Genomic DNA, 56,111 nt, shown 5'->3' with positions numbered 1-56,111 from the left:
TTTTTATAGATGTAAGAAAAATGTATTAAAGTTAAAATTAAGAAAAATATGATAATATATTTATATAAAAGTTTAAATTTACGTAGCTAGTGGGGGAACCAATATGAAAATGAATGAAATAGTAGCAAGTACACAATTTCCAAATACAATACGAAACAATAACAAAAGATTTAAAAGCATTAGGAGTCGAAAAAGGAATGACAATTATCGTTCATTCATCACTAAGTTCTATCGGGTGGATATCTGGTGGTGCGGTTGCTGTAGTAGAAGCATTAATGAAAGTTGTTACGGAAGAAGGAACGATAATAATGCCAACACAATCTTCGGATTTGTCCGATCCGAAACATTGGTCAAGACCACCTGTACCGGAAGACTGGTGGCAAATTATCCGAGATAACGTCCCAGCATTTGATTCACGTATAACCCCAACAAGGGGAATGGGTGAAATAGTTGAATGTTTTCGTACATATCCGAATGTAGTACGTAGTAATCATCCGTTAGGAAGTTTTGCTGCATGGGGGAAACATGCAGTAGAAATAACAATGAACCATTCGTTATCAATGAGCTTTGGAGAAGAATCTCCATTAAGAAAAATATATGATTTAGACGGGTACGTATTATTAATTGGTGTTGGATATGATTCTAATACGTCTGTTCATTTATCCGAGGTGCGTTCTGGTGCATGTGAGTTAATACAAGTAGGAGCACCTATTATAGAAAACGGTGAAAGAGTGTGGAAAGAGTTTTTTGAAATGGATTACGAATCTGAGAAGTTTGTAGAAATTGGTGTGGAGTTTGAGCGAAAAGGAACTGTAAAAAATGGGAAGATAGGGAATGCAACGTGTCGTCTAATGAAACAGCGTGATATAGTTGACTTTGGAACAGAATGGTTTCGTAAGAAAAATTAGTAAGGGATGGTTACAATGAAGGGGAAAAAGGTATTAATTACGAGCGGTGGTTGTCTAGAAAAATGGGATCAAGTACGCGGGCATACGAATATGGCCAAAGGTACAATCGGAAGGATAATTGCAAAAGAACTTCTAGCTAAAGGGGCACATGTTATATATTTACACGGTTATTTTGCGGAGAAACCGAGTGATGTACATAGAGGGTTAGAATTACATCCATTTGAAGGAATCGTTGATTTACAAGATAAAATGAAAAGTATCATATCACATGAAAAGATTGATGCAGTCATTATGGCAGCGGCTGGATCAGACTGGATTGTGGAGAAAATTTGTGATCAAGATGGTAATGTTCTTAATATGAACGGAAAAATTTCAAGTGATATAGCACCGATTATTCACTTTCAAAAGGCTCCAAAAGTATTAAAACAAATAAAAGAATGGGACCCAGAAACAGTACTTGTTGGTTTTAAACTTGAAAGTGATTTAAATGAAGAAGAACTGTTTGAAAGAGCAAAAAATAGAATGAAAGAAGCAAGGGCGAATGTAATGATTGCGAATTCACCACATTCTTTATATTCGCGCGGAGCTGTGCATTATGTAATTGGACAGGATGGTAAAGGGAAGTTGTGTAATGGGAAAGATGAAACAGCGAAAGAAATTGTCAAAAGCTTAGAGTTATTATGTAATCGTGTCACTGCTTTTTAAAATTAAGTTTTTAGATGAGAATGAATCCGCATAGTAATAAGTAAGCGAAACTTTAATTGGTGGGAATTTTACTATTACACGAATGTGAAGCGTATACCAATCAAGAGCTATACACAGAATAATTGGTGAGGAGTGGATTCTATGGAACATTTATTAAAGCAAGCTATTAAACTTAGAAACGAAAAGAAATATGCGCAGTCTAAAGAGATGCTTATAGGATTAACAAACTTTACAAAGGATGCAGAAGTACTGTATCAGTGTGCGTGGATACATGATGTAATGGGGCTAGAAACAGAAGCAGTTCCGTATTATGAGCAGGCAATCGCAAATGGACTTGATGGCGAATCGCTTTGCGGTGCTTATATTGGTTTAGGAAGTACATATCGTTGTATAGGGGAATATGAAAAGGCAATTACAGTATTAGAAGCTGGGGTGAAAGAATTTCCAGAGAACGCTCCGATGAAAGTATTTTTATCATTAGCAAAATATAACGTAAACGATCACGAATCAGCGATGAAATTATTACTTGAAACTGTCGTGAAAGTAGAGGAAGTAAAAGAATTTGAACGTGCCATTTCATTTTATAAAGACCATTTAAATGAGGTTTTTAAATAAAGGAGTGAACGTATGGAGGTTACACTATCACGAAGGCGAAAAGGTGTTTGGATTGGACTCGTCTCTTTAATTATGCTATCAAACTATTTATTGTATGCCCTTCCAATTGTACCAGTTGCGCCGAAAGAAGTTGTGCTTGGGTCATTATTAGATTGCATGTTTGTCATTCCAATCATCACGTATTCCTTCATTATTCGAAAAAGATACTCGTTAACGTATATAGTTCCTGTTGTAATAGCTGGTTATATTTTTGCAAGATTTATTATTCCAAGTGACTATTTACAAGCTTTTTCATTCATCTCTTATATTATTGTTGCGGCTGAAATTGCATTTTTAGGTCTAGAATTATTCCTTCTCTATAAAATTGTTAGAGTGCTTCCTAAAATAATAAAAAAATATAAAGAATATAGAAGAGAAAATTATTCCTTTTCTTATGCAATTGATGCAGCGTTTGACGCTACTATGAAAAGAAGTAAGTTAGTAGATGTCATTCTAACAGAGTGTAAGTTAATCTATTATGCGTTTTTATCGTGGCGTGAAAAAGTACCAACAGGTAAATCTGTATACTCATATCATAAAAAGACTGGTGCTATAGGTGTGTATATCATGATTATTCATGCAACAGTAATTGAAAGCATTGGTTTTCATTATTTACTACATCAGTGGAATCCAGTAATAGCATGGATTTTACTTATTTTAAATGTATACGCGATGATTTATTTTATAGCTGAAATACAAGCGATGCGCAAAAATCCCCTTGTCGTAACAGAAGAACAAGTAATCATTCAAATCGGATTAGGAAAGAAAATTGTTATGCCATTTACACAAATTGATAGTATTGCGTTCTACAAGGGGGAATTGCTAACGACAAAAGAAGGGAAACAGGTATTGGATGCAACTGTTATGGAGTTCATAAAAGAACCTGCTACTTTTGAAATAACATTAAAAGAGCCAGTGAAAGCGCAGTTGTTATACGGCTTTTCTAAAACAGTAAGTCGTGTTTACTTAAATGTTGATGAAGAACGAAAATTTTATGATGCGGTTAAGGAAAAGTTAAAACATGAGTAATAGTGCTGTTAGTTACATAAAAACAAATGAGCTTCCGTTAGAAGTGAAAAAATATGAAACATGGATAGTGAAAAACTCTTTCTAAATAAGAAGGAGTTTTTATTATGTACTTGTATAAATCATCATATAAAAAACTACGCACTTCTTTATCACTACATAAATGGATATAATTGAGGATAGAACTAGCATAAGGGGAAACAAAATAATGAATAAGTTACTTACATCGAAAATTGAAATTATAGAAAGAAAAATCCGGTATAACTCAACAATAGTAGATCACAATTGCTTATTACTTGAAAAGCAATCACAAAGTATCGTTTTATTTCACGAGGTGCAGTATTCATTTACAATGACTGCAAATGATACTAAGTTAATAATCCCAAAAGGGAGTTATACAATCGCATATTACTGGAAAGATCGTCCGTACAATTTATACGTATGGAGAGATATAAAAGGAAAGTATTTAGGTTCCTATTTTAATATCGTAAAAAACACACAAATAAAAGATGAAGTAGTTTCCTTTGAAGATTTAATCATCGATATTATGGTACTTCCAAATGGAGAATACTTCATATTGGATGAAGATGAATTACCAGAGCCATTAGGAAATTTCGAAGGTGGTTATGTGAGGAAAGCTCTTTATGGATTAAAAGAAATCATTCAAAACGAGCTGCCACCAATAGTTTTGGAGACAGCCAGGGTGCAGAGGAAATAAAATTTAATTACATAAATATTTTGAATGGGAATGAGTAGTCTCAAGTTATATGATCTAACTTTTTTAATAAATCTAAGGTTAGTAGCATATTTCTTGAAATTACTCTTTTTTTTGTAGAAATTTCGTCGCTTAGTTATTAAATCCCATCAAATGCATTTAGCGTGTGAGTTTTCTTATTGGTTACAGTGGATTAAAGATCAGAAAAAATAGTAAGTAAACGATATCGTTTAAATAAACAAAAGTAAAATGTTCAAACAAATCATATGTATGTTTTAATAAAACCTAGTTGACTTATCGGAAATATTTGTATAATATGTACTTAATTCCATAACGTATTGCTGATTGGAGAAACCAAAGGCATTTTATCAACAGATAAAATGCCTTTGGTTTTTTTATTGCACAAATACTGAATCTGTTCATTTATATGAATCATTTTAAGGAGGGGAAGAAATGACTGTTTCAATTGATGGGGTATCAAAATATTTTTTGAAACAAACTGGTACGGTTCAAGTGCTAGAGAATATTAATTTTCAATTAGAGAAAGGGGATTTTGTTACAGTAATTGGTCCGAGTGGGTGCGGAAAAAGTACATTACTAAAAATTGTTGCAGGTCTAGATAATGATTTTGAAGGTGAAGTTGTTATTGACGGGGAGCCTATCTTAAAAACGAGCAAGAAACAAGGTTTTATTTTTCAAGAACATAGGCTTTTTCCATGGTTAACAGTTGAAGAAAATATAGCGGCAGATTTGTCGTTAAAAGATAAGTATGTGAAAGATAAGGTGAGAGAATGGGTTGAAATCGTTCGGTTAGATGGCTTTGAAAAATCGTATCCGAAAGAGATTTCAGGCGGGATGTCACAACGTGTTGCGATAGCGAGAGCGTTATTAAGAGATCCGAATGTATTATTACTTGATGAACCTTTTGGAGCGCTGGATGCTTTTACTCGAAGTCATTTACAAGAAGTATTGCTAAATATTTGGGAGCAGAAGAAAACAACAATGATATTCGTTACACATGATATAGACGAAGCGATATATCTTTCAAACCGAATCATCATTATGAGTGCAAAACCAGGGAAAATACATAAAGTGATTGAAAATAATTTGCCTTATCCGCGAAATAAAACTTCTCAATCGTTCCAACAACTTCGAACGAAAGTATTACAGCAGTTTGAATATGGAGGGTTGATTCAAACAAGTATATAGGAAAAGGGTGATTTTATATGTATAAAAAATTTAAAATTCTTTCTTTTGCTTTAGCTATATCAGTATGTTTATTAGGATGTGAAAAAAGTACAGCAAGTAGTAAGAAAGAAGATGTAACAATAGAAATTGGTATACAGCAAGGATTAAGCCCGCTATTACTAGCAAAGAAAAAGGGATGGTTTGAAGAGGAGTTTAAAAAAGAAGGAGTTAAAGTGAAATGGACAGAGTTCCAAAGTGGACCTCCTTATTTTGAAGCAATCGCATCAAACCGGTTAGACTTTGGTGAAGTAGGGAATTCTCCAGTCATTTCAGCGCAAGCAGCAGGTATTGGATTTACCGAAATCGCCAATACAAGTTATGCGAGAAAAGGAACTGGAATTCTCGTTCAAAAAGATAGTAAGATTGCGAGTGTAAAAGATTTAAAAGGTAAAAAAATTGCAGTAGCAAAAGGAAGTAGTGCCTTTAATTTATTATATCGAGCACTTGATAAAGAAGGTATTGATGCAAAAGATGTAAATGTCATTCAATTACAACCAGATGAAGCGCAGCCTGCATTCGAATCAGGATCAGTAGATGCATGGGCGATTTGGGACCCTTTCATATCATTACATACGTTAAATAAAGGTGCGAAGGTGATTGCAGACGGTGAAACATTAAATGTCTCTTCACCAGAATTTTTAATTACGAGGACAAAATTTGCGAAAGAACATCCAGAATTAGTTGAGAAATTCCTCAAAGTTTATGAGAAAGCACGTGTATGGCAAGATGCTAACTTAGATGAAGCAATAAAAGTATACACTTCTGTAAAAAAGATAGATGCAGAGATTGTAAAAGAAGTGTTTAATCACGACAAACCAATTTTAGTTCCGGTAACTAAGGAAATAATAGCAGAACAACAAAAGACTGCGGATTTTCAATATAAGCTCGGTTCTATAAAGAAAGAAATTAAGACGGAAAAAGTTGTAGATAATTCTTTCGTAGAAAAAGCATTGAAAGCGAAGTGAAAAGAGGTTTTGTAAAGTGGAAAATACGAAAGCTGTTATGAAACCAGCGAGTATAACGATTAAGAAAAATGGCATAAAGAAGGTACGAAAGTTAAATGTAAAAGTTTTAGTAAGGGCGATTACTATACCGGTTATTATATTAATAATTTGGCAGTTGGCTGGCGTATTCGGTCTTGTTTCTAAAACAGTTTTACCAACACCATTAGATATTTTTCTAGCTTTCCAAGAGCTTATTAAAACAGGAGAGTTATTCGGCCATTTAAGTATTAGTGTATTCAGGGCTGCGGCTGGTTTCTTTATTGGTGGGGGCTTAGGAATCATTTTAGGAACGATTGTTGGATTTTCAACGAGAAGTGAGCAATATTTAGACCCATCTGTGCAAATGTTAAGAACTGTACCTCATTTAGCTGTTGCGCCGCTTTTCGTATTATGGTTCGGTTTTGGTGAAACATCAAAAGTGTTATTAATTGCAGATGGTGCATTTTTTCCTTTATACGTAAACGCATTTTTAGGTATTAGAGGTGTGGATTCAAAGTTATTTGATGTTGCGAGAGTGTTAGAGTTTAGTAAAAGAAAATTAATCACGAAACTAATTTTACCAGCTGCATTGCCTAACCTTTTACTAGGAGCAAGGTTATCGTTAGGTGTTGCGTGGGTGAGTTTAGTAGTAGCAGAACTTATGGGGTCTACAGAAGGTATTGGCTATATGATTATGGATGCAAGGCAATTTTCAAATACAGATATCGTATTTGTCGGCATAATTATATTTGCATTTGTTGGGAAGTTTTCTGACTCTCTAGTACGTTTACTAGAAGTGAAGTTTTTAAGATGGCGAGATAACTTTAAAGGTGAGACAGGGAATTAACATATAAATTATTAGGGGTAATTTATATAGAATGTGTTAGTATACGATTCAAAATAAATAAGGGGTGTGTAAAGGTATGGAATTATTATGGTTTATTCCGGCTTATGGAGATGGTCGATATTTAGGAACGACAAAACGAGGAAGAGCAGCTGAATATGGTTATTATAAGCAAGTTGCTGCGGCAGCTGATTATTTAGGATATACGGGTGTTTTACTTCCAACTGGTCAAGGATGTGAAGACCCTTGGGTGTTAGCTTCAGCTCTTGCTGCTGAAACAGAAAAACTAAAATTTTTAGTAGCAGTGAGACCAGGACTAATGTCCCCTACAGTTGCAGCGAGGATGGCATCTACATTTGATAGAATTTCACATGGGAGGCTGCTTATTAATGTAGTAGCTGGAGGAGATCCAGTTGAACTACAAGGAGATGGATTATATCTTAATCATGATGAAAGATATGAAGCAGCGGATGAATTTTTAAAAGTTTGGAAATCGACATTGCAAGGTGAAACGATCTCTTTAGAAGGAAAACATATTAAAGTTACAGATAGTAAAGTTGTATTCCCACCAGTTCAAACGCCATATCCTCCTATATATTTCGGAGGATCGTCAGCTGCTGGAAAAGAAGTAGCAGCTGAACATAGTGATGTATATTTAACGTGGGGAGAGCCGCCAGAGCAAGTGAAAGAGAAAATAGAAGAAGTAAGAAAACTTGCAGAAGAGAAGGGGCGTACAGTGCGATTTGGCATTAGATTACACGTAATTGTAAGAGAAACAGAAGAAGAAGCATGGGAAGAGGCAGAACGTTTAATTCAATATGTGGATAATGAAACAATTGAGCTTGCTCAAAAGACATTTGCAAGATATGATTCGGTTGGTCAAAAACGGATGACCCATTTAAATAAAGGTACGAGAGAGTCGTTAGAGATAAGCCCTAATTTATGGGCTGGAATCGGACTTGTAAGAGGTGGGGCAGGTACTGCACTTGTAGGCGATCCGCATACAGTAGCAGAAAGGATAAAAGAATATGAATCGTTAGGAATTGATACGTTTGTTTTATCAGGATATCCGCATTTAGAAGAAGCGTATGAAGTGGCAGAATTGTTATTCCCATTATTGAAAGACGAGAAGAAAGAAGAAAATAAAATTGTTGGTGAAATGATTGCTGATGCATATGCATTAAAAAAATAGTGAGAAATAAAGTTTCACTTATTTATTGCTTCATTTTGTTTACTGCCTGTTAACACGAGATAAAAAACCCGCAAGTTATTCGCTTGCGGGTTTTCATCGTAAATTATTAGAAAATATGGTAAAATTAAAGGGTAACTTAAGGTGCGGTTGGTTGTTCAATTATCACTTCTCCGAGTAGGAGGGGGGTGATAATACGTGAGTGAAATAGCGTTGCTACTGCAGGGTGGACTGTTTCTCGTTGCATTGTTAACGTTCGTCGTCGTTTTAATAGACAAGCTCAAAAAATAACAACCCACCTATGCCTATAGAATGTGGGTTGTTTTGTTTGTAAGAAACAAATAGGATAAATGAACAATCCAATCTGCTAAGTTACGTGGACTAGTGTGTAGCCGCACACTAGTCTTTTTTATTTATATACAATTTATAATTGGTTTATGTGATTGTATTGTTCTTTTCATACTCATTATAACACAGTGTCTTTTCATCAAGAAAGGAGACCGTATGTTCTGGTCTCTGTTATATAGTAGGTGCTTTTTCTTTAAACAGCCCATCCATATACTGTTTTAAACTTTGGACATAAAATTTCTGTGTATTCACATTATTTACACCGACAATGGGTGATGGAAGGTCAAATCTTTTTTCTGATAAATGAACGACAACATCAAAAATGTCAAACAAACGAATGAAGCAAAACAGACCGTCTTTATCGCTAAGTAAAATAAAGTAATGATTTTCACTACTTGTATTTAGCGTATTCCATAAAGAACTTTTGCTTAAATCACGTACAATGCTTTTTTCTTTTAGTTCCACGAAATCTGCATTTGAGAGAATGGTAGAGATATCAATCGCATCTTGATCTTCAAAGTAGCCATCAACTGTTTGTACAGCGAATGTATAAGCCATTTTTAATATACTCATTTTATATTTACGGTTATCCAATAGCAATTCACGTTGAATAGAACTGGCTACTTTCGTTACACGTTCCTCTTTCCAAATTTCATTATGTAAGGAAATATCGTGCTTTTTACATAGTTTCATAATTAATGCATTAGAATAAAGAATTTCGTCGCTTACTTCGACAACATCAGTCTCAGCAGCCGCAAGTTCTTCACCGTGCTCATTCGTATAGAGTGGGGAATCAATTTGTCTTTTCATTTGTTCAATCTTAAATTGACTCAATTTATGCCTAATTAAAGGACGATCAATATTTGTTGTCATTTGTTCATGACAAGTATCACAAATTGAGTTTGTGAAATAATATCCACATAATATTTCTGGAATGACATATTGTTCACTAAGTTCTTTCGTATCTTTTCTGCAAATGATGCATTGTGTCATTTTTATCACCTTTACCTGCAAATTTGTATGTAATCTCATTGTAGTGTATTTATTGGTATTTTGGAATATTGTAAAGGAAAATATTATGTGAAATTCATACTTATTTTGGTACAATGAAGAGAAGTGCTAGTTTAAAGGAGGCCATTTTTTTGAAATCAAAAGTGCACTTTTGGACATTAGAAGTGCTAATGGTTGTAGGAATCATATTTATTTGCACAAAAATATCATTTTTATTTCAACCGATTGGTATCTTCATATCAACATTATTTTTCCCAATCTTAATCGCGCTTTTTTTATACTTCATATTTAATCCTGTATTAATCTTTTTGGAGAATAAAAAAGTACCTAGAAATTTAGCGATATTGCTGTTATATCTTTTTATCATAACATTAACTGCGGTTGGCGTTGGAGTAGTTGTTCCTACGATTTCACAACAGCTAATGGACTTGGTTAAAAATATGCCAGGCTACATAAAAGAGGGAAAAGTATACATACAAGAATTATCACATCATAGGTTGTTTGAATGGTTATCTACACAAAACTACGTTTCCATTGAAACAATTGAAAAAAATGCGATTGAATACTTAAAAGATATACCAAATACAATTACGTCGAGTGCAACGGCTTTATTTGGTATTATCACGAACGTTGCATTAGTTGTATTTACTGTACCGTTCATTTTATTTTACATGTTTAAAGATGGACATGCCTTTCCAGGGAAAGCGGTAAGTTTATTACCAGAGTCTTACCGTGAAGAGGGGCTTCGTATCATTAAGGAAACGAACGAAACATTATCTGCATATATTCAAGGGCAAGCGCTCGTTTGTATATTTGTAGGTGCGTTTACTTTTATCGGTTATTTAATTATCGATTTACCGTACGCTTTCGTTTTAGGAATTATTGCAGCATTTACAAACATCATTCCTAACTTAGGTCCATTTATCGGAGCAGCACCAGCTGTTATTGTAGGACTGTTCGTATCTCCGATGCAAGCCTTATACGTAATTATTATCGTAACAATTGTACAACAGTTTGAAAGTAATATTATTTCACCACGTATTATGAGCTCGAAATTAAACATCCACCCATTAACAATTATTATCCTAATTTTAGGGGTAGGTAACTTTGCTGGAATCATCGGAATGATTTTAGCAGTACCAGTTTATGCAGTAACAAAAACAGTTGTTTCAAACTTAGTGAGATTGTTTAAAACGAAGAGAAGTAATCGGAAATAGTAAAACCTGAGAAAGATACACCTCTTTTTAAGTGGTGTATCTTTTGTTTATAAAAAAATAATTAAAAGCGGGTTGATTTGATTTTATTATATATTTTTTATACATCAAATTCAGCGATGAACTTGTGTGACATAAGCTCTATAAAACTATGTGGAATCCCTCTGAACTATCCAAATCATTTCCTTACAGCGTGCTATCATCATCATAATCGACTCCTTTCAATTCTATATAGTTAAACGATTAAAGGTGAGTGTAGTATTTGCTTCTACGATCTCGAATTTCATCAATAACTTGTTTATATTGTCTTTCTTGTTTTAATTCATTTTGAGATATTGTTTCTTTTTGAATCGTAATCGTTAAAAAGAATAGGTGAAACTTCATATGTGAATTCCTCCTTTCGAATTGGAATTACAGATGACTACAGTAATGACTTTGTCTTTCTTTTACAGAATCCATAGCCTGATTAATTTGTCGTTCATGAAGCATTTCAGACTCAGAAAATTTATTTTTTTGAATGGTAATGGTTAAAAAGAATACTTTAAATTTCATAAAATAATTGCCCCTTTATAGTGATTTAGAAAAAACGGGTGTAATAAGAAATTACAGGTGACTACAGTAATGACTTTGTCTTTCTTTTACAGAATCCATAGCCTGATTAATTTGTCGCTCATGAAGCATTTCAGACTCGGAAAATTTTATTTTTTTGAATGGTAATGGTTAAAAAGAATACTTTAAATTTCATAAAATAATTGCCCCTTTATAAGTGTTTTAGAAAAGACGAGTGTAATAAGAAGATTGGCGTTCTTTTACTTCGTCCATAATATTTTGGATGTGTTGCTCACGTAAAATCTCTTTCTGTGAAAGTTTACGTTTTTGAATGGTGATTGTTAAAAAGAATGCTTTAAATTTCATGAATATATTACCCCTTTAAAATATATTTTTAATACATTTGAGTGTAGTATGAACTTTTAATGTCAGTTATTTTATCAGTTAGTTGTTTTAACTGTTGTTTACGATTAATTTCAGTTTCAGATAAAGTATTTTTTTGAAGTACAGTCGTAAAAAAGAAAATATGAAAAGTCATAAATGAATTCCTCCTTTCGAAAAGGAATTACAGGTGATCACAGTAAAGTGCTTGGCGCTCCTTAACATCATTCATAGCTTTTTCAATTTGCTCATTATGAAGAATTTCATCTTTGGAAATTGTATTTCTTTGAATCGTAATACTTAAAAACAATACGCTAATAGTCATTGAATGTTGCTCCTTTCTTAGAAAAATAATGTAAGAGACTAAAAAATCGCGCAAAAAAACCACAGGAAGATACAGTTCTCCTATGGCTGGGCGTGAAAAAGCCACAGGAAAGTATACGACCTCCTGTGGCGAATTTATGAATTAAATGAAATAAAGTACGATTTTCAATTCTCCATTAGGGTGGTCGAATTCATATTTAATTGTCCAGAAACCACAGGTGCAGTTAACACTAAAGTTAATGCATGTAATTGTAATTTCATCATTTCCTTCGACCTCCTTTTAGAATATTTTTCTTACGTTAGTAATTATATACAATTAATGGATAATTGTAAACGGAAAAATTGAAAATTTTTAATTTTGATTAAAATGCGTATGTTTTAAAGGGTTTTGAGAAGATGTATTGTAATTAACGAAATATCGATAAAAATGGGGGATGCTAAATGAAATATATGCATCGTAATGTAGTTGTTATGCTAACAATTTTTTTTATTTATTACTGCTTGTTCTAGCGGAGAAAGAATAAAAGAAATATGTGATGTGAAACCTAGTGACTTTAAGAAATATGCTGGAACATATGTTGGTAATAACTCAGATGTGGTTGCAATTGTTAATCATTTACCCGGTGGTGGAACAGTTCAAAGTATAAGTTTAGAAAAAGAAAATATAAAAGTGAACTATGGCGCAAAAGAAAGTGGGGCTCTTACAGAAGAAATGATTGAGACGTATTGGTTTGATGAGAAGGATACGATGAAGAAGAATTTTTTCTTTAATGCTATATATTTAGTAATTTTAGTGCCAAATGCAAAAAGTTATGAGTTTCAGGTAGAGAATAAAAACTTTAAGATAACGAGGGAAGAAATGTTATCAATTTTGCATAGTATATTCGATGATTTTCCAAAAGAAAAAGATATATGGGATAAAAATAAAGTTATAAAGTTCTTTAACGGCAATGAAGAAAAAATTAAAATGCTTGTGGAAGATAAAGATTTTCGGAAATCTTTATTTGCTAAATATCCAGTGAGCCAGTTGAAATAATGGAGGGGAGAAGATGGAGTTAGTATACAAAATTTCTTATCATAGAATGCAGGATCATTATTTACCTAAGTTAGTACAGGCAATTAGGCTCGTTAGTGAAGAAGATTTGTGGAAACAAGAGACTTCTGTTAATTCAATTGGTGGAATCGTACTACATATTTGTGAACATTTACAGAGAAATACAAGGCGTTATAAGGATCCCAATATAGTTTTTGAAAATGGAATTGAAGAATATTTTCCAATAAAACATTTAAGCTCCGAAACTTTGTTAAAAACTGTTGAAGAAATATTTGATGAGTGGGGAAAAGTATATATACAAGTATGGGAAGAAAAAAGGCATATTGAACTTCATAGTTTATTACATTTAGTGGAGCATACAAGTTATCATTTAGGGCAAATAGTAGATCGTACAAAGTCAATAAAGGGACAACAATTTAACTTTTGTCAAAATGGTATAAATGAAAAGAATTTGAGAACAAGAGTTGAAACTTCGAAATTTTAGAAAGAGAGTCATTCTTAAACGAATGATTCTCTTTTTTTGTAAAAGAAATTTATGGAAAAAACATTTTTATGTGATATGGTTAATTACACAAGTAATGAACCTATGAACCTAAGGTGGTGAAAGTGTGAAACCTACTCTGGAGCAAAATAAATTAATATACTTACAAATTGCAGAAACGATTGAATCTGATATTTTAAAAGACATATTGCTTGAAGAAGAACAAGTTCCATCGACAAATCAATTTGCGAAGATGTTACAAATAAATCCGGCTACTGCAGCTAAAGGGGTAAATGTATTAGTGGATGAGGGGATTTTATATAAAAAGAGAGGGATCGGAATGTTTGTTGCAAAGGGAGCGAAAGAAGTCGTACTAAAAAAAAGACAAAATACTTTTATGACTGAATATTTACCTAAAGTGTGGGAAGAAGCGAAAGTACTAGAAATATCAAAAAATGAATTGATGGATATGATTCAAAAGATTACGAAGGAGGGGAAAGAGGGATGATTGCACTTGAAACGAAAGATGTAACGAAAAAATATAAAAAGAAAATAGCTGTAAATGAAGTAACGATTTCATTGGAAGAGCATAAAATATATGGTTTGCTTGGAAGGAACGGAGCAGGGAAAACGACACTATTAAATTTACTTGCAGGTCAAATTACTTCAAGTAGTGGAAGCATATCAATATTTGGTGAAAATGTATTTGAAAATAGTAAAGCAATGCAAAATATTTGTTTTGTTAGAGTTAAAGAAGCTGCATATTTAAATGATAAAGTAAAAAATATTTTTAATTTATGTAACATGTTTTATAAAAACTGGGATCAAGAGTTTGCTGAAGAACTTGCTAGGAGATTTCAACTTAATTTGAAAGACAAATACCATAAATTATCACATGGAATGCAAACTGTAGTAGGAATTATTCAAGGATTAGCAAGTAGGGCGCCGATTACAATTTTTTATGAACCGACTACCGGTTTAGACGCAGCACATCGAGAGCTGTTTTATAGTTTACTATTAGAAGATTATGGTGAGCATCCAAGAACAATTATATTATCAACTCATTTAGTAGAAGAAGTAACCCATGTTATCGAAGATGTAATCATCATAAAAGAAGGTGCACTTGTTGTTCAATCATCAGTGGAAGATTTATTACGACAAGGTCATATTATTTCAGGGAAAAAAGATAAAGTAGGTAAGTTTTCAATTAATAAAAAAGTTATAAATCGAGAAGTTTATGGAAATAAGGGGATTTCTGTTATATGGGAAGAACTTTCTAATGAAGATTATTACCCTCTTGAAAAAGAAGGGTTATCAATTGATAGAATTACATTACAAAAACTATTTATTCATATAACTGGTGGTGAAATAAAATGACGATGTTAATGAAGCAGTTGAAGTTACATATAAAATATCAGTATAAAGCCATTCTTATCTTTTGGACTGTGGCATTACTTATAAAAGGGACAATGACTGCAACTGATTTAAAGGGAATAAAGGTAGCATTTTTACATGATATTTTCAATAATTCATCAATTGTAATCGTAATGTTTATTGTGATAAGCGTGTTTCTTATTCAACTTGATATTTTTCCTACAGTCGTCTCGTTTGGTGTCACTAGGTTGCAATTTTTGATTGGTTCAATATGTTTTAATTTATTGCAATCAGCATTGTTTTCATGTCTTCAAGCTTTGTTTTTACAGGATACATTTTATAAAACAGAACATGTAAATTTAGGAGCATCTGCAATTGAACAATTCTTTGTACAATTCATATTTTATAGTACATTAGCTTGTTTATTCCAATCAACAACTATTGTTCAGAAAAGATTTAATTGGTTCGGATTGGCCTTTAGTATAATAGTTTTATTCGGATTGGCGAGTACAATGTATGCAGGGATAGGTATAAAAGAGTTGGTGTTTATTAATAGTAAAATGTTACTAGAAATACCTAATTTCATATTAGTTTCGATAGTTCTTATTTGCATATATATTGTAATTAGCGCTCTATTTATTCGTAAGGTTTCGTTTGAAGATACAATTTAAATACAATTATTTTAGGGGAGAAGGAAGAGTAAATGGGAGATACTTCTTCATTAATAACCGTTTTTTTATGCATTGCACTACTAATATTTTGGCGTCGTTATCGCTCCATGTATAAGACAATAAAGGGATCGGGAAAACGTATTTTATGGCCATTACTATTTTTAACACCAGGTATTGTATGGATTTTAGGTCCCGTACATCCAGCTGTACTACAAGTGGCTATAGCAGCATTTATTGGGATTCTTTTCTCTGTACCACTTATAGCACTAACAAATTATGAGCGAAGAGATGATGGGAATATTTATACGAAAAAAAGTGCAGCTTTTTTAATTACTTTTATTGCACTTGTCGTTTTAAGATATGGTTCAAGACAATTTATCGTTGATTTAGATCAACAAACGATTGGTTTATTATTTTACGTTGTTGCTGTCTCGTATATTATTCCATGGAGAATTGCTTGTTATATAAAGTTTAGGAAAGTTTGGCGGGAAAATAATAATCATGCTATATGAAAACTTCTCATTTGAGAAGTTTTTTTATTTTTATAGGTAAGCAAAACAAGTTGTTGAAGGGCAGGCTGTCATAGAATATGATACATATTATAATGAGGAAAAGTTGAGGGGATAAAAATGCGTACAATTTTACTTTTTCTAAACAACATGTCCATCGATAAAATAGAGAACATTAGACATAAACATGATCCTTTATTTGGATTAATTCCACCGCATATAACAATCGTATTCCCGTTTAAGAGTAATATTTCAAATGATGAATTAAAATCTCATATTTTTAATGTATCAAAAGGGGGAGGCAAAATTGAAATTGAGTTTGCAAATCGTATCACTAGCGTAGGAAACTATTTGTTTTTAGAAGTTGATAGAGGAAGAAAACAAATAGAAGAACTACATGATAGCCTGTATACAGGACCTTTATTACAATTTTTGAAAGAAGACATTCCGTACATCCCGCATGTAACAGTCGGAAGAAAAGAAAGTGCCAAATTAGCTGCTGAAGTAGTGAAGGAGATTCCTAGTTTTCATGGGAAGTTAAATTGTGTGATTGATAGAATAAGCGTGGAGCGAATTAAAGAGAACGGGGAATCAATTATTGAATTTGAAGTGCCATTTTTAAAAAGCTGACAAAAGTCAGCTTTTTATTTCGTAGCATGAAGTAATGCACCAATTGCACCGCTATTACCACCATCTTGTAAAAAGATTGGTGTTTTATTTTGATATTCGGTGTAGCTACTTATAATATGTTGAAGTTGTACGTTATTACATAAAGTCGAACCAATATAAATAATATGTTTAATGTTTTTTGTTTCAGCGAATTGAAGGCTTAATGCAGTAACGACTTCACCGACAAGTCCTTGTATAGTAGCAAGTATGTCTGAGCTATTATATTTCGATTCTGAAATAGCGGCTTTACCAAAATTGCTAGCAGTTAAGCTATTATCAATAGGTGAGAGAATACCACCATAAATATCTCCAACCGTAATATCTAGTTCTTTTCTAGATCCTACTTTTGTTAGAGGAATTACATCTTCAAAATGATCTATATTTGTTAACAATTTTGAAAGTCCCATAATAGTCCCACCGCCAACTCCGGTTCCACCAGCGCGAATATATTGTTCATTATAAACATAATGGATAGAAGTACCTGTACCGATATTGGTTAAAATAAAATTGTTTATAGTGTGTTTTTCTTCTTTTAATATGTATTGGACACCTGCAAGAGTAGCTTCAAATTCGCTTAGCTCTATTATTTTATATGAACCTGTAAGCAGTTGCTGTAATAGTTTCGATTTACCACCCGTAATACATATTTGTTTTATGCCATTGTTGTTTTTAATCCAATCTATTATTTTATGTTGTTCATGCGAATAAAATTTTTCAAAAGTTAATAGCTTTTTTTTGTTAAAATAAGCTATTTTCGTTAATGTGCCTCCAGCATCGATACCGATAGTACGTTCCATTTTCCTGCTCCTAACTACGTAATATATTTTCCTATTTACTTAATTGGTTGAGAATAGATATTTCCAACTGATATAAGGAACATTTTAATCTGCTTGATATATTAATAGTTTTTCTATAGTTACAATAGGCTGGTCGTTTACAGTTGCAATACCTTTACCAAGAACAAAACTTCGGCGATTGCGCGTTAGCTCATAATGTAAATCAAGTTTATCACCGGGATATGCTTTTCCGTGGAATTCAACTCCATCTAAAGAGGAGAGGAATCCTAGTCCTTCAGAATCACTTGTATGTACAAATGCACTAAGCTGGGCAAGTGATTCTACAATTAACATATGAGGCATATGTTTTTGACTATCATTTATAAACCATTCGTTATTTGTAATGAGTTTATATCCTGTAACGGATTCACCTTGTTTTACATTTGTTACTTTATCAATCATTAAAAATGGATAACGATGGGGAAGCGTGTCTTTAATATGCATATGAAAGTACCTCCAATTAATAATACCCCTGCTAAAGTTAAGCAGGGGAGTGGGAACTAATTTTTAACTAATTCATCTACTTTTTCAAGGACGAAAATGCCGCTATTTCTAATATTTTCAACAACTTGTTGCAAAACTTCTTTATCTTGAACGAGTGCAATACGTACGAAGCCTTCTCCATGAGGTCCAAATGCATGACCAGGTGTAACAACGACATTCGCACGATCCATTAATGCATAAGCGAAGTCTAGAGAAGTCCATCCTTGTGGAATTTCAGCCCAGACAAACATACTACCAGCTGGCTTATCGACATTCCAGCCAAATGTTCGGAATCCATCGACTAAAGTATCTCTCCGTTCTTGATAAATATCGCGGTTTTTCTCACAAAATGCAGCGCCATTTCTTAGTGCTGCAGATGCCGCTTTTTGAATTGGTAAAAATACACCGTAATCGGTATTAGATTTAAATTGAGTAAGTGCACGAATAATTTCTTCGTTTCCAATCATATATCCAATACGGCTACCTGCTAAACTATAACTTTTTGACAAAGAATTGATTTCTACACCAACTTCTTTAGCACCAGGTACAGAGAGGAAGCTAATTGGCTTATTACCATCGAAATAAAATTCAGCATAAGCAAAATCATGGACAACGATAATATTATGCTTTTTCGCGAATACGATTACTTCTTTAAAGAAATCTTCATGAGCTATTGCTGGAACGGGATTCCCTGGGAAGTTTAAAATCATCATCTTCGCTTGATCGGCAATTTCTTCAGGGATGACTTCTAAGTCTGGTAAGAAATCATTCTCTTTCGTTAAAGGCATGTAGTAAGATGTTGCACCAGCCATTTGAATACCTGTTTCATAAGCTGTATATCCTGGATCAGGAACTAATATAATATCACCTGGATTTGCATAAACCATAGGTAAATGAACGAGCCCGTCTTGTGAACCCATTAATAATAAAACTTCTTTATCCGCATTTAATAAAACGTTATGAGTGTTGTTGTAATATTCAGTTACAGCTTCGTGAAATTCTTGAATACCGGATAATGTATACCCGTAGCTCTCTTTTTCACTCGCTGTATGTACCATTGTTTCTCTTACAAAATCAGCGGGCGGCATATCAGGATTTCCGATGCTCAAATCAATCATGTTATGACCTGCTGCAATTTTTTCTTTTTTATAGGCTCCTAATTCACTAAATATAGAAGATTGGAATGCTTTCATTCTAGTTGCTAACGTGTAAGTCATCAAAACCCCTCCTAAAAACAGTGCTTTCATTCTGCGTTTTTAATTATTCTGAAAACACATGTTTACATTTTATCATTTTTTTATGAAAATTAAAACGATTGATAAATTTAGAGGGAGGATTAGCCTATTTTGAAAAGTAACGATGTAAATAGCGTAGATATATTAATTGAAATGTGTATTATATGATTCATTTTATATAACTTAAGGTATTTTCTAGTTTTTATTAAGTATATTTCTCATGTTTTGAATGAAAAAGAATACGAAAACAAGGGCTATTTTTGCGGACGATTTCTAAAGTGAAATAACGCAGAAAATATTTTCTGCGTCTCCTCTGAAATGTAATCATTTCTTTTTATATGTGCATAATTTTTCGGCTGTCAAAAAGTATACATTTAATGTACCGTCGGCAACTTTTAAAGTTTGGTCCGATGTAAATGAATTACCATAATCAATGTGATATACATTAGAATTTTTGACAAATGAGCCTTTATATAAATCGTCTTTATTCTTTGTTGTTTGCATTTCTACTAAATTTTGCACAATTTCCTCTTTATTTTCTTTTTTGACAACTGTTTCAAATTTATAATATACAGGGCATTCACCTTTTTTATTGTCAACGACTTCCCAAGAACCGTATATATCGTTATTGCTGCATCCACTAAGTAGGATGATTAGTATAGGAATTGTAAGTAGAACCTTTTTCATTTTGTGCTCCTTTCTTTTAAATTTGAATAAACGTGCGAATACGATAGGGATATTATAATAAATAAAGTTTAAATTTTTTTAAAGAATTATTTAATTTCATATAAAAATTTAGGAGAAATTAAATAAGCATGAATCTAGTGTAAAGTCAGATTCATGCTAGTACTATAGCCTATGTTATGTCTTTTTTGAGGATAAATAAAGAGGAAAGCAGAATTACTATTCCATTTAATATATATACGCTTGCGATCATAAAGGCTAACGTACCTGCGCCAAATCCTGCTTTATCGAATATAGAAGCAAATGTTGCGATAGTCAAAAAGATAATGGGAGTCAGTAGTAAAAATATGAAACCTGCCACGATTCTTTTTTTAAAACTATGTCCAGACAAGGAAATGGCTAAAAAGTTTAGGATGCTAAACAGAGCAATTGCAAAGAGCAGGACAATAAATACTTGGATGCCATCAGACATTTTACCACTCCTTTTATAAAGAGTACTTTTTATAATCTATTCGAAATAAAAGGGGGATACTCCTTTAGGTAATTTCAATAAACGTAATAAATAGGCGTATTATAAAACAAAGAAGTATGGATTCAATATTAGATCCATACTTCTTTGTTTATTTTATAAATTCGCAGATTGTGAATGCTGTTTTTCATAATGTTTCTGCTTAGAAAGGGAAATAGAAATAATCAATAATGAAACGACTCCGAAGATGAGAACCATATATTGTAACCCAATTGTATCTAAGAAGAAGCCTGTTCCAAGTAAGACGATTTGGAACATAACCCTCTCAAACATATTACGGAATGAGAAGAGGCGACCGTGATAACTTTTTTCCACTTTCGTTTGGAAAATCGTCGACATAATAGGGAAGAAGCAGCCAACACTAAACCCAAATAAACCAAATGATGTAAGAGCCATCCATTTTATATCGCTAAAGAACAATGACAGATGTGCAAAAGCAGTACAAACTGCGAAGAAATATAGTAATTTTTCAGGTTTGAAATGATCAGATAGACGTTTAATTACGAAGGCACCTAACATAAATGCGACACCTTCAATTGTATATATGAACCCTTTAATCGTAGGATCATGTTGCATTTCGCTGATGTTAATAACCATTAAATTAAACCCAGCTATAAATAATAGAGGGATGATACTTAATATAAGTGCTGTAAAAGCAATAGGAATTCCTTTTAAAATACGAAATACTTCCATAAAGCTATTATCTTTTGCAGCTTGTTTACTTGGTGTTGTTGATTTCTTGTCTTCGAATTGTAGGAAGAAAGTCGAGAGGAATAATAAGGCGTATGCTGCCATTGAGAAGGCATACATGTACTGTAAACTCATCACAACTAAAAGAATTCCACCTAGTGAAGTACCTGCAATACGAGCGATTGTACCAACATTCATATGTACACCATTCATTTGTAATAACTCATGCTCACGTACGATGAGTGGAATTACAGATTGTAATGCAGGGAAATAAAATGCTGCTGAAATTTGAAGAGCAACCATAAATGCAATCATAAATGCGATACTTTCAAATTGAATAGCAAAAAACATGAAAATAACACTTAAAACTCGACCAAACCCAGCGTAAAGAAGAACTTTTTTCTTTTCATACTGATCGATGACACGGCCAGCCATAGGTCCAACTAGAACACCGGCTAATAGTCCGATAAATAATATAACTGATTTCATGAAATCAGAAGGGACATATTTTTGCATAAATTCAAGGTTGCCAAGAATACCAAGCCATAATCCTAGACCTGCAATAAACTCCCCAATTAAAACAATCCAAACGTTTTTATTACGCCACATAACATAAAACCTCTCCGTCTTTTAAAATGAAAAACGCGTATATAAAACCTCCTTATTTATGTAGTATTTTTATACGAACTTTTTTAGAGTCAGAGTCTATATTACGTGTTTCATAATTGGATTTCAATCTTTTTGATTTGTCAAAAATTTGATGTGTTAATTGATGAAATAAGTGAATCAAAACGTAAAAAATTTATGATTAAAGCTAATAGAAAGTAAGGGGACATATAAAAAAGCAAGAACGTATAACTACGCCTCGCTTTTCTCAAGTACAAAATTAAATATTAGATTCACTTAGCAACATTTACGCTCTTGTCCAATAGCTAAAGCGCTAAAAGATAGTGGGCCAACAACTTCTGCGCTTGCACCACTAGTAAGGTTTTCTACAGTTAATGAATATTCGTGTGTTCCACTGCTAACGTTTTGATCTATAGCTTGAAATGTTTGTACATAGAATTGTTCAGAATCTGTAGATTCAATACCTACTTGTGCATTAAAAATTTCAATATTATCACGGGAAATTCGGAATAAAACTTGTGAAGTCTCAGTTATACCTTCTACACCAATTGTAGCGATTAATTCTACTCGATTATTACGTGAATCTCTACTTGAAATTCGCAATTTCAAATTTGCTAAAATTGCTTTATTTGGAGAAGCTGGGATTGCAAAAGTTGTTTCACCAGTTTTACTAATAGGTTGAGTAGCTTGGTAATCAATGATATGAGTCATATTCTTCACCTCCTCATATACTAGAATATGAAAATAGTGAATAATTAGTTTGGACAAATACTAGATTATTTAATAGAGTCAACAATAATTATTGAAAAGAAGAAATTCACATAAAAGCATTAAGAATATATCACAATAAGATGATATTTTTCTTAATGCTTTTTGTAATTAAGCAGAATATTCTTCTTTACGTACTTCAAAAAATTCATTACGTCGTAAGTAATTATAAATTTTCTCTGAAACCTCTTCTTCTTCAGACACTAAGAAACGATGATCAAAAGCGTAGAAAGATTGACCTTTAATTAATTTTACGTAATACATATTAAACGCCTCCTGACACTAGATTATTACTTGCTTCATATTATGATGGCCTATATGTCTGCTAAAAATACTTGGAGTTTCAAAGGGGATAAGTAAAGGGATGAAAGAGCTTACAATTCTGTAAGGTTTATGTCACCTTTTTCGATAGTTTATATTTACCAGTTTCTTCTATAATGCAAATAGGTTACATAAAATAAGGGGGTAAAAAGATGGATGAAATAATTGGAGAAGTTGTAGCTGGTATTTGTGAATTTGTAGTGGAAGTAACAGCGGATGCTATAGGAAATTTAGTTTCTGGAAATGATGAGGAAAAAGAAACATTATAATAATTTGTAAAAGAATAAAGTTGATCAAATTATAAAGGCTGATTTCTAAAGGGAAATCAGCTTTTTTATTTTTTACATTATATTAACTTAATTTGAATATTCATTTGTTATCATATTTAAGAAGCCTATATAAGGAGGTGAATAAACAAATATGTCGAATTCAGGGCCTGATTTATCTGTTTCTCGTTTGATTGTGGTAAATATAGAGGAAAAAGAATATCATTTTATTGTTCGTGAACATCCGATTGTAGGGAAATTTATATCGCTATTTGAAAATGGGAAAGAATACGGTTTAATAGATAAACAAATCGCTAATAAAGATAAATTTATTACATCGGAGCTTACTAAGTTAGATTATTTTAATATAGATGTTTTATATCTTACACCTGGGTGGATATGGATTGGTATGGATCAATTTGGTTTACATGCTCGTGAGGCTACTTATAACGAAGTAGATGTTATTATGAAGTTGAAAGAGGATTTATATTATATAGATATATACGAAGAAATAAAAATGTAGTAAATATTTATTCAGGTTAGGGGGGGAAGTTCCCATAGCCTTTTTTTGTTTAATAATAAAATGCGAAATTATATTATTTTAATGAAAGGTAAATATGATAAGAAGTGAGATGAAAAGAGGATTTGAAAATACATTAAGAGAATTGTAGTAATTATATGGGTTGTATATGTAAATAACAATAGAAAGAAGATGATAATATGAGTAAAGAAGAGCTTGTGAAAAAACAGTTTGGCAGCAATGCAGATAAATATGTAAATAGTAAAATACATGCTAAAGGACTGGATTTACAATATGTAGTTCAACAAGTTGAGTCTCGTCATAATAATCGTCTTCTTGATGTTGCTACTGGTGGCGGGCATGTGGCAAATATGTTAGCACCTATGTTTAAAGAAGTAGTTGCACTTGATTTAACAGAACAGATGTTAGAAAAAGCAAAAGTTTTTATAAAGCAGAATGGTCATGAAAATGTATCTTTTGTAGCAGGAAATGCAGAGAATTTACCATTTGCAGACCATTTTTTTGATACAATTACATGCCGGATTGCAGCCCATCATTTTACGAGTCCGGCTCAATTTATTTATGAAGTAAATCGTACGTTGGAGGATAATGGATTATTCATCTTAATAGATAATGTTTCGCCAGAAAATAATGAATATAATACATTTTATAATTTTATAGAAAAAAAGCGTGACCCAAGTCATGAACGAGCTCTAAAAAAGACAGAATGGCTTACTTTATTAGAAAAAAACGGTTTGCAAATGCAGTCATGTCTTACTTTTGATAAGAAGTTTGATTTTGACTGGTGGTGTAATATGATGGATGTCCCTTTACAAAAGCGTGAAAAATTAACAGAATGTATGATGAAAGCACCAAACGAAATGAAGGGATATTTTAATATTCAATTTAAAAATAATAAAGTAGAATCGTTCTATACTGAAATGGCTATGTTTATATGTAAAAAAAGTACAACGTTAAAAAGATAAATGTGTTGCAGTCTTTCTGAAGTACGATATACTTAGTACAGAGAAACCGAGAATTGAGGAATAGTTATAATGATTCGTGTACGCATTGAAGGTACTGAGGAAGAAATGCTTGAATTTATGGGGAAAATGCCAGACATTCCTGGATTTGAAAAGACACATATGAGAGAGCCGAGAAAAGGAAATAACCCGAAATACGATTCAAGTAAAAATGTACTTGCATATTTGTCTTATAAAAAGATTGAAGTCGCCAATAAATAGGCGGCTTTTTTAGTTTGCGCTGTTTCACCGCCTTGTCTTTTTCACATAATAATAATAGTAGATTATGCTCAAGAGGGGTGAGAATAGTTAATAAGAAAATTATCTTTTTTGGAGACTTTGGTATTGATGACGCCGTAGCGTTAATTTATGCAAATAAAACATGTAAATTAGATATTCTAGGTATTGTTGCTGAGTACGGGAATGTATCACGAGATATTGTTACGGAAAATGTTTATTTTTTAGAAAGGTACTATGCTACACAAGTGAAAATTATTGAAGGTGCGAGTAGACCGATGACAGCTGAAGAGCCTTTGTTTTTCCCTGAAATCCACGGGGATCACGGTTTAGGTCCTATTATTCCACCTGAGATGAGAATTTGTAAACGAGAAAATTTTTGTGAATTAATCAAATTAATCGAACCTTGTCCAGAAGATATTATAATTGTGGCGACAGGGAGACTAACGACGCTTGCTACGTTATTTTTATTGTATCCAAATATAATGGATCGTATTTGTTCGTATTATATAATGGGCGGCGCTTTCCTATTTCCAGGTAATGTTACACCTGTATCTGAAGCGAATTTTTATGGTGATCCAATTGCAGCAAATATTGTTATGAAATATGCGAAAAACGCTAGCATATACCCGTTAAATGTAACACAGGGCGCGCTTATAACACCTGAAATGGCCAATATAATAGATAAACAAGGAACTGGACAGGCGAAACTCATTAAACCAATGATTGATTTTTATTATGAGAACTTTTATAAAAAAGAATATCCGGGTATTGGTGGAAGTCCTATACACGATTTACTACCGTTTATCTCGTTTATAAATGACAGTATTTTCGAATATAAAAAATCGGCAGTGTGGATTAGTACGACAAATGATGTGACTAGGGGCCAAAGTGTAGCAGACTTTAGAAAAATAGCTGAGCCAACAAGGTTTGATGATCGGCCGATTCAAAGAATTGCTGTTGGTTTTAACTATGCAGCTTTTAAAGAAGAGTTTATGCGAACAATATTGAAGCCAGATTGTCCTTAATGTGTGTAATAAAAAGTCGGATAAATCGTTAGTTCAAAAAAGGTTTAATCTGTGTGTATTATTCTCAAAAATCTTAAAGTTGAACAACATGAATAACTTATGAAAAATGTCACATAACTAATGGTAAGCAATTGTTTCTAATTATATTTTGATTGGTGAAATGTAAAGGAGGTTATTATATGATTTGGTCTTTAATCGTCGGTGGTATATTAGGGTGGCTTGCGAGCTTAATTACTGGAAAGGACGTACCTGGTGGTGTAATAGGTAATATTATTGCTGGTATTATCGGTTCTTGGGTTGGTTCGAAATTACTTGGTAGTTTTGGTCCAGTCATTGGCGGATATGCAATTATTCCAGCTTTAATCGGTGCGATCATTTTAATTTTCATCGTAAGCTTCTTATTACGAGCAATGCGAAAATGAATGTAAGGACTGTTTACATTTGTAAGCAGTCCTTTTTATATGTTATGCTAGTATTATACAATCAGGAGGTGTCAGCATTGAAAACATTCACAGTAAATTTCCATCAAGAAGATAATGCTAAAGCGACAACAGTACAGAAATTAAGTGAAGAGGACTTTAACAAAGCAACAGAAAAAGGCACTCGTCATCTATTTGATTTAGATACAAACGTTGGATTCTTCGTATTCTTTGATGCAGAAGATGCAGAAGGAAACGATCAATACTTAATGTTACAATACGAAGGTGATCATGAAGAGCCAACTGCGTGCTACGGATTTGATTTAAAACTATACTATCAATTTTTAGCACTGTACTTAAACGATCTTGAGTTCCAAGGTGAAACAGATGAGGAAGAGGAAGAATACGGTCCAATTCATCATTTAGCGCATTTACTTTATCATATTGTTGAAGATGGTAAATCAATCGAAGTGTAATATACATATTTGAAGCTGCCCTTTTTGGGCAGCTTTTTTATATGACATTGGAATGGTGTACTGTGAGCTAAATAAAGTGAAACTTTAATCAGTGGGGTGTTCATCCCCACTGATTATCAGCCCTCACCAAGCGGGCTTTTACGGACAGCAGGGCCCCCACCTAACTTCTTTGTTTCCGCTGAATTTTGAGGTGGGGATCTTACTGCCCGGCAAATAGCGGGATAAATTAATAATAGAAATTTATTTATTACTTTCATGTTAGCATCGTAAAACACCTGTTATAATGATTGTAATTAAATTCATGGAGGCTAATTTTATGCTTGTAGATGTAAAAGCTTTTATTAAAGCTGCAGGTTTAACATGTATTTCATCATTAAGTGGAGATAACACGTTTGCTTATAATTTTGAAACTGTAAAAAATACTATCGCTATATTTTTTAAGAAGCTAAGATTTACCGTATAATTTTATTTTAACCAGTAGGAAAAGAGTAATCACTTCCTACTGGTTTTTTTCTGTTTCAAGGAGCTGTTGTGAGAGCATGTTTTAAGTTATAGATAGAGGATATTATCATTGAGAAGAGAAGGTTTAAATAAGGAGATGAAAATGGTTTCGTTTATCAGGAGGTAGTTACTTCGGATATAACAGACTTGGTTACTTTTTAGAAACAGCTTTTGTAATATATTTTGTACAAGCTTTTGGAGAGAGTGAAGCACTGACTTTTTTGGAACAAACATAATTTGAAAAGTAGTGTAATGGGTTGGTTAACGAAATGAATAAGATGCAATAGGGGGTAAAGATGATGAAAATATATTTAAAAATAGTTATGTTATTTTTGGTGTTTACATGTATGTTTGCACTAGCCGCATGTAAAGAGACAGACGAAAAAAAGGAAACAAATCCAACCTCGGAAAATAATAAAAATGAACAAAGTAATTTTTCAGAAGAACAGAAAAATCCTGAAGCAAAACCAAGCAATGAAAAAACAACAAAACCATCGCCTGGCCCAGATTCGAAAAATAGAACACTTAATCAAAAATCAATTAACCACGTTAAAGATTTGTTTGAACTCGCAAAAGAAGGAAAAGTACCTAATGTACCATTTGGAGCCCATACAGGGGATATTGAAGAAATTGAAAAAGCGTGGGGGAAAGCAAATAAAACCGAATATGCAGGGAACGGAATGTACGCAACTTTTACAAATAAAAATATTGTTTTCGGATTTAATAAAGGGTCACAAGTTTTTGATGTACGCTCATATCATGCAGAACTAAAATTGATTACATTACAAGAAATTGAAAAAGCATTAGGAAAACCATCTTCAGTTAAAGAGAATGGTGAAGATAAAATATATGTATACAAAGTAAATAACCAGTATGAGCTGAAATTTGTCATTCCAAAATCGACTGGTAAGGTAGATCATATTTCTGTATTTTCACCAGAGGATAGTATTAATAAAATGGCAGGATAAGAAATTAAGTGATTTCAAAAACACCTCACTTTCCTTAAATGAGGTGTTTTTAGTTGTAAATAAGGAACGTCTCCTGCCATATAAAACATACTTTCATACGCGAAATACTTCACTTTTGTTTTTTAATATTCATCCAATAAGAAATATTGATCTACTGAAAAAGTAGTAACCTATAAATTATGTGTAGGCTGGTTCGTGATTTTTTTACGTTCTAAATTTTGAACAAACAGTGCTTGAACAATACCTCCAATTAATAAGAAACTAGCACAAATATAAAACAGCATACTTCCATTTAACTTACTTAATAAAACTGCACCAATAACTGGTCCGCACGTTCGAGATATATCCCAGTGTATACCGTAAATTGAAAAATATAAACCACGTTTATTGTGAGGTGCAATTTCTGAAACGAATCGTAATAAGTGGTTTAGAGCAATACTTTCTCCAATGACTAAAAAGAGTAAGGTGAAGAATAACGACAATATCGTCGTTGAATAACTAAAGCCAACTGCAGCTATTGTATAGCAGGCGTAAGAAATAAGGATGATTTTCGCCATAGAAAATCGTTCAGACCATTTTACGAGGAAGATTTGTAGTATGATTTCCAAAATGGCTTTGCATGTTGAAATAAATGCGAGTATGAATACGAGATTAGGAAATACATGTTCTGCAAAAATACGATAATTCGTCTCAGTTTGTGCATAAAAAAAGCTAATAGGAAGTGTAGAAACCATAAGACCGAATATAGCATAATGTTTAAAAATAAATTGCTTTGGTGAACTTGCCTCAACTGTTTGTTTCGACTTACTCATAGGTGGAACGGTTTCTGGGAGCTGGGTCCAAACAACAACGGCATATATCGTAAGGGTTACACTTTGCACGATAAATAAATATTCTGGGTGAGTATTATAAAAACATGCACCGATTAAAGGGCCGACTACGGATCCAATTGCTCCCATCGTTTGTAGGAGAGCAAAAATTTCTGCTTGCTGCTCTTGTTTTGTTAAATCAGCAATTTGTGCACGCTGAGCTGGAATGTATAAGGAACGGCCAATACCATTAATGACATATAACAGTGCAAATATAAAAACAGATTGAGCGAAAACGAAACTGCCGATTGCAACACCTTGTAGTAATAATCCGAGTAACATAATCTTTTTTCGGCCATATTTATCAGTAATTCCTCCAGCAATAAGTGTAAATAAAATGTCTGAAAGTGGCTGTAATCCGAAAATTAGCATAGTTATTATTACATTGCCGTTTAACATTTTATTGACGTAAATAATCATAATGAGAGCTAACATAGATTCAGTCGTTCGGGTTAATAATTCACCACACAATCTAATAAAAATAGGTTTATTGTGACGAAGTAAGAGATAATTCAATATTAATTCCTCCTTTCTATATTGAAATGATAAGATGAAAGGAGAGTTGGAAAAAGGGTAGAGACTATAGGGAGGATTTTTCACCTTTTAGGGGGAGTATGATGTTTATTTTAGATCAATACATTGAACTATGGATTGCTTATGGAAAAGGAAAAAAAGAGGGAGAACGATTGGAAGTAACAGTGCAAAATATATCTGGTACATTATTTTGTACAGAGCGCAATAGTAAGTTAATTATAAAAAAATTAGATGAGTTAAATTGGATCAAGTGGTTTCCAGGTCGCGGCAGAGGAAATCGGTCTAAGTTAATATTTCAAAAGCACCCGATATCTTTAATTTTAGATAGAGGAAAAGAAATAACGAAAAAAGGGGATGTGAAAAGCGGAAGTATATTTGTGGAACGCTATAGCTCACATTTTCCATCAGTAAAGGGAGAATATCATTCCTGGGTGGATTCAATATTTGGTCATAAGGTTGAAATGACATCTGAAGGGAGAAGAGATGTACTCCGGTTGCAAGTACAAATGAATTTAGATATCACATTAGATCCTGTATACGCTACAATGCGCTCAGAATGCCATATGGTAAAACATATATTCGACACACTCGTGTATGTAGACGGTAATACAAACATTATAGAGCCAAGACTTGCATTTCACTGGGAATATAATGACGCTGAAAAAATATGGACGTTTTACTTACGAAAAGGAGTTCACTTTCATAATGGAAAACAACTTACTGCACATGATGTTATATACTCGTTGAATCGATTTATGAAGCTGGAAAATAATGCACACGCATGGATGTTACAACACGTTGAAAGTATCAGTTCAGTGGATGACTACGTTTTCGAAATTCAATTACATACAGAAAATCGAATGTTTTTACATATGCTAAGTGCAGAACAGTGTTCTATCGTGAATGAAGATGAAGCAGGAGGGCTAATTGGAACCGGGCCTTTTCAATTATATAAAAGTAATGAAAATCTGTTCATTTTAGAAGGACATCCTTTATATTTTCGTGAAAGACCTTTTTTAGATCGTGTTGAGTTGTGGAATGTAGAACAAGGTGTAGGTACATACGATGTTTTAGTAAAGGCGCAGTATAAAGATAAAGAAAAACATAATAAAGAATTGTCTCGGCTTGAGTCGAACGTGACATATATAACATGTAATCTTACGAAAGAAGGACCAATGCAAGATGAGTTATTTCGGAAAGCGTTATATAACATCATTCATGGTTATACAATCGTTCAAGAACTCGGCGGAGAACGTGGAGAAGTGGCAAAAAAACTAATATTAGCAGGTGAAAGCATTGTAGAGATTGAGGAAGATGTAGAAAGTTTAATTAAAAGGAGTACTTATCATAATGAAGTGCTACAACTCTACACATTTACAGGACGAGATCATGTTGAAGATGCACAGTGGATACAAAAAGAGTGTGCGAAATATGGGATTCGTGTAGAAAATAATTTTCTTGATATAGAAGAGCTATTGGAAGTAAGTACGATACAAAAGGCCGATATGGTGCATGATAGTGCCACAATTAGTGAACGAATAGAAGATAGTCTATTATATATGTTTCTTACAAAAAATAGTTTTATTCATGGACAAAGCAGCATGGACTTTCATGAAAAGTTGTCTCCTTATTTTAGACAAGAAGAATTAGAGAAAAGAGTTACACTGTTACGTGATATCGAGGATACTTTGTTACGTCAAATTCATATTATTCCTTTATATCGTAATAAACAAGAGGTAAGTACACATGACAAAGTTCAAAATATAATGATTAATTCACAAGGTTGGATTGATTTTTATAATATTTGGTTTAAGTCTTGATATATAAGGGCTTTTGCACATTTTCATAAGGTGTGTAAGAGCCTTTTTTGTATGTAGGAATAGGTTTGTTTTACACATTGTTACGCTACTTGTGATAAAAGTTTATTTACAGCGTAACAGTGTTATGTTACATTGTTATCAGGAAGGAGTGTTATACAGTTGAGTACAGATTTAATTTCAAAAAAAGATTTATTAGAACTAACTGGTATTTCATATGGACAGTTATATAGGTGGAAAAGAAAAAATTTAATTCCGGAAGATTGGTTTGTACGAAAATCAACGTTTACAGGTCAAGAGACATTTTTTCCGAAAGAAAAGATATTAGAGCGTATCGATAAAATCCAAACGATGAAAGAGGATTTATCACTTGATGAACTAGCTAACATGTTTTCACCGAGTGTGAGAGAAATTCTTTTAACAAAGGAAGACATTTTACGAAAGGGGATTGCATCAGAACCAGTTTTACAATTTTTCATAGAACAAACGAATAAAAGAGCAGATTTTCAATTTGTAGATATTCTTTATGTGTACATGTTAGAAGAATTACTACAATCAGGAGAGATTAGTTTAGAAGAAGGAAAAATGGTCTTGCAAGTTTTACGTGAAAATTATGAAGCAATTAAACATAAAACTTGTGACTTAATCATTGTCCGAAAGTTAGGGATTTCTACATGTTTATTAGTTTCAAACGTGGACGATTTAATTTTTGAAAAAGGCACCAAAATCGTTTTACGCGAAGCGATTATGAAATATACCGAAGCATTAAAAACTAAATTGTTGTAGTGGAGGAGAAAGTATGCGTACAGATAATTTGATTATAAATGGTTACGGTTCATCGAATGGTGGCGAGTTTCATAAAGTGCAATTAAATGGAAAAGGAACTGTGAATGGAAATGTTGAATGTGAGCAATTTGAATGTAACGGTTACGGTGCAGTTACTGGCGATTTGAAAAGTAGCAGTGCACGAATTAGCGGATCTGGTAAAGTTGGTGGCACAGTTCAAGCTGAAACGATGCGAATTGATGGAAAAGCAACAATTACGCAAAATGTAAAAGCAAACAGTTTGAAAATTGCAGGAAAAGGTACGATAGGTGGAAATGTCACTGGTGAAGAATTTAAAGTCAATGGTCAAGCTACAATTGACGGTAATTGTGAAGTGGATACTTTTTCTTCAGAAGGACAATTTACAATCGGTGGTTTATTAAACGCAGATGAAATTAATATAAATATTCACGGTACATGTCGAGCGAAAGAAATTGGTGGTCAAACGATTAAAGTAAGACATAGATCAGGTACATTTAGTAGGCTATTTAAAACAGTGTTTGGCTTGCAGTTAGAAGCTGAACTATTAGAAGGTGACAATATCGATATTGATTATGCTCACATAAGAACAGTAAGAGGAAACAATGTTACAGTAGGAGCAAACTGTGAGATTGAACTGATTGAATATACTGGTGTTCTTACTGTTGATAAAAATGCAAATGTAAAAGAAATTAAGCAGGTTTAACGGAAGGGAGAAATCGGTATGGAACATCCACATAGTCTGACAGTAAATGGTTCTGGTAATTCAGCAGGCGGAGATTATAATAAAGTGAAGATTCGCGGTGAAGGAACAATTACGAATGATATGAGTTGTAATGAGTTTAAAACGTATGGAACGAGTGATGTACGCGGTAATGTGAAAGTGAAAAATTATGTCGTGTATGGAGATAACGAAGTACAAGGAAATGTAGATGCGGAATATGTAAAAGTATATGGTAATACACAAATTCATGGTGATGCTCATATTGAAAAAACAAAAGTTAGAGGTATGATAAATATTGAAGGAAAGTTTTCAGGTGATTTCGTAGATGTAAAAGGTGCTTTAAATGTAAAGGGAGATATTGAAGTAGAAGATTTATCATTAACTGGTGGTCTTGAAAGTGATGGATTACTTAATGCTGAAAATATTGAAATTTCACTTCGTTATGAAGGCAGTAAGATAAGAGAAATTGGTGGTAAAAAAATTACCGTTCGTAAAAAAGCGAGATTTATTCCTTTTACTAGTCATGCTGGGAGCCTCCAAACTTCGATTGTTGAAGGAGATGATATCTATTTAGAACATACGATCGCTGAAGTTGTAAGAGGCAACAACGTCACAATTGGTCCTGGATGTGAAATTAGTGTTGTAGAATATCATACTAGTTTTAATCAAAAAGGTAATGCAGTCGTAAAAGAACATAAACAAATATAAGTAGTATGAAGGAGAGCAAGAGATATGGTTGAGAAGAATAATAAGCTCGGCTTTGTTGTGGCGGGCTTATTGCTAGGTATTTTAATGGCATCGATGGATAATACCATTGTCGTAACGGCGATGGGAACAATCGTTGGTGACTTAGGAGGCCTTGAAAACTTTGTATGGGTCGTTTCTGCCTATATGGTCGCAGAAATGGCAGGCATGCCGATTTTCGGTAAGCTATCAGATATGTATGGTAGAAAGCGATTCTTTATTTTCGGTTTAATTGTCTTTATGATTGGTTCGGCACTTTGTGGTACTGCTGAAAATATTACACAGTTAGGTATTTATCGTGCCATTCAAGGTATTGGTGGCGGGGCATTAGTGCCGATCGCGTTTACTATCGTTTTTGATATTTTTCCACCTGAAAAACGCGGGAAAATGGGTGGTTTATTCGGAGCTGTATTTGGATTATCTAGTATTTTCGGGCCATTACTTGGCGCATATATTACCGATTACATTAGCTGGCACTGGGTATTTTATATTAACTTACCACTTGGCATTTTAGCACTTATTTTTATTACATTCTTTTATAAAGAATCACGCGTTCATAGAAAGCAAAAAATTGATTGGTTTGGCGCAATTACTTTAGTTGGTGCAGTAGTTTCTTTAATGTTTGCGCTTGAACTAGGCGGACAAAAATATGATTGGGATTCTAGCTTTATTTTAAGTTTATTTGGTGGATTCGCTATTTTAATCATCGCATTCATTTTTATTGAACGAAAAGTAGAAGAACCAATTATTTCATTTGAGATGTTTAAGCAGCGCTTATTCGGAATGAGTACAATTATTGCATTATGTTACGGTGCTGCATTTATGTCAGCAACTGTTTACATTCCGTTATTCATTCAAGGTGTATACGGCGGGACTGCAACAAACTCAGGATTATTACTTTTACCTATGATGCTAGGATCAGTCGTAACAGCGCAGTTAGGTGGATTTTTAACGACTAAGCTGAGCTACCGAAACATTATGATTATTTCTGCTGTTATTATGTTAATCGGATTATTCTTATTAAGTACATTAACGCCAGAAACAAGTCGTGCATTATTAACAGTTTATATGATTATTATCGGATTTGGAGTAGGTTTCTCATTCTCTGTACTAAGTATGGCTTCAATTCATAACTTCGGTATGGAACAGCGTGGATCTGCGACTTCAACGAGTAACTTCATTCGTTCATTAGGAATGACACTAGGTATTACAATCTTCGGAATGATCCAAAGAACAGGTTTCCAAGATCAATTAGAAGAAGCATTTAAAGGGATGAGCGGGGGAATGAATACAAAATTAGGGGATTCAAGAGCCATTTTATCAGAATCGGCAAGATCTCAAATCCCTCCGCAAATATTAGATAAAATTATTGACGCTCTTTCTAGTTCAATTGTTCAAACATTCATGTGGGCATTGGTACCAGCTGGATTAGCATTCATATTCATTTTCTTTATGGGAAATGAGCGTATGGTAATTAAGAAAGAACAAATGAATAAAAAGAGTGAAACATCAAAAGCGTAATGAAAAAGCTCCTTTCCAATTGGAAAGGAGCTTTTTCGTATGTACGGTGTTAGATTAGCCTTCGATAATTTCGTATTCTTCGTCTGCAAGTAATAAAATTTGCGTTTTCTTGCCTTTGTTTTGAACTTCAATTACATCGTATGCGCCTAAGTCTCTTACTTTGCTTTGAGAAGCGTTAACCATAACTTCAATAGAATCAATTAAGATATCTTCTTCAATATATGATTCAGGCAATGCCATATCTTCAGTATCTAATACACACGCATATAGATTTTGTAAATTTTCAGTAGTTGGGTTTTGTTCCTCAACATCAATGATATTTTTTACTGCATCCATATTTTCTTCTTTTGCTTGGTACACTTTAATTTTAGCCATAATTTTAATCTCCTTTATAACGTAATCGTAGAGGCTACACCTCATTATAACGTTTTTTTTATGAAAGATGAAATTGTTATATGTATTTATAGTAAAAATTATGTGTCCTTACTCAAAATTGGTGTAATTTCCATATAAATGTACGAGTAGGTAACGATAATGTTACGTTAAAGTTATATTGTCCAAGCTTTTCTTATTTTCTTCTCATATATATGTAGTAGCAATTCTATATAGAGAAGGGATGGAGTGTAAGTGGGTTGTGAACCGAGAGTTTCTAGAGATTTTGTTCAAGTACCTGAACTGGTAGGTTTTCGATTACTTTTATCACATCCAGCTGGAGACCCTTTAAACTACGGATTATTATTTATTAATTTTCCTGATACGATTTTTATTTTTATATTGGCATCAAGCGGATACCTTTCCATTTCGAACTGTTTAAAAATAGAGGGCGGAACTGGTGATGCCGAAATAGAAGAGATAAAAAAATGATAGAGGATGACGTTAACACGTACAAATCAGTTGTTAAATTGACTAAAGTATATAAGAACGGTGAGACGGAATCTGTTATTTATAAAAATGAGTTATAATACATGTATTTAAATGCACCCTCAAACTATTGTTGAGGGGTTGTTACATAATTAATTATGTTGGTCCTTCAAACCGTTTGTTAACGGGTAAGAAATATATTTATTGTTGACTTATTTTATAGGTTGATCATTTCATAGTTAGTAGATGTTATAATCATTTTATGTTTACTGATATTTTATAAATATTCGAATTTTTAATTTAATAGTCAATTGCTTTTATGATGAACAGGTGGGTATGTATATGAATACGAATTATGGAGCGCTCATGAAAATGTTAAGAATAGTTGATTCTAAAGAAGGCGGGAATGTAAATGATATATGAAGCGAATATACATACAAGAAAAAAACTAGTTTCTATGTTTGAGGATTTCAATAACGTTGTTTTACTTTCTTATTTACAAGGGCATATGGGTACTGCTTGGGTAAATGACCTTGAAAATCCAACAGTAGCACAAGTTACGGTAGGGATTTTTACATTTTACGCTGGAGACCCAAATACGAAAGAAACAGAAGAGTTATTACGTAATATTCCAGAAAGAATTTTAGTTATCGTAAATAGTGAAGAGTGGAAACAACGCTTAGAAACATTCCATGAAAGAAAAATAGATAAGTTTTTACGTTATAAATTCAAACGAAATCCAGAAGTTTTTAATCGTTCAAAATTACAATCTTTTATATCAACACTTCCAAAAGAATATGAGTTAAGAAGAATAGATGAGCATATCGCAAATAGCCCCAAATTACATAAGATATCTGAAGATTTTACAAGTCAATTTCATTCGGTAGAAGATTATATAAACCGTGGTATAGGTTATAGCATTTTATATAACGGAGAAGTTGTATGCGGCGCATCCTCGTATAGTATTTATAATGACGGGATTGAAATTGAAGTTGCGACTGATCACAATCATAGAAGAGAGGGCTTGGCAACTGTAGTTAGTGCAGCTATTATATTGGATTGCTTAGAAAATGGAAAGTATCCAAACTGGGACGCAGCGAATACTACATCTGCTAAACTAGCAGAAAAGTTAGGATATGAATTTGATAAGGCATATGATACTTATTTTGTAGATAATAGATGAGTGAAGGAGTTACATACTAAAAAATAAATAAGCCCTAGTACGTAAGTCTAGGGCGTATTTATTAGTTGGTAAATATCTTCATAACAATTTTATCATATTTTACCTTTTGAATGTTTGGAATTAAAGATATTTATGTGACTTTTTGAAAAAATAAAAGAGCAGCTAGCAAAAGCTAACTGCTCTTCTCCAAGGGGGAATGGAGAAATACAATCATGTTACCTATAGTATTGACAGAACATTGAGTTTTAATCAGCCATTTATAAAAGGAGAGATAAAATATCTTTGATTAATCCTTAGCTCCAATTAGGAGTACTGATAGAAAAACGATTGAGAATATATTTTTTTATTATATTTACAATTTGAAGAGTAGAACGTGTTTATCGTAATTCTCCAAACACCAATTATATTTTTTTAGAATGATTGGATGGACTGCTTCTTTCGTAGTATCGACTTCAGTATATCCATATTTCTTATAAAAGTTTTCTAATTCCTCAAAAGGAAGACAATATACATTTTGTATTTGTGATTTTTTTGCAGTTTCTACTAAAAATGAAACAAGCTCACCAGCTAATTGTAGCCCTCTAAATTGAGGCAGAATAAAAATTCCGCCCATTTCTAAAGTATCTTCATCTATTTGGACTAATCGGCCAACACCTGCATACTCGTTGTTATATGTAATAATTGCAACTTTATCTCTCTTTAAATCACTCCGTACAAATCCTATTGAGTCATATTGGTTATTAATCCATTCTAAATCGTTAGATGTGGCCAATTGAATACTCATATACATCCTCCTTCGGAATACTAGCGCTCTCTTCATTATATAGAACATAAGATACTATATCAAAAGATACTATATCAAAAGAACCTTGAGATAGCACATTTGTTTAAGTTATTAGTTAAAAGTGTGGGATTGCTGGCATTGAAATCATGACTTCACCAAACATAGGATAATAATCTTGTGAATTTAGTGTTACATAGTCAAAATAAAAATTAGTTTATGTGTTCGGTAACGCACGATTGTTTAAGTGTAGAGAAAATCATAGGGTTATTTTAATTAGTAGCTACTGTATTCATTGAAGCTATTAAGGAAATGTGGTAATCGCCAGCCCTAGTGATACAAATCATATTAGGATTTAGTAAAAAAATTCTTCCTGAAAAAGAGGGGGATTAAAGATAAGAGCACTTCGAAAAGTGCCCTTCAGTAACGACTACTCATTCTAAAAAGAAAGGATGCAATATATCATATGAAGTTAAGTGTATTTAAGTATGGGTCTTTTATATAAATGTGAAATAAAAGAGGGTTGTCTTCTTATTAGAAGGCAGCTTTTTGTTATTACAAAAAAGAATTAGAAATAAAATATAAATTCAGTTACTTGTCCAAACAATTTTTTTAAAAATACATAAAATGCTAGTAGTTAGCCAATATTTTTATATTGCTAATTTTTTAGACTAAAAGGGGTGATTTTATGTGTGATTGTGAAGTTTGTAGAAGAAAGAAAAAACGTGATCCATTAAATCGGGGTTCTGAACCAAAAAAACAGGATTCCGAATCAGTGAATTCTTATTCATTTAGTAAAAATGCAAATTTTTTAGAAGAAGCTATACAAACAGATGAAATCGATCAAGTTTCTGAGGAATATATTGAAATAGTAGATTCAGCAGATGTACAAGTTACGACTACAGATACAAAAGCTGCACTATCTATCCAAGCCGCGTTACAAGCAGCTATTGTGGTTGTAGTAAGTATTTCTATAGCAGATAGTGAAAAGGCAGATAAAATAACACAAGAATTGTTTCAAAAATCATCGATTAAACAAATTAATAGACAAAAAACATTTATTAAAAATTCCAGAAACGTAACCGTAACAACTACTGATACAGATATTGCAGTGAATATTCAAATTCTGCTTCAAATTTTATTAGCGTTACTAGTTAAACTAAACATTTTATAAAGTGTCTATCCTATTTATATTTAGCTATAAGGGTTCACACTAAGTAAATATTTTTTGTTGTAATATGTGGTACAAGCTTGGACTTTCTCATTATGACCGAATTAATATTCAAGATTGATGGGAAATTAAGTGTGGAAAACTACACAATAACAAAGGTGAACCTATTATTTAACAGTGAATAAAACTTATATATGTGAAGTAAAGGAAAGCTGTCTTCGTATTAGAAGACAGCTTTTTAATTTTATTAGTAAAAAGCCGTGAAAATAAAAGATTAAGTTACTTGTCCAAGCATTTTTTATTTAAATACATATAATGCTGGTAGTTAATCTAAATTTTTATAGAAAACTGATAGGAGTGAATATTGTAAATGGATGATTTAAATAAGTTTTCTTCCTTTAAGTTTGATAAGGATCAAAAGAATATAATTATAGACCTTTTACTCTCAGATATTTTTAATAGGCATGGGATAAATGAAGAAAAACTAAAAAATTTATCGCCAGAAAAAAAGCAGCAAATTAAAAGTATTGTTTCTGAAATACAATCACAAGTTAATAATTATTTAGATTGAAAGGGGGTGAATGTATGAAAAAACATGTCATTCAGATGAAAATAAAAGGTGGAGTGCATTAGACTCCTCAAATCCTCATCCATCTTTTAAAAATGATACCGTTTCAGAAGCTGCAGCACAAGAAAGTAAAACTTACCAAATTTCTGAAGAATCTATTACAATTGTAGATTCAGCAGATGTAGAAGTTACGACTACAGATACAAAAGCTGCGTTATCTATTCAAGCTGCATTACAAGCAGCTATAGTGGTTATAATAAGTATTTCTATAGCAGATAGTGAAAAAGCTGACCGTGTAGCACAAGAATTGTTTCAAAAATCATCTATTAAACAAATTAATAAACAAGAAACTGTTATTAGAAATTCTAGAAATGTTACAGTTACGACTACAGATACAGACATAGCAGTAAATGTTCAAATTCTTCTCCAAATTTTATTAGCTTTACTAGTAAAATTAAATATTTTATAAAATGTTTAACCTTTTTTAGATATAGTGCATCTTACAGGTAAAGATTCACTGTTTTAATTATAGTACAGGCTATAAATATTTATCATAACTGGACTAATATTCAACATCACCAAAGTATGAATGTAAACAAACAATGTGATGGAAAATAAAGTTTGGTTATTTTATGAAAATTGAAAAGCCATTTCCTTTATTGGATTTGGCTTTTCAATTTTAAACAGTATGAATTTGAAAAGATAATATTAAGTTAAAGAAGTAAAATATACTGATACAAAATACTTATAAAATTACTCGTGTTATAGAAAAATAATAAGAAAAAGGTGTTTAAAATAGAATCATTTTCATTAATAGTTCAAGTTTTGAAGAATAGTGCATACAATATAAAGTGTTTTCCTTTCTTCATTTAAGTTTTACGTATATAATTTAAAAGTACTATTTTTATTTTATTATTTTATATTTATAACAGAATAGAGGTTTAAAAATGAGTGTTAAAATCATTACGGATAGTGCGGCGGATTTACCAGTAGAATTGCTGCAAGCATATGATATTGATTTAATTCCACTCCGTGTATATGATGAAGCAGAAACAGAGTATTTAGATGGAGTAACATTAGAGTCAGTTACATTATTGCAAAAAATGAGAGAAGGCGCTGTTTATAGAACGTCATTGCCTTCGCTTGAAACTTTCCAAGAAAAATTTGTTTCTTATGCAAAAGAAGGTAATCCTTGTATATATTTAGCTTTTTCATCTGAACTGTCTGGTACATATCAATCATCAGTTGTCATTAAAGAGGAAGTAAAAGAAACATATGCAGATTTAGATTTAGAAATTATTGATACAAAATGCGCTTCGCTTGGTCAAGGTCTTGTCGTTTTAGAAGCTGCTAAAATGGCAAAAGACGGCGCATCAAAAGAAGATATTTTAAACCGTGTCGCTTTTCTAATGAACCATATGGAGCACATCTTCACTGTAGCTGACTTACAGTACCTTGTTAGAGGTGGACGTTTAAGTAAAGTAGCTGGTTTTATCGGTGGTTTACTAAACATTAAGCCTATCTTAAACGTGGAAGAAGGAAAACTTGTACCACTTGAAAAGGTAAGAGGGAAAAAGAAAGTATTAAGCCGAATTGTTGATATTATGGAAGAGCGTGGTAAAGACCTTAAAGGTCAAACAATCGGTATCACTCATGGTGATGACTTAGAAACAGCGGAAGCATTAAAATCATTAATTACGGAAAGATTCGGTTGTGAAGTATTTATCGTAAATACAATTGGTGCAGCAATCGGAGCACATACAGGACCTGGCGTTATAACGTTATTTTTCTTAAATGAAGTAGAGTAAAGGATTGATCATTTGATCAATCCTTTTTTCTTTAATCTGTGATTACCGGTCGATATGGTATTGGTGAAGATAAAATCTTTGAAGTTTTCCTATATGAATTGCTCTCTTGTAGAAGGAGTATTTTTTATATGTGGAATGATACTTAATGGTAGAAGAAAAGAGTAGAAATAAGAATGTATTTATAGGAATTTAAATATTTGAAGATATCAAAATTTTGCCATTTCATATATAATTGTGTGTGGAGAAATATCTGTAACTATTTGTAAAAATAGGGGGTGGCTATAAAAATGCAAGAAATTGCTAGATGGGATTTAAATCGATTGTATTCGAATGAGGATATTCTATTTCCGATTTTGGAGTTGAAAGAGAAATATTTTGTAACAAAAGATGTAGAGGTTCTTTCAAAGCTAATACAAGCTATTGAAAAAGCAGAATACTATTTGTACTGTAGATCAGTTGAAGAAAGTGTACCATCTGACCTTACTAAATTGACCGTGAAAGTGAAGGAACTAAAAAATGAATTACAGCAAGTAATAAAACATAATGAAGTGGAAACTTCAGATAATACTAAGTTAATAAAAGATGAGCTTAATGCGTGGGAAAATATGTACATACAATTACGGGATAGGATAGAGATAGAGCGCAATAATAGACAATTATCTTTTGGACAAGCAAATACTATTGCAATGAATAGTGATAATGAAAAGGAAAGATTAGAAGTATTCGAGTTACTTACAAGTACTTTACATAAGGAAAAAGAAATCTTTGCTACTGTATTAAATCAAATAGGGAGATTGCGTAATGCAAAGAGTAATGAAATAGAAGATAGAGAGATTTTAACACAATCTTTTCATGCGAATGGCATTTCAGAAACTGTATTATTCCAAATGTGGAATGCGACAGAAGAAAACCTTGATAAATTAGTAAGTGCTTTAAACGTGTATAAGAAAGGAAAAGCTTCAATTACATGGCATGAACTTATGACGGTAAAGGAAAGTAATGAGGTCATGATTCCTTTTTCAGTAGCAATACAAAACGTTTATGATGCATGTAAGAATATTGATGAAGAATTAGCAGAATTTGCACGTAATGCGATAGAAAGTGGTTGGGTAGATGCTGAACCGAGAGAGAATAAACCATCAGGTGGGTTTTGTGCTCCATTTTTCAGTGAGAAAGAATCGCGAATTTCCATTCGTTATGATGGGAGTATAGATAGTGTAAGAGTGCTCGCTCATGAATTAGGACATGCTTGGCATTTTTATAATATGAGTTTTGAACAATCTACATCTTTTTTAGATGATTATTTGCCAATGAGTACGGCTGAATCAGCATCTATTTTCTTTGAAACGGTACTCTTAAATTATCTAATTGAAACAACGGATAGTAAAGATATGAAAAAGTCATTACTTAGCTGGAAAATAAGAAATAGTTTTAATTATGTAATGGCAATACGAGCATCGTATCAGTTTGAAAAAACATTTTATGAAAAATGTAAAGAGGGTCCTTTAAGTGCTGATGAAATTGAGAAATTATCTATAATTGCACAAAAACAAGCTTATGGAAAAGCTTTAAGTGAATACCAGCCGTTTGTATGGATGAAATATATTCAATTTTATATAGCAGATGTTCCTTTTTACAATTATCCATACACATTTGGATATTTAGTAAGTTTTAGCTTATTAGAAATAGCTCAAGAAGGTAAAAGTACTTTTCATTCGAAATATAAAGAGTTCTTACGAGAAACAGGAAAGGCTCCAGTAGAGGAGCTTATGAAAAAACATTTTGAAATAGATATAAAAAATTATGAATTTTGGAATAAAGCTTTTATTCAAATTTCTAAAGACATTGATGAATATTTGCAGCTTATGTAAGGGGAGAGTACAGTGGATCAGCAGTTTATAAAAGGTATACCTTTTTCAACTTTAGAATATGCAAAAGCTATAAGTTTATTAAAAGGTTGGCTACATGAACAACAAGGGAAACCAAGGTTTGTAGTAACTGCAAATCCTGAAATTGTTATGTCTGCAAAGGAAAATACGGAAAAATCAAAGGAGTTTAAAAAGATGTTACTATCTGCGGATTTAATAACAGCGGATGGGATTGGTGTCATAATTGGCTCGAAAATATTAAAAGGAACTTTGAAAGAACGTGTTACTGGGGCGGATTTAACTCACGATTTAATAAAATATTGTAACGACAATGAATATCGTGTCTTTCTTTTTGGAGCTGCGCCAGAAAGTAATAAAAAGGCATTAGAAAAATTAAATGAGCAGTTCCCAGGAGCACAATTTAAAGGACAGCATGGATTTGTAAATGGTGAAGAAATAGAAGAAATAAAAATGAAAATTAAGCAGTTCAAGCCGCATTTACTACTCGTAGGACTAGGTTCACCAAAACAAGAAGAGTTTATCTATGAAAACATACAAACATTAAACGTTCCGCTATCTATTGGTATCGGAGGCATGATTGATATAATATCTGGTACTGTAAAAAGAGCACCAAAAATAATGAGGGATACTGGAACTGAATGGCTGTATAGGTTACTCTCACAGCCGAAAAGATTAAAGCGACAACTTGTACTTCCGAAATTTTTATTATCGGTTATGTCTGAGAGGATTAAAGGGATTAATTAATAAAGGGGATTACATACATGAGCAGAATTGGCATTATCGGAGCAATGCAAATTGAAATAGATTTACTTTTAGAAAAACTAGTTATACAAGAGGAACAGACAATAGCGGGAATGCCTTTTTATATTGGAGAATTCATGGGAACAGAAGTAATTATTACACGTTCTGGTGTAGGGAAAGTAAATGCAGCTGCATGCGCGCAAACATTAATTCATAAATTTGATGTAGACTCTATCATTAATACGGGCGTTGCTGGCGGATTACATTCAGATGTAAAAGTCGGCGATATAGTTATTTCAACGAATGTTACTCATCATGATGTAAGTAAAACTCAAATGAAAAACTTATTTCCGTTCCAAGAGGAATTTATTGCAAGTAAGGAATTGGTAGAGTTAGCACGTAAAGCTTGTATTAGTAGTAGTTTACAGATTGCAGTTCATGAAGGAAGAATTGTCAGCGGTGAATGTTTTGTTGAAGATTCAAAGTTAAAGGCGAAATTAATAGACGAATACGCACCTCATTGTACAGAAATGGAAGGGGCAGCAATTGGACATGTTGCCTATATAAATGATATACCGTTTCTCATTATAAGATGTATTTCTGACAGCGCAGATGATGAAGCTCAAATTTCTTATGATGACTTCGCGAAAACTGCTGCGAATTATTGCTCAGAAATTATTATTGAGATGCTTAAAAATATATCTGGTAAAACTATAGTCCAAAAGGAGAGATAGGAATGTTACAAGCATTAATTTTTGATATGGATGGAACATTATTTCAAACAGATAAAATTTTAGAATTATCGTTAGATGATACTTTTGATCACTTAAGATCACTTCAATTATGGGATACGGTAACACCGATTGAAAAATACCGTGAAATTATGGGTGTGCCGCTACCGAAAGTTTGGGAAGCTTTATTACCGGACCATTCTATTGAAATAAGAGAACAAACAGATGCATATTTTTTAGATAGACTAATTGAAAACATAAAAAGCGGAAAAGGCGCTTTATATCCAAATGTCAAAGAAATATTTACATATATAAAAGAAAATAATTGTTCAATTTACATTGCTAGTAATGGTTTGAAAGAATATTTACGAGCAATCGTAACGTATTATGCTTTAGACAAGTGGGTGACAGAAACGTTTAGTATTGAACAAATACAATCGCTAAATAAAGGTGACTTAGTTAAAAGTATTATGAACAACTATGATATAAAAGAGGCAGCGGTAGTTGGTGACCGGCTATCTGATATAAATGCAGCGAAAGACAACGGTTTACTTGCAATTGGGTGCAATTTTGATTTTGCGCAAGAAGATGAACTTGCTCACGCTGATATAGTAATAGATGATTTAATAGAGTTAAAGCGGATACTGCCTGCTGTACAGAGATAAAAAGTGTGTGCATTTTTTCCAAGTCCTATATGTCTTATTTTATGGAGGGAGTATGCTTAAAAATAATTTTAAAATTAGTAATATTCCTGCGGTTTTGTGGGGAGAGAAGAGTGAAAAAGTTTTTATTGCAGTACATGGAAATATGTCAAATAAGGAAGATGCAGTTATTCAAATATTAGCTGAAGAAGCCAATCGAAAAGGTTATCAAGTATTAAGCTTTGATTTACCTGAGCATGGAGAAAGAAAAAATGATAACACTCCTTGTAAAGTACAGTTTTGTGTTAATGAATTATCTATAATTATGAACTACGGAAAAGTACATTGGAAAGAAATAAACGTATTTGCATGTAGTATGGGGGCGTATTTTAGTCTTTTAGCTTATCAAAATGATGTGCTAGAAAAGGCATTATTTTTATCACCAGTAGTTAATATGGAACGAATTATTGAAAATATGATGAAATGGTTTAATGTAACACCGGAGCTTTTGCAAAAAGAAATGACTATAGAGACACCTATTGGTCAAAAGTTATATTGGGATTATTTATGCTATGTAAAAGAGCATCCTATTCATACATGGAATACAGATACATATATTATGTACGGAGCTAAGGATGAACTGTGTGAACTTGAAACTATTAACTATTTTACAGAAAAACATCGTTGTGAATTAGAAGTTATGGAGACGGGTGAACATTACTTTCATACCGAAGAACAGTTAAAGATATTTGAACAGTGGTTACACAAACATATCGATTAACAAATTATAATTTATCTTGAACCTGTTAGAGAAGAATGAGGAATATATAAACTGATAGTATATTTGAGAGAAATTATAAATGGTGAATGTATACACTTAAACAAACAGATGCTTTAGTTCAATAAGAATTAAAAAACTTTAAAGAGCCTTACGACACACTAGATTGTAACAAGGCTCTTATATTTTCATAATAAAATTAATCAACTGTATTATCGATTTACATATGAAGTGAAGTATATGCATACTATGAATTAAATAAAGTAATAAGCATAAAAATGCTCAGAATAAATGATTCTCGAGCATTTTTATGTATTTTCGTACTTAGGGGGAATGGACTTGAAAGATATACATACTCAACAAATAGAAAATTTAATGGAATATGAATTCAGTCATCTCGTTCAAGACAGTGAAGAAGAGGGCTTTAATTTCCTTATAAGGCTAATAAATGAATATAAAAACAAAATAAATGTATTCAATAAAACTGGAGAATGTTTATATGGTATTTTCCAAGGGGATATGTTAGTCGGAGTTGAAGGTTTAAATAAAGATCCGTACACAAAAGACAATAAGATTGGGCGGTTAAGGAGATTTTATATTTTAAGGGATTATCGGCGTATAGGGTTAGGGAACTTATTATTAAACCAGCTATTATGTCATGCGGAAAAGTATTTTGAAGTGATTGTTTTACATACTGACACGAAGCAAGGGGATGTGTTTTATACTGCAAATGGATTTGTGAAAGGGGGATTATATAAGGGATCAAGTCACTACAAAGTATTATAGAGATTGCTATCCAAACAATAGCTACGGAAAGGTATTTTCGTTGATAAATCGATATATCTTAAAAAATCGCTGATATATATGAAGGTGCGACCCTTATATTAGAAACAACTTTTATAATTTCATTTACCAAATTGTTATTATAAAAAAGAGCACCTTAGCTTTTAAAATTTAGCTTATAAGGTGACTCCTTTTCAGTCAATTACGTTTTAACCTTCATGTGTTTCAATAATAATCCTGGTTTACCTTTTACATAATAAAAATGCGGATTATTTTCATCATCATAAAGCATAATATAAGGCTTTTCTTTTAGTGGGAGTAGTATAAGTACTTCGTCTATTGTAGTGTGTAACCATTGATTAGTAATAGAAACCGGCTTAGATAAAGGGATTTTTATCATATAGCCATCTTTTGGAACGACATTTAAGTTTTTAAATGGACCAGTAATTGATTTAGCGTATTGAACTGCTTCTTTTTGGATTACTGGATCTAAAGATTGTTTTTGAATGACCATTTCTTTTTGACAATCAAATACTTCAATTTGTTGATTTGTATTTGCGAACGCATTTGTTGATAATAGAAATAGAAGAAGAGAAATGACCCCGATTTTTTTTATCATAGTACAACACCTCACCATTACTATCCCCTCAAAAGCTTTAAATATTTTTCTGTCACATTCATGTAACAAAGATGTTGTATGATACAATTGGTTTTTGTTTAAAAGTAATGGAGGAAAAAATATGAAAGTTTTAATTGCAGATGACGAACAAGATATGTTAAGGATTTTAAAAGCTTATTTTGAAAAAGAAGGCTTTGAAGTATTATTAGCGAAAGACGGAGAGGAAGCACTTCAAATATTTTATGATGAAAAAATTGATTTAGCTATTTTGGATTGGATGATGCCGAAACATAGTGGTATTACTGTCTGTCAGGAAATAAAAAAGAATTCAAGCGTAAAAGTATTAATGCTTACGGCGAAAAGTGAAAGTGAAGATGAATTAGCAGCGCTTCAAAGTGGGGCAGATGAGTACGTAAAAAAACCATTTCATCCAGGAGTACTAATTACACGAGCGAAAAAACTTATTCAGCATGATGATATTATTCAAGTACAAGATGTAAAGATAAATTTCGCCAAAAATAAAGTATATAAAAATGATATAGAGTTAGAAATTACAAAAACAGAGCTCGAATTAATAAAATGCTTTTTAAATCATAAAGGAACTATTTTAACTCGTAAAAAATTGTTAGACATTGTATGGGGATTTGACTATTTTGGAGAAGAGAGAACGGTTGATACACATGTAAGAAGGCTGCGTAAAAAAATTGGAGAAAATATTATTAAGACGCATCGTGGGCTGGGTTATAGTTTGGAGGAACAAAGTGAATAAACTTGGGAAAAAGCTATTTCTCAGCATTTCTTTAACCGTTATTCTTATATTTACAATTTCTTTATTATTAATTAACTTTCTCCTACCGAAATATAATATTTATAAAACACGTGAAAACTTAAATGAATTTACAACTCAAATACAAAATGCGCCAGTCAATGATTTAGAAGATGTTATTCATACAATTGAAAGTGAAAATAATGTTACAATTGCGTATACGCCAATTAATCAGTCAGAAGATGCTATGAACGACGCGTTACGCATGCAACTTACGAAAAAGAAAGTAACGTTAAATAAGCTTTGGATTACGAAAGACGAAGTTATGAAAGTGAAGACGGAAGGGCAATCGAATAAACTGTACGATCAAGGAAAGGTAAAAGCGAGTTTTTTTGCTAAATATATTGCGAAAGATGATACGATAATTTTAATTGGGACTTCTATTGCGAATTCAAATGAAATTATAAATACGTTAAATACATTTTACTTATATATCGTATGTTTCTCGCTTCTTCTTATTATTTTACTTGTGTGGATACTTTCAAAAATAATAACGACGCCACTGAAAGAGCTAAGTGATGTAGCTCAGGATATTTCACATTTGCAGTTTAAAAGAACGAAAGTGAAAACGAATGATGAAATAGGAGAGTTGGCCAATAGTATTAATATCATGAGTGAAAAACTACATGAAGCACATCAAGACTTAACTGATCGTAATGAACATTTAAAACGATTTATGGGTGATGTAACGCATGAATTAAAGACACCGATCGCATTAGTAAAAGCATACTCTATGGGGATTAAAGATGGATTAGATGATGGGACTTATGTAGATACAATTATTAAACAAACAGATCAAATATCAAACTTAATTGAAGAACTATTACGATTTTCTAAACTAGAAAGAGATATTTTACAAAAAGAAGAATTCCCCATTGAACCACTGGTCCAGAGTATATTAGATAAGCATCACATTGAACTGGATTCGAAAGAAATTAACTTGCAAGTAAATTGTAATGCGGGCGATACAATCGTTTATGCAGATTTAAATAAAATGAGAATGGTGTTTCAAAATTTAATTTCTAATGCGATAAAATATACAGCAAATCAAAACATAATAATTACATTAGAAGATAGAAATAAAAGTATATATTTCCAAATAAAAAATGGCATTCCTACAGATAAAATTAAGGATATCGAGAAAATTTGGGAGCCTTTTTATGTACTAGAATCTTCTCGTAGTAAAGAAAAATCAGGTACAGGATTAGGTTTAGCGATAGTGAAAAGTATTTTAGAAAGGCATGGTTTTGAATATGGAGTTTCCTCTATAGATGGAGAAATTCAATTTTATATAAATGTGAAAAAGGACTAATGAAAATATTAGTCCTTTTTGCAGCTTTAGAGATTAGCGATATAGGATGAATCACCATAATTTTCAAAATTGATGTATTAAATGGAGAATTAGCAAATGTTCTACTTTCATTAAATTCACGTGAAGTTCACAGGAAAACGTTATATTTACATAGTTATATTTGAATTTAATGAAGTGAGGTATTCAGATTTGAAAAGAAAGAAATTAGTAATTTGTAGCATTTTAATGGGTATGACGTTATCTTTATCTGCATGTGGTTCATCAGATAATATTGTAACGACAAAAGCAGGAAGCATTTCAGAAAGTGATTTTAACAAAAAATTAAAAGAAAACTACGGTAAACAGAATTTATCTGAAATGGTAGTAGAAAAAGTATTAAATGATAAATATAAAGTTACGGATGAAGAGGTAACGAAACAACTAAAAGAATTAAAAGACAAGATGGGCGATAATTTTAATACATATATGGAATCCAATGGTGTGAAAAATGAAGATCAGTTGAAAGAGAAATTAAAGCTTACTTTTGCTTTTGAAAAAGCTATTAAAGCAACCGTAACGGAAAAAGATATTAAAGATCATTATAAGCCAAAGCTTCAAGTTAGCCATATTTTAGTAAAAGATGAAAAGACAGCAAAAGAAATTAAAGAAAAATTAAATAGTGGCGAAGATTTCGCGGCATTGGCTAAACAATATTCAGAGGATCCAGGTTCTAAAGAAAAAGGTGGGGAACTATCTGAATTTGGACCTGGTATGATGGTGAAAGAATTTGAGGATGCTGCGTATAAGTTAGAAGTTGGTCAATTGAGTGAACCTGTTAAATCTTCTTTCGGATATCATATTATTAAGCTAACGGATAAAAAAGAGCTTAAACCGTATGAGGAAGAGAAAGAGAATATTCGTAAAGAATTAGAACAGCAACGTATACAAGATCCTCAATTCCATCAACAAGTTACTAGAGATCTGCTTAAAAATGCAGATATAAAGGTATCTGATAAAGACTTGAAAGATACCTTTAAAGAGTTAGAAAAATAATAAATGGAATGTAAGGCAAGCGATAGAAATATCGGTTGTCTTTTTCTCTATTTATCCCGCTATTTGCCGGGCAGTAAGACCCCACCTCAAAATCCAGCGAAAACAAAGAAGTGGCCCTGCTGCTCGTAAACGCCCAATTGGTGAGGGCTGATTAAAGTTTCACTTTATAAAGAAGGAGGAAGTGGGAAAATACTTTCATACCTGCATTAAATTTTACTTAATAAGAAATCTTTGAGTTTCTCAACTTTTATATAAAATAAAACTGAATTTTCAGTTATTTTGTTATATAGTAAAAGAGAACGAATAAGGGGAGGGAACATTTTGAGTAAAAAGAAAATGGCAATTACACTGTCAGCAATGCTATCTGCAACAATTATACCTAGCTTTACTATGGATGTGCATGCAGAGAAGAAGGAAGAGACTAAAAGTACGAAAATTCAATTAGAAAATGGGATGACAAAACCGATTTATTCTCTCGATGAAGCTATTATCGAAAATTTATATGTAGAGACAGAAGTTGATAGTGATCGAGACGGTAAGAAAGACAGAGTATCGATAAAAGTTATGCGTCCAAAGACAGATCCGAATGTGAAAGTTCCTGTTATTTATGAAATGAGTCCATATCGATCTGGATTAAAAGATGTTCCTGTATATAATGTAGATGAAGAATTGTATGCGTATGAAGGAAAACCGTATGGAGCGGTTAATCTTGGTTCGTATGGGAACTATTACGTGCCAAGAGGTTATGCAGTTATTCTAGGCGAAAGTATCGGTACTGGAAAATCAGATGGATGCCCTACAACTGGAGATGAACAAGAGATACTCGGGACAAAATCTGTTATTGATTGGGTAAACGGTCGCGCGAAAGCATTTACAGAACAGGGTGAGGAAGTTCAGGCAAATTGGTCTACAGGAAATGTAGGTATGACTGGAGCTTCCTATAATGGTACTTTACCAAATGCTGTTGCGACTACTGGAGTCGAAGGTTTAAAAACAATTATTCCAATCGCAGCAATTAGTAGTTGGTATGATTATTATCGTGCAAATGGTGCAGTCATTGCTCCAGGCGGATATCAAGGAGAAGATACAGATAATATGGCAGAAGCAGTACTGACAAGGGAAAATCCTGAAGTTTGCGGACAAGTTATAAAAGAATTAACGGCTGGACAAGACCGAAAAACAGGTAATTATAATGATTTTTGGGATAAACGTAACTATGTAAAAGATGCTAAAAATGTAAAAGCGAGTGTATTTGTTGTTCATGGTTTAAACGATTGGAATGTCAAGACGAAACAGTTCGCGCAATGGTGGGAAGCACTTGCGGAAAATAATGTTCCTCGTAAAATGTGGCTACACCAAGGTGGTCATGGTGGGACATCAAGTAATAACTGGCAGCAAACACAAAATAAATGGTTAGATTATTGGTTGTACGGAATTGAAAATGGAATTATGGATGAACCAATGGTTGATGTGCAACGAGAAAATAAAACGTGGCAAAAGATAAAAAATTGGCCAGATCCAGCGGCTGTACCTTCAAAAATCCGTATGTATTTAAGTAATAAATCAGTCAATTTACCATTAAGTATGGGAGCGGCTAATAAAGTTTTCTCAGTCTTAGATGATGCACAAATGAAATCAAACCAATTAGTAGCAAACCCAGAATTAGAAGTAGCAAATCGATTAGTATATACAATGCCTGTACTGCAAAAAGATACGCGTATAAGTGGTACACCAAAGATTTCAATTACAGGAAATATTGATCGATCTGTATCAAATTTAACAGCATTACTTGTTGACTATGGAGGAGCGAAGCCGGAAATCGTAACGAGAGGCTGGATGGATCCACAAAACTTAAAGAGTATAGAAAATTCAACAGCGATTCAACCGGGCAAAGATTATACATTTACATGGGACATGCAGCCAGATGATTATGTATTTAAAGTGGGGCATCAAATCGGAGTTGTTTTAATTGCAAGTGATTATGATTATACAATTAGACCGAAAGCTGGCACGAAACTTACAGTGAAATTAAGTGAAGTGACATTGCCGATTGTGAAATAAATATTTTTTCTAAAGAACTTACTAAAGTAAGCTCTTTAATTTGTAGTCTGAATTTTTAATTTTTATATTTCAAATTGGAAGGTTATGTAATACAATATCATTATATTCTATGGAAAGTGAGTGATATATTATGACAGTCAGCTCTTTCGAAATATCATTAAAATTAGAGGTACAGGAAGATTAGTTGAATTGAAATCTTCCGTACGTAAAAACGGAGGAGAAAATAAATGTTTAGCTTTTATAGTACACTTTGTACGGAACTGTATGATTACACAAAACCAGTCGGTTATTCTTTAAATGGTGATATTGAGTATTACAAAGAACGTTTAAAAGATTGTAGAGGAAGAATCCTCGAAGCTGCAGTAGGTTCAGGGCGTGTCATCATTCCGCTTCTAGAGGCTGGTTTTAAAGTGGATGGGATAGATTATTCACCTGAAATGCTAGATTCTTGCCGTAAGCGCTGTAAAGAGAGAGGCTTACATCCTAATTTATATGAAGGAAGCTTGCAACAATTTTCACTTCCGCATAAATATGACGCAATTATCATTCCTACTGGATCTTTTTGTTTAATTGAAAAACGTGTGGATTCTATAAATGCATTGAAATGTTTTTATGAACATCTTAATCCAGATGGACGATTAATCGTAGATATTATGCTTCCGCATGACTGGAAGACTGGGGAAATTCATACATCGACTTTCTCTTTGCCGAGTGGAGACGGAATCACATTAGAAAATAAATCAATTGAAATAGATTGGCTGAACCAAGTTACTGTATCATATTTGAAATATGAAAAGTGGAGTAAAGGACAGTTAGTACAAACAGAACTACAACGCTTTGCGGTACGTTGGTGTGGAATAGAAGAGTTTAAACTTCTGTTAGAAAGTATAGGTTTCTCTAACATTACTTGCTCTGCTGAATATGATTATGAAAAAGAACCGTCAAATGCAAATCAAATGATTACTTTTGAAGCTATGCGAAAAGAATAGAACTAAAACTATGAATAAAAAATAAGGCAATCGATTTAAAATCGGCTGCCTTATTTTTAATTTTATGTAATGGTTTATAGAGAAAGATTGGAGGGAAATAAATGAAACTTATATTAATATTTGGCCCACAAGCAGTTGGAAAAATGACAGTGGGGCAAGAATTAGCAACATTAACCGGTTTAAAACTTTTTCATAACCACATGACAATTGATTTAGTAAGTCCAATTTTTGATTACAGTACGAAAGAAGCAAAAAGACTAGTAAGTTTATTTCGTAATGAAATATTTGAAGAAGTATCTAAAAGTGATTTATTTGGAATGATTTTTACGTATATATGGGCATTTGACCTCCAAGCGGATTGGAATTATATACATCATGTAGAAAGTATTTTTTGAATCAAAAGGTGGGACAGTGTATTTTGTAGAGCTGGAAGCGGAATTAGATGAAAGATTAGAACGAAATAAAAGCCCGAATAGATTAGAACATAAACCGAAAAAAAGAGATATTGAGTGGTCTGAAAATAATTTGAAAGAAACGATGAAAAAGCATAGATTAAACTCTCTTCATGGTGAAATTGAAAAAGAAGAGTATATAAAAATTAATAACACGTATTTGAGTGCAAAAGAAGTAGCGGAAATGATTAAAGAGAAGTTTCAATTGTGAAATTTTTGAAGTCTATTTCGTTTTCGTTGTCCAAGCATTCTCCTACTAATTACATATACTATTTATGTTAAAGTCGGCTACTATTTTATATAGGGCTGTTATTTTCCTATAAATGCTATTTTAGTGAAGTGGGAGGAATCAATTTGGAAAACGTAGAACAAGATAGAATTGAAAATCAAGTGTATTCAAATCGTGTAGTAAGATCAGAATTTGATTCGAATTGGGAAACTTGTATATCAAAGAGTGGTTATGTAATTTATGTAGCAACAAGTAATAATGCTGAAGTAATAGTGCTTCTTGCAGATGGTTCAAGTAAATTATTAATTTTCGAAAAAGGCGGTAAAGTAGTAGTTGGTGGCGGCGGAACAAGTCATTACAGTAAGCCGCATATTGCAAGAAATATTTAAGATAGAACATGTTAATTAAGAAGAAGCTGGAAAACGGTTGTCATTCATGTTTAGGGCATGATAGACGAACCGTTTTTTATTTGTTTATAAATTTAGAAGAACTTCATTGATTACAAATACATCAGGATGAGCAGCGAAATTAGAAGAAAACTTGGCGGGTAATGGTACAAAATATTATGTAGGTTTGCAAGAATCTTATAAGCGATATAAAAAAGCATTTCCTATTTGGGGAAACACTACTTCTATGTTATAGTATAATAGTGTTTTTAGATAGTGCTATTTTAATATATTTATAATTTTGTTATGTATTATTTTTATATTAAATAACCGTCTAAAGTATTTTTTTATATAAGGAGTAATAATTAGAGGAATGAAAAATATAGACTTTATACTAGAAAGTGATGAGGCATTAAAACCGTCTGAACGATTAGTACTATTATTATTAGAGAAGCATAGAATGTTATATACGAACGATCTATTGGCATTATCAAATTTATCATATAAAACATTAACAGATTCATTAACGGCGCTAGTTTTAAAATCGTATGTGTTAAAGGAAACAGGTAAGGGAAGAAGACAGAATTGCTATAGATTAGTATGATAAGGCAGCTGTTTTAGAAATTTTTACATATGTTTTTTCGATTGTAAGGTGAAATTGTATTTTTGTTTTCAAACGAAAAACTTACTACAAGAGGGGCTAAGGTAGTAGTGTTTCATTTTTGTAAATGTAATTATTTCATCATTGAAAATACAAAAATAAAATAAACCGCATAAAACAGAAATAAAA

The 56,111-nt window shown here is 32.5% G+C and carries 65 protein-coding genes and 6 pseudogenes; 52 read left to right on the top strand and 19 right to left on the bottom strand.

All coding sequences use genetic code 11. The features are described 5' to 3' along the window. The first annotated feature begins 103 nt into the window (after window positions 1–103). The 10 genes and pseudogenes from HMPREF1014_RS14595 to HMPREF1014_RS32145 all read left to right on the top strand — a co-directional run bounded on the left by HMPREF1014_RS14595 (window position 104) and on the right by HMPREF1014_RS32145 (window position 8,563). Window positions 104–908, top strand: a pseudogene (locus HMPREF1014_RS14595) (AAC(3) family N-acetyltransferase). A gap of 15 nt (window positions 909–923) precedes the next feature. Beyond that, complete coding sequence (locus tag HMPREF1014_RS14590) at window positions 924–1,613, top strand: phosphopantothenoylcysteine decarboxylase domain-containing protein (protein ID WP_000676729.1); 690 nt, start codon at window positions 924–926, stop codon at window positions 1,611–1,613. A 141-nt stretch (window positions 1,614–1,754) separates the two neighbouring features. Continuing rightward, a complete protein-coding gene (locus HMPREF1014_RS14585; protein WP_000400635.1) occupies window positions 1,755–2,228 on the top strand; it encodes a tetratricopeptide repeat protein in 474 nt (157 codons plus the stop codon). A gap of 12 nt (window positions 2,229–2,240) precedes the next feature. After that, entirely contained in the window at window positions 2,241–3,296 is a 1,056-nt protein-coding gene (locus HMPREF1014_RS14580; RefSeq protein WP_000454149.1) for a hypothetical protein, read from the top strand. Between the two features lie 205 nt (window positions 3,297–3,501). Beyond that, window positions 3,502–4,011, top strand: coding sequence for a ribonuclease FAU-1 family protein (locus HMPREF1014_RS14575; RefSeq protein ID WP_001037875.1), 510 nt, complete (start codon window positions 3,502–3,504; stop codon window positions 4,009–4,011). 450 nt (window positions 4,012–4,461) lie between these two features. Beyond that, window positions 4,462–5,217, top strand: coding sequence for an ABC transporter ATP-binding protein (locus HMPREF1014_RS14570; RefSeq protein ID WP_000218582.1), 756 nt, complete (start codon window positions 4,462–4,464; stop codon window positions 5,215–5,217). Window positions 5,218–5,234: 17 nt separating this feature from the next. After that, complete coding sequence (locus HMPREF1014_RS14565; RefSeq protein WP_000276905.1) at window positions 5,235–6,221, top strand: aliphatic sulfonate ABC transporter substrate-binding protein; 987 nt, start codon at window positions 5,235–5,237, stop codon at window positions 6,219–6,221. A 16-nt stretch (window positions 6,222–6,237) separates the two neighbouring features. After that, window positions 6,238–7,086: an ABC transporter permease gene (locus HMPREF1014_RS14560; protein ID WP_000432134.1), complete on the top strand. Its 849-nt coding sequence runs from the start codon at window positions 6,238–6,240 to the stop codon at window positions 7,084–7,086. A 76-nt stretch (window positions 7,087–7,162) separates the two neighbouring features. Further along, window positions 7,163–8,275 (top strand): FMNH2-dependent alkanesulfonate monooxygenase, encoded by a 1,113-nt coding sequence (gene ssuD, locus HMPREF1014_RS14555; RefSeq protein ID WP_000422262.1) that lies wholly within the window; start codon window positions 7,163–7,165, stop codon window positions 8,273–8,275. 195 nt (window positions 8,276–8,470) lie between these two features. After that, a complete protein-coding gene (locus tag HMPREF1014_RS32145; protein WP_001289320.1) occupies window positions 8,471–8,563 on the top strand; it encodes a putative holin-like toxin in 93 nt (30 codons plus the stop codon). 228 nt (window positions 8,564–8,791) lie between these two features. Here HMPREF1014_RS32145 and HMPREF1014_RS14545 read toward each other — a convergent pair whose 3' ends face one another. Beyond that, window positions 8,792–9,613: an HNH endonuclease gene (locus HMPREF1014_RS14545; RefSeq protein ID WP_000189710.1), complete on the bottom strand. Its 822-nt coding sequence runs from the start codon at window positions 9,611–9,613 to the stop codon at window positions 8,792–8,794. A 149-nt stretch (window positions 9,614–9,762) separates the two neighbouring features. On the opposite strand from HMPREF1014_RS14545, the gene HMPREF1014_RS14540 reads away from it, so the two are divergent. Then, window positions 9,763–10,848: an AI-2E family transporter gene (locus tag HMPREF1014_RS14540; protein ID WP_000837892.1), complete on the top strand. Its 1,086-nt coding sequence runs from the start codon at window positions 9,763–9,765 to the stop codon at window positions 10,846–10,848. Between the two features lie 240 nt (window positions 10,849–11,088). On the opposite strand, the gene HMPREF1014_RS14535 is transcribed toward HMPREF1014_RS14540, so the two are convergent. The 6 genes and pseudogenes from HMPREF1014_RS14535 to HMPREF1014_RS14515 form a co-directional block, all read right to left on the bottom strand. Further along, a complete protein-coding gene (locus tag HMPREF1014_RS14535) occupies window positions 11,089–11,229 on the bottom strand; it encodes a YrzI family small protein (RefSeq protein WP_000668497.1) in 141 nt (46 codons plus the stop codon). Between the two features lie 27 nt (window positions 11,230–11,256). Further along, window positions 11,257–11,397 carry a YrzI family small protein gene (locus HMPREF1014_RS14530; protein ID WP_000669805.1) on the bottom strand — a complete coding sequence of 47 codons (141 nt, stop codon included), beginning with the start codon at window positions 11,395–11,397 and terminating at the stop codon, window positions 11,257–11,259. A gap of 51 nt (window positions 11,398–11,448) precedes the next feature. Then, window positions 11,449–11,590, bottom strand: a pseudogene (locus tag HMPREF1014_RS30075) (YrzI family small protein). Between the two features lie 26 nt (window positions 11,591–11,616). After that, entirely contained in the window at window positions 11,617–11,760 is a 144-nt protein-coding gene (locus HMPREF1014_RS14525) for a YrzI family small protein (protein ID WP_000668963.1), read from the bottom strand. A gap of 28 nt (window positions 11,761–11,788) precedes the next feature. Next, window positions 11,789–11,932 carry a YrzI family small protein gene (locus HMPREF1014_RS14520; protein WP_000142729.1) on the bottom strand — a complete coding sequence of 48 codons (144 nt, stop codon included), beginning with the start codon at window positions 11,930–11,932 and terminating at the stop codon, window positions 11,789–11,791. A 27-nt stretch (window positions 11,933–11,959) separates the two neighbouring features. Next, window positions 11,960–12,100, bottom strand: a complete 141-nt coding sequence (locus HMPREF1014_RS14515; RefSeq protein WP_000156193.1) for a YrzI family small protein — start codon at window positions 12,098–12,100, stop codon at window positions 11,960–11,962. Between the two features lie 440 nt (window positions 12,101–12,540). On the opposite strand from HMPREF1014_RS14515, the pseudogene HMPREF1014_RS14505 reads away from it, so the two are divergent. The 7 genes and pseudogenes from HMPREF1014_RS14505 (at window position 12,541) to HMPREF1014_RS14475 (ending at window position 16,818) form a co-directional block, all read left to right on the top strand. Next, window positions 12,541–13,135: pseudogene (locus HMPREF1014_RS14505) on the top strand (DUF4825 domain-containing protein). 13 nt (window positions 13,136–13,148) lie between these two features. Then, window positions 13,149–13,637 (top strand): DinB family protein, encoded by a 489-nt coding sequence (locus tag HMPREF1014_RS14500; RefSeq protein WP_000424640.1) that lies wholly within the window; start codon window positions 13,149–13,151, stop codon window positions 13,635–13,637. 124 nt (window positions 13,638–13,761) lie between these two features. Then, the gene (locus HMPREF1014_RS14495) at window positions 13,762–14,142 is read left to right on the top strand and encodes a GntR family transcriptional regulator (RefSeq protein WP_000805199.1); all 381 of its coding nucleotides are present in this window, start codon (window positions 13,762–13,764) and stop codon (window positions 14,140–14,142) included. Continuing rightward, on the top strand, window positions 14,139–15,011 hold the full coding sequence (locus HMPREF1014_RS14490) for an ATP-binding cassette domain-containing protein (RefSeq protein WP_000560917.1): 873 nt from the start codon (window positions 14,139–14,141) through the stop codon (window positions 15,009–15,011). The genes HMPREF1014_RS14495 and HMPREF1014_RS14490 overlap by 4 nt, the downstream gene beginning before the upstream one ends. Then, the gene (locus tag HMPREF1014_RS14485) at window positions 15,008–15,679 is read left to right on the top strand and encodes a DUF4052 family protein (protein ID WP_000178179.1); all 672 of its coding nucleotides are present in this window, start codon (window positions 15,008–15,010) and stop codon (window positions 15,677–15,679) included. The genes HMPREF1014_RS14490 and HMPREF1014_RS14485 overlap by 4 nt, the downstream gene beginning before the upstream one ends. A 32-nt stretch (window positions 15,680–15,711) precedes the next feature. Continuing rightward, on the top strand, window positions 15,712–16,191 hold the full coding sequence (locus tag HMPREF1014_RS14480; protein ID WP_000502980.1) for a CcdC family protein: 480 nt from the start codon (window positions 15,712–15,714) through the stop codon (window positions 16,189–16,191). A gap of 117 nt (window positions 16,192–16,308) precedes the next feature. Then, window positions 16,309–16,818, top strand: a complete 510-nt coding sequence (locus tag HMPREF1014_RS14475; protein WP_001259208.1) for a 2'-5' RNA ligase family protein — start codon at window positions 16,309–16,311, stop codon at window positions 16,816–16,818. A 14-nt stretch (window positions 16,819–16,832) separates the two neighbouring features. On the opposite strand, the gene coaW is transcribed toward HMPREF1014_RS14475, so the two are convergent. The 8 genes from coaW to HMPREF1014_RS30065 all read right to left on the bottom strand — a co-directional run bounded on the left by coaW (window position 16,833) and on the right by HMPREF1014_RS30065 (window position 22,973). After that, window positions 16,833–17,654, bottom strand: a complete 822-nt coding sequence (gene coaW / locus HMPREF1014_RS14470; protein ID WP_000442506.1) for a type II pantothenate kinase — start codon at window positions 17,652–17,654, stop codon at window positions 16,833–16,835. Window positions 17,655–17,738: 84 nt separating this feature from the next. After that, complete coding sequence (locus HMPREF1014_RS14465; RefSeq protein WP_000547660.1) at window positions 17,739–18,137, bottom strand: 3-hydroxyacyl-ACP dehydratase FabZ family protein; 399 nt, start codon at window positions 18,135–18,137, stop codon at window positions 17,739–17,741. A 56-nt stretch (window positions 18,138–18,193) separates the two neighbouring features. After that, window positions 18,194–19,393, bottom strand: coding sequence for an LL-diaminopimelate aminotransferase (locus tag HMPREF1014_RS14460; RefSeq protein WP_000222709.1), 1,200 nt, complete (start codon window positions 19,391–19,393; stop codon window positions 18,194–18,196). Window positions 19,394–19,735: 342 nt separating this feature from the next. Next, complete coding sequence (locus HMPREF1014_RS14455) at window positions 19,736–20,098, bottom strand: hypothetical protein (protein WP_000757017.1); 363 nt, start codon at window positions 20,096–20,098, stop codon at window positions 19,736–19,738. Window positions 20,099–20,267: 169 nt separating this feature from the next. Beyond that, entirely contained in the window at window positions 20,268–20,567 is a 300-nt protein-coding gene (locus HMPREF1014_RS31300; protein ID WP_001279473.1) for a hypothetical protein, read from the bottom strand. Window positions 20,568–20,720: 153 nt separating this feature from the next. Further along, window positions 20,721–21,923 (bottom strand): MFS transporter, encoded by a 1,203-nt coding sequence (locus HMPREF1014_RS14445; RefSeq protein ID WP_000269261.1) that lies wholly within the window; start codon window positions 21,921–21,923, stop codon window positions 20,721–20,723. A 294-nt stretch (window positions 21,924–22,217) separates the two neighbouring features. After that, window positions 22,218–22,652: an exosporium protein ExsC gene (gene exsC, locus HMPREF1014_RS14440; protein ID WP_000148798.1), complete on the bottom strand. Its 435-nt coding sequence runs from the start codon at window positions 22,650–22,652 to the stop codon at window positions 22,218–22,220. A 168-nt stretch (window positions 22,653–22,820) separates the two neighbouring features. Then, entirely contained in the window at window positions 22,821–22,973 is a 153-nt protein-coding gene (locus HMPREF1014_RS30065) for a YqbF domain-containing protein (protein WP_000291905.1), read from the bottom strand. Window positions 22,974–23,450: 477 nt separating this feature from the next. Between HMPREF1014_RS30065 and HMPREF1014_RS14430 the strand changes: the two genes are divergently transcribed. The 9 genes and pseudogenes from HMPREF1014_RS14430 to HMPREF1014_RS14395 all read left to right on the top strand — a co-directional run bounded on the left by HMPREF1014_RS14430 (window position 23,451) and on the right by HMPREF1014_RS14395 (window position 28,467). Then, window positions 23,451–23,819 carry a hypothetical protein gene (locus HMPREF1014_RS14430; RefSeq protein ID WP_000071478.1) on the top strand — a complete coding sequence of 123 codons (369 nt, stop codon included), beginning with the start codon at window positions 23,451–23,453 and terminating at the stop codon, window positions 23,817–23,819. Between the two features lie 197 nt (window positions 23,820–24,016). After that, window positions 24,017–24,802, top strand: coding sequence for a class I SAM-dependent methyltransferase (locus HMPREF1014_RS14425; RefSeq protein WP_000031311.1), 786 nt, complete (start codon window positions 24,017–24,019; stop codon window positions 24,800–24,802). A 69-nt stretch (window positions 24,803–24,871) separates the two neighbouring features. Next, complete coding sequence (locus HMPREF1014_RS14420) at window positions 24,872–25,060, top strand: DUF3970 family protein (RefSeq protein WP_000621885.1); 189 nt, start codon at window positions 24,872–24,874, stop codon at window positions 25,058–25,060. A 77-nt stretch (window positions 25,061–25,137) separates the two neighbouring features. Then, window positions 25,138–26,103: a nucleoside hydrolase gene (locus HMPREF1014_RS14415; protein WP_001223681.1), complete on the top strand. Its 966-nt coding sequence runs from the start codon at window positions 25,138–25,140 to the stop codon at window positions 26,101–26,103. Window positions 26,104–26,282: 179 nt separating this feature from the next. Beyond that, window positions 26,283–26,525 (top strand): GlsB/YeaQ/YmgE family stress response membrane protein, encoded by a 243-nt coding sequence (locus HMPREF1014_RS14410; protein ID WP_000638306.1) that lies wholly within the window; start codon window positions 26,283–26,285, stop codon window positions 26,523–26,525. A 77-nt stretch (window positions 26,526–26,602) separates the two neighbouring features. Then, the gene (locus HMPREF1014_RS14405; protein ID WP_000847593.1) at window positions 26,603–26,998 is read left to right on the top strand and encodes a hypothetical protein; all 396 of its coding nucleotides are present in this window, start codon (window positions 26,603–26,605) and stop codon (window positions 26,996–26,998) included. A gap of 316 nt (window positions 26,999–27,314) precedes the next feature. Continuing rightward, the gene (locus HMPREF1014_RS14400) at window positions 27,315–27,461 is read left to right on the top strand and encodes a hypothetical protein (protein ID WP_000959547.1); all 147 of its coding nucleotides are present in this window, start codon (window positions 27,315–27,317) and stop codon (window positions 27,459–27,461) included. 139 nt (window positions 27,462–27,600) lie between these two features. After that, a pseudogene (locus HMPREF1014_RS30060) lies at window positions 27,601–27,772 on the top strand (aminopeptidase); the annotation flags it as partial. A 23-nt stretch (window positions 27,773–27,795) separates the two neighbouring features. After that, window positions 27,796–28,467 carry a YjgB family protein gene (locus HMPREF1014_RS14395; RefSeq protein ID WP_009327068.1) on the top strand — a complete coding sequence of 224 codons (672 nt, stop codon included), beginning with the start codon at window positions 27,796–27,798 and terminating at the stop codon, window positions 28,465–28,467. Window positions 28,468–28,637: 170 nt separating this feature from the next. Here HMPREF1014_RS14395 and HMPREF1014_RS14390 read toward each other — a convergent pair whose 3' ends face one another. Next, a complete protein-coding gene (locus HMPREF1014_RS14390; protein ID WP_001108445.1) occupies window positions 28,638–29,852 on the bottom strand; it encodes an MDR family MFS transporter in 1,215 nt (404 codons plus the stop codon). Window positions 29,853–29,953: 101 nt separating this feature from the next. Here HMPREF1014_RS14390 and HMPREF1014_RS14385 point away from each other — a divergent pair, with 101 nt between their 5' ends. From HMPREF1014_RS14385 to HMPREF1014_RS14365, 5 genes are all read left to right on the top strand, one after another. Beyond that, window positions 29,954–31,690, top strand: a complete 1,737-nt coding sequence (locus tag HMPREF1014_RS14385) for an ABC transporter substrate-binding protein (protein ID WP_000470205.1) — start codon at window positions 29,954–29,956, stop codon at window positions 31,688–31,690. A 159-nt stretch (window positions 31,691–31,849) separates the two neighbouring features. Then, complete coding sequence (locus HMPREF1014_RS14380) at window positions 31,850–32,473, top strand: YhbD family protein (protein WP_000102244.1); 624 nt, start codon at window positions 31,850–31,852, stop codon at window positions 32,471–32,473. Between the two features lie 13 nt (window positions 32,474–32,486). Then, a complete protein-coding gene (locus tag HMPREF1014_RS14375; protein ID WP_001258386.1) occupies window positions 32,487–33,197 on the top strand; it encodes a polymer-forming cytoskeletal protein in 711 nt (236 codons plus the stop codon). Between the two features lie 18 nt (window positions 33,198–33,215). Then, window positions 33,216–33,923, top strand: a complete 708-nt coding sequence (locus tag HMPREF1014_RS14370) for a hypothetical protein (protein ID WP_000400909.1) — start codon at window positions 33,216–33,218, stop codon at window positions 33,921–33,923. 24 nt (window positions 33,924–33,947) lie between these two features. Then, window positions 33,948–35,480 (top strand): MDR family MFS transporter, encoded by a 1,533-nt coding sequence (locus HMPREF1014_RS14365; protein WP_000229618.1) that lies wholly within the window; start codon window positions 33,948–33,950, stop codon window positions 35,478–35,480. Window positions 35,481–35,534: 54 nt separating this feature from the next. On the opposite strand, the gene HMPREF1014_RS14360 is transcribed toward HMPREF1014_RS14365, so the two are convergent. After that, entirely contained in the window at window positions 35,535–35,855 is a 321-nt protein-coding gene (locus HMPREF1014_RS14360) for a hypothetical protein (RefSeq protein WP_001062731.1), read from the bottom strand. 261 nt (window positions 35,856–36,116) lie between these two features. On the opposite strand from HMPREF1014_RS14360, the pseudogene HMPREF1014_RS14355 reads away from it, so the two are divergent. Continuing rightward, a pseudogene (locus HMPREF1014_RS14355) lies at window positions 36,117–36,442 on the top strand (BC_2878 family exosporium-associated protein); the annotation flags it as partial. A 311-nt stretch (window positions 36,443–36,753) separates the two neighbouring features. Next, entirely contained in the window at window positions 36,754–37,524 is a 771-nt protein-coding gene (locus HMPREF1014_RS14350; protein WP_000638735.1) for a GNAT family N-acetyltransferase, read from the top strand. Window positions 37,525–37,876: 352 nt separating this feature from the next. On the opposite strand, the gene HMPREF1014_RS14345 is transcribed toward HMPREF1014_RS14350, so the two are convergent. Next, complete coding sequence (locus tag HMPREF1014_RS14345) at window positions 37,877–38,308, bottom strand: GNAT family N-acetyltransferase (protein WP_000027151.1); 432 nt, start codon at window positions 38,306–38,308, stop codon at window positions 37,877–37,879. Between the two features lie 685 nt (window positions 38,309–38,993). On the opposite strand from HMPREF1014_RS14345, the gene HMPREF1014_RS14340 reads away from it, so the two are divergent. The 10 genes from HMPREF1014_RS14340 to HMPREF1014_RS14295 all read left to right on the top strand — a co-directional run bounded on the left by HMPREF1014_RS14340 (window position 38,994) and on the right by HMPREF1014_RS14295 (window position 47,418). Next, on the top strand, window positions 38,994–39,479 hold the full coding sequence (locus HMPREF1014_RS14340) for a spore coat protein (RefSeq protein ID WP_000332786.1): 486 nt from the start codon (window positions 38,994–38,996) through the stop codon (window positions 39,477–39,479). A gap of 367 nt (window positions 39,480–39,846) precedes the next feature. Continuing rightward, window positions 39,847–40,047, top strand: coding sequence for a spore coat protein W (locus HMPREF1014_RS14335; protein ID WP_000342253.1), 201 nt, complete (start codon window positions 39,847–39,849; stop codon window positions 40,045–40,047). Window positions 40,048–40,057: 10 nt separating this feature from the next. Beyond that, window positions 40,058–40,513 carry a spore coat protein gene (locus HMPREF1014_RS14330; protein WP_000273063.1) on the top strand — a complete coding sequence of 152 codons (456 nt, stop codon included), beginning with the start codon at window positions 40,058–40,060 and terminating at the stop codon, window positions 40,511–40,513. Between the two features lie 478 nt (window positions 40,514–40,991). Continuing rightward, a complete protein-coding gene (locus tag HMPREF1014_RS14325; RefSeq protein WP_000111645.1) occupies window positions 40,992–41,852 on the top strand; it encodes a DegV family protein in 861 nt (286 codons plus the stop codon). Window positions 41,853–42,139: 287 nt separating this feature from the next. Continuing rightward, window positions 42,140–43,723: a M3 family metallopeptidase gene (locus tag HMPREF1014_RS14320; protein ID WP_001155370.1), complete on the top strand. Its 1,584-nt coding sequence runs from the start codon at window positions 42,140–42,142 to the stop codon at window positions 43,721–43,723. Between the two features lie 12 nt (window positions 43,724–43,735). Next, window positions 43,736–44,485, top strand: coding sequence for a WecB/TagA/CpsF family glycosyltransferase (locus tag HMPREF1014_RS14315; protein ID WP_000372662.1), 750 nt, complete (start codon window positions 43,736–43,738; stop codon window positions 44,483–44,485). 17 nt (window positions 44,486–44,502) lie between these two features. Further along, window positions 44,503–45,216 carry a 5'-methylthioadenosine/adenosylhomocysteine nucleosidase gene (locus HMPREF1014_RS14310; RefSeq protein WP_000086546.1) on the top strand — a complete coding sequence of 238 codons (714 nt, stop codon included), beginning with the start codon at window positions 44,503–44,505 and terminating at the stop codon, window positions 45,214–45,216. Between the two features lie 2 nt (window positions 45,217–45,218). Then, window positions 45,219–45,878 carry an HAD hydrolase-like protein gene (locus HMPREF1014_RS14305; protein ID WP_000938421.1) on the top strand — a complete coding sequence of 220 codons (660 nt, stop codon included), beginning with the start codon at window positions 45,219–45,221 and terminating at the stop codon, window positions 45,876–45,878. Window positions 45,879–45,930: 52 nt separating this feature from the next. Then, complete coding sequence (locus tag HMPREF1014_RS14300; protein WP_000916868.1) at window positions 45,931–46,635, top strand: alpha/beta hydrolase; 705 nt, start codon at window positions 45,931–45,933, stop codon at window positions 46,633–46,635. 288 nt (window positions 46,636–46,923) lie between these two features. Then, the gene (locus tag HMPREF1014_RS14295; protein WP_009327066.1) at window positions 46,924–47,418 is read left to right on the top strand and encodes a GNAT family N-acetyltransferase; all 495 of its coding nucleotides are present in this window, start codon (window positions 46,924–46,926) and stop codon (window positions 47,416–47,418) included. A gap of 199 nt (window positions 47,419–47,617) precedes the next feature. Here the strand turns inward: HMPREF1014_RS14295 and HMPREF1014_RS14290 are convergent, their stop codons facing one another. After that, on the bottom strand, window positions 47,618–48,034 hold the full coding sequence (locus tag HMPREF1014_RS14290; RefSeq protein WP_000591769.1) for a hypothetical protein: 417 nt from the start codon (window positions 48,032–48,034) through the stop codon (window positions 47,618–47,620). A 121-nt stretch (window positions 48,035–48,155) separates the two neighbouring features. Between HMPREF1014_RS14290 and HMPREF1014_RS14285 the strand changes: the two genes are divergently transcribed. The 8 genes and pseudogenes from HMPREF1014_RS14285 to HMPREF1014_RS14250 all read left to right on the top strand — a co-directional run bounded on the left by HMPREF1014_RS14285 (window position 48,156) and on the right by HMPREF1014_RS14250 (window position 55,925). After that, a complete protein-coding gene (locus HMPREF1014_RS14285) occupies window positions 48,156–48,803 on the top strand; it encodes a response regulator transcription factor (RefSeq protein WP_000865979.1) in 648 nt (215 codons plus the stop codon). Continuing rightward, entirely contained in the window at window positions 48,796–50,172 is a 1,377-nt protein-coding gene (locus tag HMPREF1014_RS14280) for a sensor histidine kinase (protein WP_001037256.1), read from the top strand. Before HMPREF1014_RS14285 ends, HMPREF1014_RS14280 begins: the two co-directional genes overlap by 8 nt. Window positions 50,173–50,361: 189 nt before the next feature. Continuing rightward, window positions 50,362–51,204 (top strand): peptidylprolyl isomerase PrsA, encoded by an 843-nt coding sequence (locus tag HMPREF1014_RS14275; protein WP_009327065.1) that lies wholly within the window; start codon window positions 50,362–50,364, stop codon window positions 51,202–51,204. 321 nt (window positions 51,205–51,525) lie between these two features. Continuing rightward, complete coding sequence (locus tag HMPREF1014_RS14270; protein WP_000038312.1) at window positions 51,526–53,265, top strand: Xaa-Pro dipeptidyl-peptidase; 1,740 nt, start codon at window positions 51,526–51,528, stop codon at window positions 53,263–53,265. Window positions 53,266–53,492: 227 nt separating this feature from the next. Beyond that, complete coding sequence (locus HMPREF1014_RS14265; protein ID WP_000490905.1) at window positions 53,493–54,254, top strand: class I SAM-dependent methyltransferase; 762 nt, start codon at window positions 53,493–53,495, stop codon at window positions 54,252–54,254. 101 nt (window positions 54,255–54,355) lie between these two features. Then, window positions 54,356–54,917, top strand: a pseudogene (locus tag HMPREF1014_RS31295) (AAA family ATPase). 143 nt (window positions 54,918–55,060) lie between these two features. After that, window positions 55,061–55,324, top strand: a complete 264-nt coding sequence (locus HMPREF1014_RS14255; RefSeq protein ID WP_000432429.1) for a hypothetical protein — start codon at window positions 55,061–55,063, stop codon at window positions 55,322–55,324. 370 nt (window positions 55,325–55,694) lie between these two features. Next, window positions 55,695–55,925 (top strand): hypothetical protein, encoded by a 231-nt coding sequence (locus tag HMPREF1014_RS14250; RefSeq protein ID WP_000789031.1) that lies wholly within the window; start codon window positions 55,695–55,697, stop codon window positions 55,923–55,925. The last annotated feature ends 186 nt before the right edge of the window (window positions 55,926–56,111 follow it).

Origin of the sequence: Bacillus sp. 7_6_55CFAA_CT2 (assembly GCF_000238655.1) — a bacterium.
GTDB classification, from domain to species: Bacteria; Bacillota; Bacilli; order Bacillales; family Bacillaceae_G; genus Bacillus_A; species Bacillus_A cereus.
The sequence above is the reverse complement of the archived record's forward strand: the minus strand, read 5'-3'. Positions and strand labels throughout refer to the sequence as shown.

What these genes read in the sequence shown, in the direction of transcription:
- HMPREF1014_RS14410 (WP_000638306.1), top strand. Translation starts at nt 26,283, where the DNA reads ATGATTTGGTCTTTAATCGTCGGTGGTATATTAGGGTGGCTTGCGAGC.
- HMPREF1014_RS14530 (WP_000669805.1), bottom strand. Translation starts at nt 11,397, where the DNA reads ATGAAATTTAAAGTATTCTTTTTAACCATTACCATTCAAAAAAATAAA.
- HMPREF1014_RS14330 (WP_000273063.1), top strand. Translation starts at nt 40,058, where the DNA reads ATGTATGAAAAAACATGTCATTCAGATGAAAATAAAAGGTGGAGTGCA.
- HMPREF1014_RS14345 (WP_000027151.1), bottom strand. Translation starts at nt 38,308, where the DNA reads ATGAGTATTCAATTGGCCACATCTAACGATTTAGAATGGATTAATAAC.
- HMPREF1014_RS14395 (WP_009327068.1), top strand. Translation starts at nt 27,796, where the DNA reads ATGATGAAAATATATTTAAAAATAGTTATGTTATTTTTGGTGTTTACA.
- HMPREF1014_RS14460 (WP_000222709.1), bottom strand. Translation starts at nt 19,393, where the DNA reads ATGACTTACACGTTAGCAACTAGAATGAAAGCATTCCAATCTTCTATA.
- HMPREF1014_RS30065 (WP_000291905.1), bottom strand. Translation starts at nt 22,973, where the DNA reads ATGTATTACGTAAAATTAATTAAAGGTCAATCTTTCTACGCTTTTGAT.
- HMPREF1014_RS14490 (WP_000560917.1), top strand. Translation starts at nt 14,139, where the DNA reads ATGATTGCACTTGAAACGAAAGATGTAACGAAAAAATATAAAAAGAAA.
- HMPREF1014_RS14480 (WP_000502980.1), top strand. Translation starts at nt 15,712, where the DNA reads ATGGGAGATACTTCTTCATTAATAACCGTTTTTTTATGCATTGCACTA.
- HMPREF1014_RS14445 (WP_000269261.1), bottom strand. Translation starts at nt 21,923, where the DNA reads ATGTGGCGTAATAAAAACGTTTGGATTGTTTTAATTGGGGAGTTTATT.
- HMPREF1014_RS14310 (WP_000086546.1), top strand. Translation starts at nt 44,503, where the DNA reads ATGAGCAGAATTGGCATTATCGGAGCAATGCAAATTGAAATAGATTTA.
- HMPREF1014_RS14290 (WP_000591769.1), bottom strand. Translation starts at nt 48,034, where the DNA reads ATGATAAAAAAAATCGGGGTCATTTCTCTTCTTCTATTTCTATTATCA.
- HMPREF1014_RS14400 (WP_000959547.1), top strand. Translation starts at nt 27,315, where the DNA reads ATGCTTGTAGATGTAAAAGCTTTTATTAAAGCTGCAGGTTTAACATGT.
- HMPREF1014_RS14570 (WP_000218582.1), top strand. Translation starts at nt 4,462, where the DNA reads ATGACTGTTTCAATTGATGGGGTATCAAAATATTTTTTGAAACAAACT.
- HMPREF1014_RS14485 (WP_000178179.1), top strand. Translation starts at nt 15,008, where the DNA reads ATGACGATGTTAATGAAGCAGTTGAAGTTACATATAAAATATCAGTAT.
- HMPREF1014_RS14325 (WP_000111645.1), top strand. Translation starts at nt 40,992, where the DNA reads ATGAGTGTTAAAATCATTACGGATAGTGCGGCGGATTTACCAGTAGAA.
- HMPREF1014_RS14320 (WP_001155370.1), top strand. Translation starts at nt 42,140, where the DNA reads ATGCAAGAAATTGCTAGATGGGATTTAAATCGATTGTATTCGAATGAG.
- HMPREF1014_RS14385 (WP_000470205.1), top strand. Translation starts at nt 29,954, where the DNA reads ATGTTTATTTTAGATCAATACATTGAACTATGGATTGCTTATGGAAAA.
- HMPREF1014_RS14520 (WP_000142729.1), bottom strand. Translation starts at nt 11,932, where the DNA reads ATGACTTTTCATATTTTCTTTTTTACGACTGTACTTCAAAAAAATACT.
- HMPREF1014_RS14335 (WP_000342253.1), top strand. Translation starts at nt 39,847, where the DNA reads ATGGATGATTTAAATAAGTTTTCTTCCTTTAAGTTTGATAAGGATCAA.
- HMPREF1014_RS14295 (WP_009327066.1), top strand. Translation starts at nt 46,924, where the DNA reads ATGATTCTCGAGCATTTTTATGTATTTTCGTACTTAGGGGGAATGGAC.
- HMPREF1014_RS14575 (WP_001037875.1), top strand. Translation starts at nt 3,502, where the DNA reads ATGAATAAGTTACTTACATCGAAAATTGAAATTATAGAAAGAAAAATC.
- ssuD (WP_000422262.1), top strand. Translation starts at nt 7,163, where the DNA reads ATGGAATTATTATGGTTTATTCCGGCTTATGGAGATGGTCGATATTTA.
- HMPREF1014_RS14580 (WP_000454149.1), top strand. Translation starts at nt 2,241, where the DNA reads ATGGAGGTTACACTATCACGAAGGCGAAAAGGTGTTTGGATTGGACTC.
- HMPREF1014_RS14285 (WP_000865979.1), top strand. Translation starts at nt 48,156, where the DNA reads ATGAAAGTTTTAATTGCAGATGACGAACAAGATATGTTAAGGATTTTA.
- HMPREF1014_RS14430 (WP_000071478.1), top strand. Translation starts at nt 23,451, where the DNA reads ATGTCGAATTCAGGGCCTGATTTATCTGTTTCTCGTTTGATTGTGGTA.
- HMPREF1014_RS14420 (WP_000621885.1), top strand. Translation starts at nt 24,872, where the DNA reads ATGATTCGTGTACGCATTGAAGGTACTGAGGAAGAAATGCTTGAATTT.
- HMPREF1014_RS14590 (WP_000676729.1), top strand. Translation starts at nt 924, where the DNA reads ATGAAGGGGAAAAAGGTATTAATTACGAGCGGTGGTTGTCTAGAAAAA.
- HMPREF1014_RS14525 (WP_000668963.1), bottom strand. Translation starts at nt 11,760, where the DNA reads ATGAAATTTAAAGCATTCTTTTTAACAATCACCATTCAAAAACGTAAA.
- HMPREF1014_RS14475 (WP_001259208.1), top strand. Translation starts at nt 16,309, where the DNA reads ATGCGTACAATTTTACTTTTTCTAAACAACATGTCCATCGATAAAATA.
- HMPREF1014_RS14535 (WP_000668497.1), bottom strand. Translation starts at nt 11,229, where the DNA reads ATGAAGTTTCACCTATTCTTTTTAACGATTACGATTCAAAAAGAAACA.
- HMPREF1014_RS14305 (WP_000938421.1), top strand. Translation starts at nt 45,219, where the DNA reads ATGTTACAAGCATTAATTTTTGATATGGATGGAACATTATTTCAAACA.
- exsC (WP_000148798.1), bottom strand. Translation starts at nt 22,652, where the DNA reads ATGACTCATATCATTGATTACCAAGCTACTCAACCTATTAGTAAAACT.
- HMPREF1014_RS14465 (WP_000547660.1), bottom strand. Translation starts at nt 18,137, where the DNA reads ATGCATATTAAAGACACGCTTCCCCATCGTTATCCATTTTTAATGATT.
- HMPREF1014_RS14500 (WP_000424640.1), top strand. Translation starts at nt 13,149, where the DNA reads ATGGAGTTAGTATACAAAATTTCTTATCATAGAATGCAGGATCATTAT.
- HMPREF1014_RS14515 (WP_000156193.1), bottom strand. Translation starts at nt 12,100, where the DNA reads ATGACTATTAGCGTATTGTTTTTAAGTATTACGATTCAAAGAAATACA.
- HMPREF1014_RS14250 (WP_000789031.1), top strand. Translation starts at nt 55,695, where the DNA reads ATGAAAAATATAGACTTTATACTAGAAAGTGATGAGGCATTAAAACCG.
- HMPREF1014_RS14365 (WP_000229618.1), top strand. Translation starts at nt 33,948, where the DNA reads ATGGTTGAGAAGAATAATAAGCTCGGCTTTGTTGTGGCGGGCTTATTG.
- HMPREF1014_RS31300 (WP_001279473.1), bottom strand. Translation starts at nt 20,567, where the DNA reads ATGTCTGATGGCATCCAAGTATTTATTGTCCTGCTCTTTGCAATTGCT.
- HMPREF1014_RS14375 (WP_001258386.1), top strand. Translation starts at nt 32,487, where the DNA reads ATGCGTACAGATAATTTGATTATAAATGGTTACGGTTCATCGAATGGT.
- HMPREF1014_RS14340 (WP_000332786.1), top strand. Translation starts at nt 38,994, where the DNA reads ATGTGTGATTGTGAAGTTTGTAGAAGAAAGAAAAAACGTGATCCATTA.
- HMPREF1014_RS14265 (WP_000490905.1), top strand. Translation starts at nt 53,493, where the DNA reads ATGTTTAGCTTTTATAGTACACTTTGTACGGAACTGTATGATTACACA.
- coaW (WP_000442506.1), bottom strand. Translation starts at nt 17,654, where the DNA reads ATGGAACGTACTATCGGTATCGATGCTGGAGGCACATTAACGAAAATA.
- HMPREF1014_RS14425 (WP_000031311.1), top strand. Translation starts at nt 24,017, where the DNA reads ATGAGTAAAGAAGAGCTTGTGAAAAAACAGTTTGGCAGCAATGCAGAT.
- HMPREF1014_RS14545 (WP_000189710.1), bottom strand. Translation starts at nt 9,613, where the DNA reads ATGACACAATGCATCATTTGCAGAAAAGATACGAAAGAACTTAGTGAA.
- HMPREF1014_RS14585 (WP_000400635.1), top strand. Translation starts at nt 1,755, where the DNA reads ATGGAACATTTATTAAAGCAAGCTATTAAACTTAGAAACGAAAAGAAA.
- HMPREF1014_RS14350 (WP_000638735.1), top strand. Translation starts at nt 36,754, where the DNA reads ATGATATATGAAGCGAATATACATACAAGAAAAAAACTAGTTTCTATG.
- HMPREF1014_RS14360 (WP_001062731.1), bottom strand. Translation starts at nt 35,855, where the DNA reads ATGGCTAAAATTAAAGTGTACCAAGCAAAAGAAGAAAATATGGATGCA.
- HMPREF1014_RS14565 (WP_000276905.1), top strand. Translation starts at nt 5,235, where the DNA reads ATGTATAAAAAATTTAAAATTCTTTCTTTTGCTTTAGCTATATCAGTA.
- HMPREF1014_RS14455 (WP_000757017.1), bottom strand. Translation starts at nt 20,098, where the DNA reads ATGAAAAAGGTTCTACTTACAATTCCTATACTAATCATCCTACTTAGT.
- HMPREF1014_RS14300 (WP_000916868.1), top strand. Translation starts at nt 45,931, where the DNA reads ATGCTTAAAAATAATTTTAAAATTAGTAATATTCCTGCGGTTTTGTGG.
- HMPREF1014_RS14370 (WP_000400909.1), top strand. Translation starts at nt 33,216, where the DNA reads ATGGAACATCCACATAGTCTGACAGTAAATGGTTCTGGTAATTCAGCA.